The sequence below is a fragment of the Streptomyces sp. WM6378 genome (assembly GCF_001279695.1).
Lineage (GTDB): Bacteria > Actinomycetota > Actinomycetes > Streptomycetales > Streptomycetaceae > Streptomyces.
This window is the reverse complement of sequence record NZ_LGDD01000317.1, coordinates 1-57,671: the sequence shown is the minus strand read 5'-3', so window position 1 is coordinate 57,671 and position 57,671 is coordinate 1. Positions and strand designations below refer to the sequence as shown.

At 70.1% G+C, this 57,671-nt stretch carries 48 protein-coding genes and 1 tRNA gene (1 of these 49 running past the window's edge); 24 read left to right on the top strand and 25 right to left on the bottom strand.

Annotation, left to right across the window (positions count from 1 at the left end):
* The 4 genes from ADK54_RS32260 to ADK54_RS32245 all read right to left on the bottom strand — a co-directional run.
* Positions 1 to 1,149, bottom strand: the 5' portion of a protein-coding gene (locus tag ADK54_RS32260; protein WP_053729320.1) for a TerD family protein. 771 nt of this gene lie to the left of the window's left edge; only the first 1,149 of its 1,920 coding nucleotides appear in the window; its start codon is at positions 1,147 to 1,149; its stop codon lies beyond the left edge, outside the window.
* A gap of 145 nt (positions 1,150 to 1,294) precedes the next feature.
* Complete coding sequence (locus ADK54_RS32255; protein WP_053729319.1) at positions 1,295 to 1,873, bottom strand: TerD family protein; 579 nt, start codon at positions 1,871 to 1,873, stop codon at positions 1,295 to 1,297.
* 167 nt (positions 1,874 to 2,040) lie between these two features.
* Positions 2,041 to 4,164 (bottom strand): excinuclease ABC subunit UvrB, encoded by a 2,124-nt coding sequence (gene uvrB / locus ADK54_RS32250; protein ID WP_053729318.1) that lies wholly within the window; start codon positions 4,162 to 4,164, stop codon positions 2,041 to 2,043.
* A 51-nt stretch (positions 4,165 to 4,215) separates the two neighbouring features.
* Positions 4,216 to 5,091, bottom strand: a complete 876-nt coding sequence (locus ADK54_RS32245) for an MHYT domain-containing protein (RefSeq protein ID WP_053729317.1) — start codon at positions 5,089 to 5,091, stop codon at positions 4,216 to 4,218.
* Positions 5,092 to 5,355: 264 nt separating this feature from the next.
* On the opposite strand from ADK54_RS32245, the gene ADK54_RS32240 reads away from it, so the two are divergent.
* Positions 5,356 to 5,907 carry a methylated-DNA--[protein]-cysteine S-methyltransferase gene (locus ADK54_RS32240; protein WP_053729316.1) on the top strand — a complete coding sequence of 184 codons (552 nt, stop codon included), beginning with the start codon at positions 5,356 to 5,358 and terminating at the stop codon, positions 5,905 to 5,907.
* Between the two features lie 61 nt (positions 5,908 to 5,968).
* Positions 5,969 to 7,276: an MFS transporter gene (locus tag ADK54_RS32235; protein ID WP_234392286.1), complete on the top strand. Its 1,308-nt coding sequence runs from the start codon at positions 5,969 to 5,971 to the stop codon at positions 7,274 to 7,276.
* Here the strand turns inward: ADK54_RS32235 and ADK54_RS32230 are convergent.
* Positions 7,266 to 7,667: a cupin domain-containing protein gene (locus tag ADK54_RS32230; RefSeq protein WP_053729404.1), complete on the bottom strand. Its 402-nt coding sequence runs from the start codon at positions 7,665 to 7,667 to the stop codon at positions 7,266 to 7,268. The genes ADK54_RS32235 and ADK54_RS32230 overlap by 11 nt on opposite strands.
* A 246-nt stretch (positions 7,668 to 7,913) precedes the next feature.
* Between ADK54_RS32230 and ADK54_RS32225 the strand changes: the two genes are divergently transcribed.
* Together ADK54_RS32225 and ADK54_RS32220 are read left to right on the top strand one after the other, a co-directional pair.
* On the top strand, positions 7,914 to 8,828 hold the full coding sequence (locus ADK54_RS32225) for a pseudouridine-5'-phosphate glycosidase (protein ID WP_053729314.1): 915 nt from the start codon (positions 7,914 to 7,916) through the stop codon (positions 8,826 to 8,828).
* On the top strand, positions 8,825 to 9,745 hold the full coding sequence (locus ADK54_RS32220) for a carbohydrate kinase family protein (RefSeq protein ID WP_053729313.1): 921 nt from the start codon (positions 8,825 to 8,827) through the stop codon (positions 9,743 to 9,745). Before ADK54_RS32225 ends, ADK54_RS32220 begins: the two co-directional genes overlap by 4 nt.
* 168 nt (positions 9,746 to 9,913) lie before the next feature.
* Here ADK54_RS32220 and ADK54_RS32215 read toward each other — a convergent pair whose 3' ends face one another.
* Together ADK54_RS32215 and ADK54_RS32210 are read right to left on the bottom strand one after the other, a co-directional pair.
* Positions 9,914 to 10,558, bottom strand: coding sequence for a uridine kinase (locus ADK54_RS32215; protein ID WP_053729312.1), 645 nt, complete (start codon positions 10,556 to 10,558; stop codon positions 9,914 to 9,916).
* Positions 10,559 to 10,983: 425 nt separating this feature from the next.
* Positions 10,984 to 11,715, bottom strand: coding sequence for a hypothetical protein (locus ADK54_RS32210; protein ID WP_053729311.1), 732 nt, complete (start codon positions 11,713 to 11,715; stop codon positions 10,984 to 10,986).
* Between the two features lie 115 nt (positions 11,716 to 11,830).
* Here ADK54_RS32210 and ADK54_RS32205 point away from each other — a divergent pair, with 115 nt between their 5' ends.
* The 4 genes from ADK54_RS32205 to ADK54_RS32190 all read left to right on the top strand — a co-directional run bounded on the left by ADK54_RS32205 (position 11,831) and on the right by ADK54_RS32190 (position 17,033).
* Complete coding sequence (locus ADK54_RS32205) at positions 11,831 to 12,517, top strand: DUF2293 domain-containing protein (protein WP_420717437.1); 687 nt, start codon at positions 11,831 to 11,833, stop codon at positions 12,515 to 12,517.
* Between the two features lie 140 nt (positions 12,518 to 12,657).
* Positions 12,658 to 14,004 (top strand): MFS transporter, encoded by a 1,347-nt coding sequence (locus ADK54_RS32200; protein WP_053729310.1) that lies wholly within the window; start codon positions 12,658 to 12,660, stop codon positions 14,002 to 14,004.
* Between the two features lie 190 nt (positions 14,005 to 14,194).
* Positions 14,195 to 14,737, top strand: coding sequence for a hypothetical protein (locus ADK54_RS32195; protein WP_053729309.1), 543 nt, complete (start codon positions 14,195 to 14,197; stop codon positions 14,735 to 14,737).
* Between the two features lie 187 nt (positions 14,738 to 14,924).
* Positions 14,925 to 17,033 (top strand): TerD family protein, encoded by a 2,109-nt coding sequence (locus ADK54_RS32190; protein WP_199827076.1) that lies wholly within the window; start codon positions 14,925 to 14,927, stop codon positions 17,031 to 17,033.
* A gap of 33 nt (positions 17,034 to 17,066) precedes the next feature.
* On the opposite strand, the gene ADK54_RS32185 is transcribed toward ADK54_RS32190, so the two are convergent.
* The 4 genes from ADK54_RS32185 to ADK54_RS32170 form a co-directional block, all read right to left on the bottom strand.
* Positions 17,067 to 18,311, bottom strand: coding sequence for an SWIM zinc finger family protein (locus tag ADK54_RS32185; RefSeq protein WP_053729307.1), 1,245 nt, complete (start codon positions 18,309 to 18,311; stop codon positions 17,067 to 17,069).
* On the bottom strand, positions 18,308 to 21,253 hold the full coding sequence (locus ADK54_RS32180) for a DEAD/DEAH box helicase (RefSeq protein WP_078966796.1): 2,946 nt from the start codon (positions 21,251 to 21,253) through the stop codon (positions 18,308 to 18,310). The genes ADK54_RS32185 and ADK54_RS32180 overlap by 4 nt, the downstream gene beginning before the upstream one ends.
* Positions 21,254 to 21,407: 154 nt before the next feature.
* Entirely contained in the window at positions 21,408 to 22,859 is a 1,452-nt protein-coding gene (locus ADK54_RS32175) for a carboxylesterase/lipase family protein (RefSeq protein WP_053729306.1), read from the bottom strand.
* A complete protein-coding gene (locus tag ADK54_RS32170; RefSeq protein ID WP_234392284.1) occupies positions 22,859 to 23,095 on the bottom strand; it encodes a hypothetical protein in 237 nt (78 codons plus the stop codon). Before ADK54_RS32170 ends, ADK54_RS32175 begins: the two co-directional genes overlap by 1 nt.
* Positions 23,096 to 23,321: 226 nt before the next feature.
* Here ADK54_RS32170 and ADK54_RS32165 point away from each other — a divergent pair, with 226 nt between their 5' ends.
* A complete protein-coding gene (locus ADK54_RS32165; RefSeq protein WP_053729304.1) occupies positions 23,322 to 23,699 on the top strand; it encodes a hypothetical protein in 378 nt (125 codons plus the stop codon).
* A gap of 11 nt (positions 23,700 to 23,710) precedes the next feature.
* On the opposite strand, the gene ADK54_RS32160 is transcribed toward ADK54_RS32165, so the two are convergent.
* Positions 23,711 to 24,607 carry an acyltransferase domain-containing protein gene (locus ADK54_RS32160; RefSeq protein WP_053729303.1) on the bottom strand — a complete coding sequence of 299 codons (897 nt, stop codon included), beginning with the start codon at positions 24,605 to 24,607 and terminating at the stop codon, positions 23,711 to 23,713.
* A 164-nt stretch (positions 24,608 to 24,771) separates the two neighbouring features.
* Between ADK54_RS32160 and ADK54_RS32155 the strand changes: the two genes are divergently transcribed.
* A complete protein-coding gene (locus ADK54_RS32155) occupies positions 24,772 to 25,041 on the top strand; it encodes a DUF6343 family protein (protein ID WP_053729302.1) in 270 nt (89 codons plus the stop codon).
* 23 nt (positions 25,042 to 25,064) lie between these two features.
* Here the strand turns inward: ADK54_RS32155 and ADK54_RS32150 are convergent, their stop codons facing one another.
* The 5 genes from ADK54_RS32150 to rpsA all read right to left on the bottom strand — a co-directional run bounded on the left by ADK54_RS32150 (position 25,065) and on the right by rpsA (position 29,473).
* Positions 25,065 to 25,436, bottom strand: coding sequence for a tetratricopeptide repeat protein (locus ADK54_RS32150; protein ID WP_053729301.1), 372 nt, complete (start codon positions 25,434 to 25,436; stop codon positions 25,065 to 25,067).
* Between the two features lie 96 nt (positions 25,437 to 25,532).
* Positions 25,533 to 25,919, bottom strand: a complete 387-nt coding sequence (locus ADK54_RS32145; RefSeq protein WP_234392283.1) for a DUF3592 domain-containing protein — start codon at positions 25,917 to 25,919, stop codon at positions 25,533 to 25,535.
* Between the two features lie 209 nt (positions 25,920 to 26,128).
* Positions 26,129 to 26,728 (bottom strand): dephospho-CoA kinase, encoded by a 600-nt coding sequence (gene coaE, locus ADK54_RS32140; RefSeq protein WP_053729299.1) that lies wholly within the window; start codon positions 26,726 to 26,728, stop codon positions 26,129 to 26,131.
* A 24-nt stretch (positions 26,729 to 26,752) separates the two neighbouring features.
* Positions 26,753 to 27,691, bottom strand: a complete 939-nt coding sequence (locus ADK54_RS32135) for a PAC2 family protein (protein ID WP_053729298.1) — start codon at positions 27,689 to 27,691, stop codon at positions 26,753 to 26,755.
* A gap of 282 nt (positions 27,692 to 27,973) precedes the next feature.
* Positions 27,974 to 29,473 (bottom strand): 30S ribosomal protein S1, encoded by a 1,500-nt coding sequence (gene rpsA / locus ADK54_RS32130; protein WP_053729297.1) that lies wholly within the window; start codon positions 29,471 to 29,473, stop codon positions 27,974 to 27,976.
* 373 nt (positions 29,474 to 29,846) lie between these two features.
* Here rpsA and ADK54_RS32125 point away from each other — a divergent pair, with 373 nt between their 5' ends.
* Both ADK54_RS32125 and hrpB read left to right on the top strand, forming a co-directional pair.
* Positions 29,847 to 30,686 (top strand): class I SAM-dependent methyltransferase, encoded by an 840-nt coding sequence (locus tag ADK54_RS32125; protein WP_053729296.1) that lies wholly within the window; start codon positions 29,847 to 29,849, stop codon positions 30,684 to 30,686.
* Positions 30,687 to 30,854: 168 nt separating this feature from the next.
* Positions 30,855 to 33,347, top strand: a complete 2,493-nt coding sequence (gene hrpB, locus ADK54_RS32120; protein WP_053729295.1) for an ATP-dependent helicase HrpB — start codon at positions 30,855 to 30,857, stop codon at positions 33,345 to 33,347.
* A gap of 22 nt (positions 33,348 to 33,369) precedes the next feature.
* Here hrpB and ADK54_RS32115 read toward each other — a convergent pair whose 3' ends face one another.
* The 3 genes from ADK54_RS32115 to ADK54_RS32110 form a co-directional block, all read right to left on the bottom strand.
* Entirely contained in the window at positions 33,370 to 34,365 is a 996-nt protein-coding gene (locus ADK54_RS32115; RefSeq protein ID WP_053729294.1) for a DUF3068 domain-containing protein, read from the bottom strand.
* 87 nt (positions 34,366 to 34,452) lie between these two features.
* A complete protein-coding gene (locus ADK54_RS45245) occupies positions 34,453 to 34,608 on the bottom strand; it encodes an SPW_0924 family protein (RefSeq protein ID WP_107090671.1) in 156 nt (51 codons plus the stop codon).
* 138 nt (positions 34,609 to 34,746) lie between these two features.
* A complete protein-coding gene (locus tag ADK54_RS32110; protein ID WP_053729293.1) occupies positions 34,747 to 36,429 on the bottom strand; it encodes a lytic transglycosylase domain-containing protein in 1,683 nt (560 codons plus the stop codon).
* Between the two features lie 405 nt (positions 36,430 to 36,834).
* Here ADK54_RS32110 and ADK54_RS32105 point away from each other — a divergent pair, with 405 nt between their 5' ends.
* Positions 36,835 to 37,722 (top strand): DUF4184 family protein, encoded by an 888-nt coding sequence (locus ADK54_RS32105; protein WP_053729292.1) that lies wholly within the window; start codon positions 36,835 to 36,837, stop codon positions 37,720 to 37,722.
* Positions 37,723 to 37,744: 22 nt separating this feature from the next.
* On the opposite strand, the gene polA is transcribed toward ADK54_RS32105, so the two are convergent.
* Entirely contained in the window at positions 37,745 to 40,456 is a 2,712-nt protein-coding gene (gene polA / locus ADK54_RS32100) for a DNA polymerase I (RefSeq protein WP_053729291.1), read from the bottom strand.
* A 169-nt stretch (positions 40,457 to 40,625) separates the two neighbouring features.
* Here polA and ADK54_RS32095 point away from each other — a divergent pair, with 169 nt between their 5' ends.
* From ADK54_RS32095 to ADK54_RS32060, 8 genes are all read left to right on the top strand, one after another.
* A complete protein-coding gene (locus ADK54_RS32095) occupies positions 40,626 to 42,920 on the top strand; it encodes an FdhF/YdeP family oxidoreductase (RefSeq protein ID WP_053729290.1) in 2,295 nt (764 codons plus the stop codon).
* Between the two features lie 87 nt (positions 42,921 to 43,007).
* Entirely contained in the window at positions 43,008 to 43,475 is a 468-nt protein-coding gene (locus tag ADK54_RS32090) for a PaaI family thioesterase (protein ID WP_053729289.1), read from the top strand.
* 160 nt (positions 43,476 to 43,635) lie between these two features.
* Positions 43,636 to 44,097, top strand: a complete 462-nt coding sequence (locus ADK54_RS32085; RefSeq protein WP_053729288.1) for a hypothetical protein — start codon at positions 43,636 to 43,638, stop codon at positions 44,095 to 44,097.
* A gap of 411 nt (positions 44,098 to 44,508) precedes the next feature.
* Entirely contained in the window at positions 44,509 to 45,723 is a 1,215-nt protein-coding gene (locus ADK54_RS32080; RefSeq protein ID WP_053729287.1) for a branched-chain amino acid ABC transporter substrate-binding protein, read from the top strand.
* Positions 45,724 to 45,821: 98 nt separating this feature from the next.
* Positions 45,822 to 46,751, top strand: a complete 930-nt coding sequence (locus ADK54_RS32075; protein WP_053729286.1) for a branched-chain amino acid ABC transporter permease — start codon at positions 45,822 to 45,824, stop codon at positions 46,749 to 46,751.
* Between the two features lie 5 nt (positions 46,752 to 46,756).
* A complete protein-coding gene (locus tag ADK54_RS32070) occupies positions 46,757 to 48,556 on the top strand; it encodes a branched-chain amino acid ABC transporter permease (RefSeq protein WP_053729401.1) in 1,800 nt (599 codons plus the stop codon).
* 5 nt (positions 48,557 to 48,561) lie between these two features.
* Positions 48,562 to 49,422 (top strand): ABC transporter ATP-binding protein, encoded by an 861-nt coding sequence (locus ADK54_RS32065; protein WP_420717436.1) that lies wholly within the window; start codon positions 48,562 to 48,564, stop codon positions 49,420 to 49,422.
* Positions 49,419 to 50,135: an ABC transporter ATP-binding protein gene (locus ADK54_RS32060; protein WP_053729284.1), complete on the top strand. Its 717-nt coding sequence runs from the start codon at positions 49,419 to 49,421 to the stop codon at positions 50,133 to 50,135. Before ADK54_RS32065 ends, ADK54_RS32060 begins: the two co-directional genes overlap by 4 nt.
* Positions 50,136 to 50,208: 73 nt before the next feature.
* On the opposite strand, the gene ADK54_RS32055 is transcribed toward ADK54_RS32060, so the two are convergent.
* The gene (locus tag ADK54_RS32055; protein WP_053729283.1) at positions 50,209 to 50,865 is read right to left on the bottom strand and encodes an ANTAR domain-containing response regulator; all 657 of its coding nucleotides are present in this window, start codon (positions 50,863 to 50,865) and stop codon (positions 50,209 to 50,211) included.
* Positions 50,866 to 50,963: 98 nt separating this feature from the next.
* On the opposite strand from ADK54_RS32055, the gene ADK54_RS32050 reads away from it, so the two are divergent.
* Together ADK54_RS32050 and ADK54_RS32045 are read left to right on the top strand one after the other, a co-directional pair.
* Positions 50,964 to 51,036, top strand: a tRNA-Leu gene (locus ADK54_RS32050).
* A gap of 109 nt (positions 51,037 to 51,145) precedes the next feature.
* Positions 51,146 to 51,925, top strand: coding sequence for a hypothetical protein (locus ADK54_RS32045; protein ID WP_053729400.1), 780 nt, complete (start codon positions 51,146 to 51,148; stop codon positions 51,923 to 51,925).
* 48 nt (positions 51,926 to 51,973) lie between these two features.
* Here the strand turns inward: ADK54_RS32045 and pyk are convergent, their stop codons facing one another.
* Positions 51,974 to 53,410: a pyruvate kinase gene (gene pyk, locus ADK54_RS32040; protein WP_053729282.1), complete on the bottom strand. Its 1,437-nt coding sequence runs from the start codon at positions 53,408 to 53,410 to the stop codon at positions 51,974 to 51,976.
* A gap of 166 nt (positions 53,411 to 53,576) precedes the next feature.
* The gene (locus ADK54_RS32035; protein ID WP_053729281.1) at positions 53,577 to 54,269 is read right to left on the bottom strand and encodes an SIMPL domain-containing protein; all 693 of its coding nucleotides are present in this window, start codon (positions 54,267 to 54,269) and stop codon (positions 53,577 to 53,579) included.
* A gap of 160 nt (positions 54,270 to 54,429) precedes the next feature.
* On the opposite strand from ADK54_RS32035, the gene ADK54_RS32030 reads away from it, so the two are divergent.
* The gene (locus ADK54_RS32030; protein ID WP_053729280.1) at positions 54,430 to 56,253 is read left to right on the top strand and encodes a bifunctional metallophosphatase/5'-nucleotidase; all 1,824 of its coding nucleotides are present in this window, start codon (positions 54,430 to 54,432) and stop codon (positions 56,251 to 56,253) included.
* 19 nt (positions 56,254 to 56,272) lie between these two features.
* Here ADK54_RS32030 and ADK54_RS32025 read toward each other — a convergent pair.
* Positions 56,273 to 57,671: lysine N(6)-hydroxylase/L-ornithine N(5)-oxygenase family protein (locus ADK54_RS32025; protein ID WP_053729279.1), on the bottom strand; the 1,399-nt coding region annotated here is incomplete at its 5' end.

Sequence of the window (57,671 nt, the reverse complement as noted above, 5' to 3'; positions counted from 1 at the left end):
GACCCGGTAGGCGTGCCACACCGGATTGTCCCAGCGGGCGTACGCGGGCGGCAGGGCGGGCTCGACGACCTCGGACTCGGCGATCAGCTGGGCGAGGTCGCGGTCGAGGGCCGCCCTGGCCCTGTCGACCAGTTCCTCCCGCTTGGCGCGGGCCTGCTCGCGCGCCTGGTCGCCGGCGGAGCCCATGCGGCCGCGCGGGTCGGAGAGGGCGCGGTCGAGCTCCTGCTCCATGCGCGAATCCGCGAAGTCGACGGCGCTGCGGTAGGCGGCGACGGCGCGGGCCAGGTCCTCGAACATGCCCCACACCTGGTTGTAGAGCCGCTCGTCCATGGACCAGCCGCTGGCATCGCCCGCGACGGGCTGCGTGGGCTCACCGGGGGCGGCGGGCGGTGCGACCGGAGCCGGCGGCGGGGGCGTGCTGGTCTGGCGCCGGGGGTGCGCGTAGTTGATGGGGCCGCCGTCGCCGACCGCCTGCTGGGGCGGGGTGACGGGCGCCTCGGCATCGGCCGGTGCGGCCCCGCCGGACGCTCCCGGCCCGGCGGCGCGCACCCGGGCGTCGTCGCTCGTACGGGCTGGGGGCGCGGCCACCGAACGGGAGACGCCGAGCGCGATCGCGTCCTGGATGGCGGCGGCCAGCTGCCCCGCCTCGGCCAGACCCTGGTCGGCCAGCATGTCGGCGAGGCCGCCCGCGTACCCCTGGCCGATGGCGCGGATCTTCCAGGCGCCCTGGCGGCGGTAGAGCTCCAGGGCCACGACCGCGGACTCGGCGCCGAGCCCGGTGATGGTGTAGCTGGCGATCTCGGTGCCGTCGAGGCCGGTGACGGCGACGAAGGGGGCGGCGACCGCCGCGAACCGGCTGGGCCCCGGCGTCCCGAGCGGCAGCGCGAGGAGCACGTTCACCCGGTGCACGCCCTCGCCCAGCGCCTCCAGGTCCACGGCCAGGCGATGGTCGGCCGCGGCCTGCCGGGAGACTTCCAGGCCGGGCAGGCTCGGCGCGCCGGGGTGGGCGACCCGCTCCGCCCCGCGCACCCTGCCCTGCTCGTCGCCGAGCGTGGCGCCGGCCACGACCGGGGTGCCGGCCGACACCCGGATCTCCAGTCGGGTCTGGGGCAGGGGATGGTTCTGTCCCCGTACCAGCTCGGCCGTCATCGACTCTGTCCCCTCGTCGAGTTGATGGTGGTGCGTGGGCTGCGTATGCGGTTGCGGTGCAGCTCCCGGCGGCCTCGTGCCTCCGGGAGCTGCGGTGTTCGGTACTGCGTTGTTCAGTACTGCGGTGTTCTGTACCGCGGCGCGGTCAGAGCTGCGGCAGGATCGCCGGCATCAGGTCCTGGAAGGTGCGGCCGTTGGCCGCGTTGCCGATGGCGGTCATCTGCCAGCCGGCGCCCGCGCGGTGCACCTTGGCCATGATCTGCGCGGTGTACTGGCCGCCGCCGTCCAGCGTGTAGCGGGCCAGCTCCTGGCCGTTGGTCTCGTCGACCAGGCGGCAGAACGCGTTCTGCACCTCCTGGAAGGTCTGGCCGGTGAACGAGTTCACCGTGAAGACGATCTGGTCGATGTGGACCGGCACGCGCGAGAGGTCGACCAGGATCGACTCGTCGTCACCGCCCTGGCCCGCGCCGCCCACGAGGTTGTCACCGGTGTGCCGGACCGAGCCGTCGTCGCTGACGAGGTGGCGGAAGAAGACCACGTCGACGGGCTGCTTGTCGGCGAAGAGCACCGCCGACGCGTCCAGGTCGATCTCCTGCGTCCGCTTGCCGAACAGGCCCCGGCGCGGTGCCGCCTGCCAGCCGAGCCCCATCCGCACCGCGGTCAGGGTGCCGCCACCCTGCTTCTCCAGGCTGATGGCCTGACCCTTGGACAGATTGACCGTCACGCGCTGTCCCCTCTCCCCATGTGTCGTTCTTGACATGCTTTGCGTTGTTGTACGTTCTCGCGCCCGACCCTACGCAGTGGCGGGGGCCGCGCCACCACGCGGGGGCTTTTTGTGGCGGTGTTGCAACACACCGCCCACGCACGGAATCGGCCCCCGCGGCCGGCCGGTCAGGCGAGGCCCGCCTCCTTCATCTGGCGGAGCTCCTTCTTCAGCTCGCCGACCTCGTCGCGCAGCCGGGCCGCCACCTCGAACTGCAGGTCCGCAGCCGCCGCCCGCATCCGGTCGGTCATCTCCTCGATGATTCCGGCCAGTTCGGCCGCGGGCCGGTCGGTGAGCTCCTTCTTGGCGCCCTTGCCGGCCTTCGCCGCCTTGCCGCCGAGCGAGGGCACCGGCGCCTTGGCCGCCTTGCCGTCCTTGCCCTTGCGGTATCCGCTGCCGAGCAGTTCCTCGGTGTCGATCTCCTCGCGCGCGATGGTCGCGACGATGTCGTTGATCTTCTTCCGCAGCGGCTGCGGGTCGATCCCCTTCTCCTTGTTGTACGCGATCTGCTTCTCGCGGCGCCGGTTGGTCTCCTCGATGGCCTTCTCCATCGCCGGGGTGACGCGGTCGGCGTACATGTGGACCTGGCCGGAGACGTTTCGCGCCGCACGGCCGATGGTCTGGATCAGGGAGGTGCCCGACCGCAGGAAGCCCTCCTTGTCGGCGTCGAGGATCGCCACCAGGGAGACCTCGGGCAGGTCGAGGCCCTCGCGCAGCAGGTTGATGCCGACCAGCACGTCGTACTCGCCGGCCCGCAGTTCGCGCAGGAGCTCGATCCGGCGCAGCGTGTCGACGTCACTGTGCAAGTACCGCACCTGGATGCCCAGTTCGAGGAAGTAGTCGGTGAGGTCCTCGGCCATCTTCTTGGTCAGCGTGGTGACCAGGACGCGCTCGTCCTTCTCGGTGCGCTGCCGGATCTCGTGCACCAGGTCGTCGATCTGGCCCTCGGTCGGCTTGACCACGACCTCCGGGTCGACCAGGCCGGTCGGGCGGATGATCTGCTCCACGAAGCCGTCGCCGCGGGAGAGTTCGTACTTGCCGGGAGTGGCCGACAGGTAGACGGTCTGGCCGATGCGGCCGAGGAACTCCTCCCACTTCAGCGGCCGGTTGTCCAGCGCGGAGGGCAGCCGGAAGCCGTGGTCGACGAGCGTCCTCTTGCGGGAGGCGTCGCCCTCGTACATCGCGCCGATCTGCGGCACGGTCACATGAGACTCGTCGAGGACCAGCAGGAAGTCCTCGGGGAAGTAGTCGATCAGGGTGTTGGGCGCGGTGCCGGGCTCGCGGCCGTCGAAGTGCATCGAGTAGTTCTCCACGCCCGAGCAGCTGCCGATCTGGCGGAGCATCTCCAGGTCGTACGTGGTGCGCATGCGCAGCCGCTGGGCCTCTAGGAGCTTGCCCTGCTTCTCCAGCTCCGCCAGGCGCTGCTCCAGCTCCTTCTCGATGCCGTTGACGGCCTTCTCCATGCGCTCCGGGCCCGCCACGTAGTGGCTGGCGGGGAAGACGTAGAGCGACTGGTCCTCGCTGATGATCTCGCCGGTGATCGGGTGGAGGGTCGAGAGCGCCTCGATCTCGTCCCCGAACATCTCGATGCGGACGGCCAGTTCCTCGTAGACCGGGAAGATCTCGATGGTGTCGCCGCGCACCCGGAAGGTGCCCCGGGCGAACGCCACGTCGTTGCGGGTGTACTGGATGTCGACGAAGCGGCGCAGCAGCTGGTCACGGTCGATCTCGTCGCCGACCTTGAGCGGCACCATCCGGTCGACGTACTCCTGCGGCGTGCCCAGACCGTAGATGCAGGACACGGACGCGACCACGATCACGTCACGGCGGGTGAGCAGCGAGTTGGTCGCCGAGTGGCGCAGCCGCTCGACCTCCTCGTTGATCGAGGAGTCCTTCTCGATGTAGGTGTCCGACTGCGGGACGTACGCCTCGGGCTGGTAGTAGTCGTAGTACGACACGAAGTACTCGACGGCGTTGTTGGGCAGCAGCTCGCGGAACTCGTTGGCCAGCTGGGCGGCCAGGGTCTTGTTCGGCGCCATGACGAGCGTGGGGCGCTGGAGCTTCTCGATCATCCAGGCAGTCGTCGCCGACTTTCCGGTGCCGGTCGCGCCGAGGAGGACGACATCCTTCTCACCTGCACGGATGCGCTTCTCCAGCTCGGCGATGGCCGCCGGCTGGTCACCGCTGGGCTGGTAGGGACTGACGACCTCGAAGGGCGCCACCGTACGTTCGATCTTGGAAACGGGCCGCATGCAACCACCGTACGACCCGCCACTGACAACCGGGGTCCGATCGCGCTCCGGTCACCAGTCGTGCGGCGATGCGGACCCCTCGCGCGGCGGCTCGGACGCCGCCCAGCTGGTGCGTTCCGGGAAGGACGGGCGGTGCCGGGGCGCGGGGATCGCGCGCGGCGGACGCTTCTCCCAGTCCGGCTTGCCCATGACCACCAGCGGGTCGAACATCACGACCACCCCCGCCAGGATCAGGAAGGCGACGGGCCCGATCAGCATGGGCCCGAGCAGGGAGGCGGGCGACTCCCCGCCGGCCGCGGTGGTGGCGGCAGTGGCGGCGCTGCCGTGCAGCCGGACGCTGAGCGCGGCCATGCCCGTGTAGTGCATGCCGCTGACCGCGACGCCCATGACGAGGCTGGCGCCCAGGCTGCCCAGGAAGCCGTGCACGGAGACCGCGGCCCACAGCGCCGAGGTGGCGGCCACCACGGCGATCACCACGGAGACGCTGACGACGACGGTGTTGTACTCGAACTCCCCGTTCATCCTGATCCCGGCCATGCCCAGGTAGTGCATGGTGGCCACGCCGAGACCCGTGATGGTGCCCCCGGTGACCAGCGCCATGGGGGTGGCGCCCCGGTAGCCGACGATGAAGATGCCGACGCCCACCATCACGATCGCGACGGCGAGGCTGGCGAAGGTGACGCCCCGGTCGTAGCCGAGCGGCACCTCGTGGACCGCGAAGCCCATCATCGCGATGAAGTGCATGGTCCAGATGCCCGAGCCTATGGAGGTGGCACCGAGGGCCAGCCAGGCGGCCTTGAAGGAGCGCTCGGTCCGCACGGACCGGGCGGTGCAGCGCAGGCCCAGCGCTCCACCGAGGCAGGCCATGATGAACGCCGCCACCGGCGTCACCAGGCCGTAGTTGAATCCGTCGACCGTCCCGTGCATACCCCTGTGCCCTTCACCCCGTACCGACTGAAGAGGCCCTACTCCTGATTGCGGCCCTGGTTCGGGGCGACATTAGGGCTCGCTGCGCGACAGGCAAACATTTTCCGGGCAATTTATCGACTCCCGGCAAGCCGGGCGATCCCTTGTGGGTTGATTCGTACGCTTTGGTGCCGCCGTTTCACTGCCCTGGCGGGGCCGGTTTCCCCGCCCGGCGGGCCCGGCGGGCGGGCCGCGTTGTCAGTGGGCGGTCGTACGGTGGTCGCCATGGACAGCAATGCGCAGTTCGTCGAGTGGGCCGTCGTCGAGAGCGACATCGGCCCGCTGCTCCTGGCCGCGACCGGGCAGGGTCTGGTGAACGTGGTGTTCCACGCCGATGAAGCGGTCCGCGACCGGGCCGTGCGGGCGCTCGCCACCCGGTTCGCCACCGAGCCGGCCCCGGCGGTGCCCGGCCGGGCGGGCCCCCTGGAGGAGCCCATACGCCAGATCAAGGCCTATTTCGCGGGCGGGCTGCGGGAGTTCACGCTGCCGCTCGACTGGTCGCTGTCGTCCGGGTTCAACCGGCAGGTGCTGCGCGAGCTGGCGGCTGGAGTGCCGTACGGGACGGTGGTGGGCTACGGCGATCTGGCCCGCCGGGTCGGCCAGCCCGGGGCGGCCCAGGCGGTGGGCGCGGCCATGGGGTCGAACCCGCTGCCGGTGGTGGTGCCGTGCCATCGCGTGGTGGAGAGCGACGGCGGCCTCGGCGGATTCGGCGGCGGCCTGGAGACCAAGCGGCAGCTGCTCGCGCTCGAAGGGGTGCTGCCCCAGCCGCTGTTCTGAGCAGCGCCGTTGTCCTGACCCGCCCATTTCGCACGCGGACAAGGGCTGGCACACTGCGCCGGTGACTACGCTCCCCGACGCTTTTGACACCGGCCGTGCGGTGCCCGATCCGGCGGCCCTGCCCGCGCTGCGGCGCCGCATCACCGCCGTGCTGATCGCGAGCCAGATACTCGGCGGGCTCGCGAACGCCACGGGGATCGCGCTGGCCGCGGTGCTTGCCGCCGAGGTCAGCGGCAGCCAGGCCCTGTCGGGGCTCGCCTCCGCGTCGATGGTGGCCGGGCCCGCGCTCCTCGCGATGCCGCTGGCCGCGCTGATGACCCGGCGCGGCCGCCGCCCCGGCCTGGTGCTCGCCTATCTCCTCGGGGTGGTCGGCGCCGCGGTCGTGGTCACCGGCGCCGTGCTCGCCAGCTTCCCGCTGCTGCTGTTCGGCATGGCCGTCTTCGGCGCCGGCTCGCTGGGCAACCTCCAGGCCCGGTACGCCGCCGCCGACCTCGCCGAGCCGGAACGGCGGGCCCGGGCCATCTCCACCGTGGTCTGGGCGACGACGATCGGCGCCGTGCTGGGGCCGAACATAGCCGCGCCCGCCGGCCACAGCGTGACCCGCTTCGGCATACCGGCGGCCGCGGGCCCGTTCGTGTGGGCGGCCGGGGTGTTCCTGCTGTCCGCCGTGCTGGTCGGCGTACTGCTCCGGCCGGATCCGCTGCTGACCGCCCGCGCGCTGGACGGCGGCGCGGCGCAGTCCGCAGCGGCCCGCTCGCTGCGGGCCGGGGTCAGGGCGGTCAGGGAGTCCCCGCGGGCCCGCCTGGCGCTCGTCACCGTCGCCGTGTCGCACACCGCCATGGTGTCGATCATGTCGATGACGCCGGTCGCGCTCACCCGTCACGGCGCGGACATCGAGCTGATCGGCCTGGTCATCAGCATCCACATCGCGGGGATGTACGCGTTCTCACCGGTGATGGGCTGGCTCGCGGACCGGCTCGGGCGGCTCTCCGTGATCGGCTTGGCGGCCGGACTGCTGTGCTGCGCCGCCCTGCTGGCGGGCACGGCGGGCGCGAGCCACGGGCAGACCATGGCCGGGCTCTTCCTGCTCGGCCTCGGCTGGTCGGCGGGGCTCGTGTCCGGTTCGGCCCTGCTGACCGACTCGGTGCCGGGCCCCGCCCGCGCCGCCGTGCAGGGCCTGTGCGACCTGACGATGAACGTGGCGGCGGGCCTCGGCGGCCTCACGGCCGGCCTGATCGTGGCCCGCGCGGGCTACGGCTGGCTGAACGCGGCGGGCGCCTCGCTGCTGCTGCCGATGGCAGGCCTCGCCCTGTTCACGTCCCGCCGGCACAGGACGGAGAAGGCGGGCCCGGCCGCGCCTACGAGCTGATGTGGTAGGCCTTGCGCAGCGTCTCGTGGACGGTCCAGGTGGTGCGGTCGCCCTCGCGCAGCACACAGGCGTCGCCAGGACCGATCTCCAGCGTGTCGCCGCCCGCCACCTCGACGGTGGCGCGCCCGCTGACCACGACGAACAGCTCATCGGCCTCGATGTCGGTCACCACGCCCGGCGTGATCTGCCAGATGCCCCGGATCTGCTTCCCGTCCGCCGACTCCCACAGCACCTTCCCGGTCACCTCGGGGGCGCCGGACACGATCTGTTCCGGATCGAGCGGCTCCGGCTCCAGTTCGGCGTCAAGGACGCGCACGGCGAAGGAGGCGGGCGCGAGGGGGCCCGGGTCGAGCGGGGCGGGGCCGGTGGGGGTGGCGGAGGCTTGATCCATGGTGCTCATGGCCGGTCAATCTAGCCGCGCCGGGCAGCGGCTTTTGACCGACAGTCCGGCCAGGTCTGGGCGCCCTCCCGCGACAGTCTGTCCAGCGCGTCCCCTCACCTCGTACTCCGCCGGTCAAACCGGCCGCACCGAAGCGGAGTTGAGCCGTCGCGGCGCACGTCCCGGCTGCCCGCACCGCCTGGGCCGGTCCGTCCGGCAGAACGTTTACCCGGCTTCCGGGCGTGCCAGGGATGGGACATGCCCTTTGACGACGTACCTGATCAGACCAAGGTGTCGGAAGAAGTACGGACGGCTCTTGACGAGGGGCGGCCGGTCGTCGCCCTGGAGTCGACGATCATCTCCCACGGCCTCCCCCGGCCGCGCAATCTGCGGGTCGCCACCGAACTGGAGCAGCTGGTACGGGCCCGGGGCGCCGTTCCCGCGACGATCGCCGTACTCGACGGGCAGCCCCGGGTGGGCCTCGACGAGGCGCAGTTGGAGCGGGTCGCCAACGAGGAGCTGCGCAAGCTCGGGCACCGCGATCTGCCGATGGCCCTGGCGACCGGGGCGAGCGGGGCAACGACCGTGTCGGGCACCGCGTTCCTGGCCGCGCGAGCGGGCCTGCGCGTCTTCGCGACCGGCGGGCTCGGCGGCGTACACCGCGAGTGGACCGAGACACAGGACGAGTCGGCGGACCTGCGGCTCCTCGCCGGGACGCCGATCGCGGTGGTGTGCGCGGGCGTGAAGTCGATCCTCGACGTACCGGCCACGCTCCAGCGCCTGGAGACGCTGGGGATCTCGGTGGTCGGCTACGGCACGGACCACTTCCCCGGGTTCTACCTGTCCAGTTCCGGCGAGCCGGTCGACTGGACGGTACGGACACCGCAGGAGGCCGCGGACGTGCTGCGGGCCCATCGCTCGCTCGCGCTCGACTCGGCGGTGATCGTGGCGAATCCGGTGCCCGAGGCCGAGCAGCTCGACCCCAGCCTGCACGACGAGGTGCTCTCCTCGGGCCTCGCCGCCTGTCGCGCCGCGGGCATCACGGGCCAGGCGGTCACGCCCTTCCTCCTGGACTACGTGGTCCAGCACACGGGCGGCGCGTCCCTGGAGGCCAACGTGGCGGCGGTCCGCGGAAACGTCCGGCTGGCGGCGGACATCGCGGCGGCGCTGTGAGCGGTGCCGGGGGCGACCGCGCGGGCGGCGGGCTCCTCGTCGTCGGGGACGTGGTCACCGACGTGGTCGCCCGCCACCGCGGCCCGCTCGCACCCGCCACGGACACCGCGGCCGACATCCGTACGGTGCCGGGCGGGGCCGGCGCCAACGCGGCCTGCTGGGCGGCCCATTCGGGCTGCCCGGACGTGCGCCTGCTCGCCCGGGTCGGCCGGGACGCGGCCGCCTGGCACGACCTCCGGCTGCGCCGCTCCGGCGTACGTCCCCTGCTGATCCCGGATGCCGACGCGCCCACCGCGACCGTGATCGCGCTGGTCGACACGGCGACGGCGGAACGCACCTTCCTGACCGACAGCGGCGCCGTCCACCGCATGAGCCCCGCCGACTGGTCGCCCGCCCTGCTCGACGGCGTCGCCCACCTCCACCTATCGGGCTACCTGCTGTTCGCCGACCAGTGCCGCCAACTAGCCATCGCGGCAGGGGAGTCGGCCCGGCGGGCCGGTGTCACCGTGAGCCTGGACCCGGCCTCCACCGGCTTCATCGCGGACCTCGGCGTCGAACGGTTCCTGACGATGACCGAGGGGGTGGACGTGCTGCTCCCCAACGCGGACGAGGCGGCCTTCGTGACCGGCCTGCCCGAGCCGGCGGACGCGGCGGCCAAGTTGAGCCGGCAGTTCCCCTTGGTCGCGGTCACGCTGGGCGCGGCCGGGGCACTGGTGGCCGCGGACGGGAAGGTCATCGCGAGGGTGGCGGCGCCGGAGGTGGCGGCCCTGGACTCCACGGGCGCGGGCGACGCCTTCACCGGCGCCTTCCTCGCCGCCCGCCTGAGGGGCGCGTCCCCTGCGGAGGCCGCGGAGGCGGGGTGCCGGGCGGGGGCGCTGGCAGTGGGGGTGGTGGGAGGGCGACCCTCGGTGGAGTAGAGGCGGTGACGATTGACGGACAGGTGACGATTGACGGACAGATGTCAGACATCAGAGTCCGTCAGCCGATGACCGTCATCTGTCATGGCCCTTGGGCTCATGGGCCCAAGGGATCAGACTGGCTCAAGGCGGCTCAAGCGCCGGACACCATTCGCCAGTTGACATCCGTCATCCTCTGTCCGCTACTCCCCACGCCGGATGCCGAAAATCGTCGACCCGCACCACGACGTCAGCCGCCTCGCCCGGCCCCACCTCCGCCTCGTACCGCTCGAACGCGGGGAGCGTCCAGCGGGCGCTCTCTTCGGTTCGGCGGCGCAGGGCCGGCGCCGACAGACGCAGGTGCGCGGTGAGGTCGAAGGGGAACCAGCGGCCCAGGAGCAGGGGGCCGTATAGCACCAACACGCCTCCCTCCGGGAGCAGTTGGTAGGGGCTCCGGGTGGCCCGGTCGGTCGCCGGGTCCCACAGGTCGGGCAGCACGCGGCCGGTGCCGCCCGGCTCCAGCGGCCCGAACACCTCGCGCCACAACGCGCCCGTGTCGAACCAGCCGTCGTAGTACGTGTCCGGGTCCTCGCGGCCGAATTCGTAGCGCAGCGAGGCGGGCCGCAGGAAGCCCTCGGTGGAGACGGCGAGGACGGACCTGCCGCGCAGCCGGAGCGTTTCCGCGACGCGTCGGCCCAGCTCTTCGGGGCGGGCCGCGGGGGCGCCGTCGATGCCGATGCGCAGCCAGGGGCTGCCGTCGGCGGCCTTCAGGTCCATGGCCCGTTCGGCGAGGGCGTCGGTCAGCCGTTCCCAGGTGATCGCTTCGAATCGCACGCCCCCATCATGCGCGGAGCGCGAACGTCCCGGCCGGAGCGGGTCCGTGAACGGGGGCGGGCCCGGAGGCGTAGCCGGCCCCCGGGCCCTGAGTGATGCCACCGCGACTGCACACGCCGGTCCGCTTGAGAACCCAGGTCAGTCTTAAGCCGTCGCGTCCTGCCTTTGGACCACCGCGGATCGGGATGGAACTCGACTGGAGCTCCGCGGGCCGGACTCGAACCGGCAATTCGACGCACATGGGCCTGAGCCCGGTTGGTTCCGGCGATCGGTGGCGCATGCTGAGTCTGGAGCGAGAGTCTGAGATTGATGGCGGCACGCTGAGGTGCGGCCGCACCGTCACGACAAGCTTCAGCTTCAGCTTTGCGCTCCTCGCGCACCCGGCCGCGCTGAGCACGACCGGGAGTTCAATGGGTAATGCGTGCTCACCCGAAAAGGTAGCCGAATACGGCGTCGCCCACCCGCTGGTCGGTGACGTCGATGCCGTTGGCCTCTTCGCGCGCGAACTTCACGGCCTGCTGCAACTTCTCGACGCGTCCTATGAGTTCGTTGATGCGCCGGGCGGGCAGCGCGCCGGAGAACTTCACGGTCGTCCAGTAGCCGACGGGTACGTCCTCGTAGTACACCTCGACCTGCGCCGGATGCTTGTCGGTGGCCTCCGCCTTGACGTGGTTGCGCGGCACCTTCTTCGTGCGCAGCGTCCGTACCGGCTCGGTCTTCCAGGAGTCGGTGGAAGGGTCCTGCACCCACGACTCGGCGGCGTCCAGCACGGGAAGCCGGCGCACGAAGGCGTTGATGTCGGTCAGCTGCTTTTCGAGGAAGAGCAGGTACGAGACCGGTACGGCGGCCACGAGGACCCGCCCGTCCACGGTGACGTCGGCCCGCGCCTCGCAGTTCGCCCAGTCCTTGGTGGCGGTCACGTCGAACAGCCGGGTCAGCGTGGCGGCCGTCTCGCGCAGCACGTCCTCGGACCTGACCTGTACCCGGGTGGACTCGGGCGGCAGCTGCTCGCCCTCCTCGTCCTTGGGCTGATAGGTACGGGAGATTCCGGCCAGCAACGCGGGCTTCTGCAGCCCGTACTGAGCGGCCGTCAGGTCCTGGTGGGACTTCGACTTGATTCCCTTTTCGACTGCGATGATCTGATTGAGTTTCGCCACGTGTGGAAACGTAGCAAGCCCAATCCGCTTTGTTCCACCGGTTATTGAGCGGGGAATCAGAGAAGGGAAGGACACACCCCGGGACTACGGCAAGGAGGGCTGCCACATTCTCGTCATACAACCCCGGCGCCACCATAGCTGCGCCGACTGCGATCGCGCCCCGCTCAGACACATCGTGCTGGAGTCCGGCGCCCCGCTCTGCCTGGACTGCGCCGATCTGGGCCATCTGGTCTTCCTGCCGCGCGGCGACACCGCGCTCACCCGCCGGGCCCGCGCGGGCAGTTCGCTCTCCGCCGTCGTGGTCCGCTTCAACCGGCGCCGCCGACGCTACGAGCGCCAGGGCGTCTTCGTCGAGGAGGCCGCCCTCGCCGCGGCGGAGGCCGCGTGCCTGGCCGACGCGGAGGCCCGGGCTCGGAGGCGGGCCCGGGACGCCGGGCGCCGGGCCGCCGAGGACGTGCGGTTCACCGCGGCGCTGACCGCCGAGATCCTGCGCCTGTTTCCGTGCTGCCCTGCCGAGCGGGCCCGCGACATCGCCGAGCACAGCTCGGTGCGCGGCAGCGGCCGGGTGGGCCGGTCGGCGGCGGGCCGGGCGCTGGACGAGTTCGCGGTGACGGCCGCCGTGCGGGCCTCCGTCCGCCATCTGGACACCGAGTACGACGCGCTGCTCATGGCGCGGGTGCCGCACAACCGGGCGCGGGCCCGGGTCGCCGCCGCGATCGACGCCGTACTGGCCTCGTGGGCGGCGGACGGGTGCGACGAGGTAGCCTCCAGGGTCGCGGAAGACCAGCCTCCTGTTACGTAAGAATTCCATTCACTCACAGTTCTTTCGCATAGAACGATTCCCCCGCGGCGCTCCGGCAGGGCAGGATGGCTGCGCTCGACCCAAGCCGTCCATCCCCCGCCACCCCGGGCGGGCCCATGCACAAGGCGAGGTAGCAGCCGATGCCGAAGCCGGCCACCGTGGCATCCACCACATCCGAGCAGCTCGCCCCGTCGCTCGACGAGGCCCCGCTGCGCCCGTTCCACCTGCGGGTGACGGCGACGACGTTCGGGGCGAACTTCTCCGACGGCTACGCGCTCGGCATGATCGGCGCGGTCCTCGCCACCCTCACCGACGCCCGGCACCTCTCCGGCGTCTGGCAGGGCCTGCTCGGCGCGTCGGCGCTGATCGGCCTCTTCTTCGGCAGCATCGTGCTCGGCCGGGTCGGCGACATCATCGGCCGCCAGAAGCTGTACATCTACAACTTCGTCCTGATCACCATCGCCTCCGCGCTCCAGCTCTGGGCCAGGGATCCGGCGCTGCTGTTCACCCTGCGCCTGCTGATCGGTTTCGGGCTCGGCGCGGACTACGCGGTGGGCCCGACGATGCTGTCGGAGTTCGCACCCCGCAGGCTCCGAGGCGTACTCCTCGGCTCCCTCACCGTGATGTGGACCGTCGGTTACGTCATCGCGGGCATCCTCGGCACCTACCTCGGCAAGTCGGAGGGCGCCGCCTACCTGCTGCTCGCGTCCGGCGCGGTGCCCGCGCTCCTGGTCCTGCTGCTCCGCATCGGAACTCCCGAGTCGCCGAGCTGGCTGATCAGCCAGGGCCGGGTGGCCGAGGCGCGGGACATCGCCAGGAAGTACCTGAAGGCGGAGCTGGGCTCGGCCGAGGCCGCCCCGGCCGAGCGGGATACCGGCACGACCGGGGCGTACCGGGAGCTCTTCTCGCCCGGCCAGGCCAGGCGCACCTGGTTCGGCACGGTCTTCTACAGCGCGCAGGTGCTCCCGTACTTCGCGATCTACACCTTCATGCCGACGATCCTGGCCGCACTGCACGTCCCGGACCCCGACCTGCAGAACCTGCTGCTCAACCTCTTCCTGCTCGGCGGCGGCGTCATAGGTCTCTGGTTCCTCCAGAAAACCGGCCGCCGCCCCTTGACGATCGTCACATTCGGCATCATGACGGCGGCGTTGACCCTGATGGGCGCCTTCGCCCATGCGTCGACGATCGCGCTCATGGTGCCGTTCCTCGTCTACACCTTTGTGATGGCCGGCGCTTCAAACCTCACCCAGGTGTATCCCGCCGAGCTCTACCCGACGCATTTGCGCGCCACCGGCGTCGGCTTCCTCAACGGAACGAGCCGCATCGCCTCGGCCATCGGCACGTTCATCCTGCCGGTGAGCCTGGAGCACCTCGGCCTGAGCGGCTCGATGTACTGGCTGGCGGCGGTCCTCCTCGTCGGGATGCTGGTGTCGCTGGCGTGGGCCCCGGAGACGCGCGAGTCGGTGACGACTTCGGGCGGCTGAGCCCCCCGGGGAGCCAGGAGCCGGTGACGGACGGGGGCGGCCGAGCCCCCAGGGAAGCGGGAGTCGGTGACGGACGCGGGCGACCGAGGGCCCGGAGCGGGACTCGTCGGTATCGCCAGCGGACGCCTGACCTCCACAACTGCCCCGCGCAGCCAGCCACTTGGGCCACCGGTATGGGTATCCCTCCCCCATGACGACTGCGCCGGACCGCCCCCTGCTGCTCCTCGACGTGGACGGCCCCCTCAACCCGTACGGAGCCCGCCTCCCCCAGCTGCGCGGCTACCGCACCCACCGGCTCCACCCGTCGTGCTGGCTCTCGCGCCAGACCCCGGGTTCCCGACCGCACCGGCGCGGCCTGCGCGTCCACCTCAACCCGGCCCACGGCCCCCGGCTGCGTTCCCTGCCGTACGAACTGGCCTGGGCCACCACGTGGATGAACGAGGCGAACGAAATGATCGCCCCCGCCATCGGCCTCCCGCCGGACCTCCCGTACATCGCCTGGCCCGAGCTCTTCGCCACCGACCCGGACGGCCTGTACTGGAAGACCAGACCGCTGCTGAACTGGGCCGCGGGCCGCCCGTTCGCCTGGGTCGACGACATGATCACCGATCTGGACGAGACCTATGTGCGCGACAACCACGATTCGCCCGCGCTGATGGTGCGCGTGCATCCACGACGGGGGCTACGGGAGAGGGACTTCAGGAAACTGGCCCAGTGGGCAGCCACCACGTGAACCCCACACTCCTGCCAGGGCGTCCGTTTCTTCTACGCCTTTGCCTCTTCCCCTAGCGGCGAGCCCATCGACGAGTAGGCTGAATTTTCGCGTTTCCGGGGAAAGCATTAACTTTCCGTGAACAGAGGGCAGTTCGGTCATGCCCGTGCAGCCCTCCATCCCGTGGGGGGAATTTCGTATGCACGAAATGATCAAAGGCGCCAACGTGGGCCTGGCGTCTCTGAGCGAGACCACTGGCTCCGTCATCGTCAGCCTGAGCTGGAGCAGCCCGAGCGGTGAAGGTGACGCCGATGTCTCCATACTGCTGCTCGGCGCGAACGGCAAGGTGCGGAGCAACGGGGACTTCTACTTCTACAACAACCCGGCCGCGGCGGACGGAACGGTGCAGCTCCTCGGCCCGGCTCCGACGGAGAACGGCAGCGAGGACAGAATTCAGCTTGATCTGACTGCAATTCCCGGTGAAGTCGACCGGATCATCATCGCGGCCAGTCGCCATCAGCGGGCCCAATTCAGCGAGTTGGAGAACATTAGGCTCGCTCTGACGGACGGCTCGGGCGAGAGCCTTCTCGGCTTCTCCATTGCGGACGCCAATACGGAGAGCGCGTTCGTCTTCGGCGAGATCTACCGGCGCGAGGAGGCCTGGAAGTTCCGGGCCGTCGGCCAGGGGTACGACTCCGGTCTGGCCGGACTCGCCACCGACTACGGCATCGAGATCGACGAGGACGACGACAGCGACCAGGACGGCGAAGCCTGCGCCCCCGCCGAACCCGCCGAACCTGCCGAACCCGCCGCCTCCGCTGCCTCCGCCGTCGAGAACGGCGGGGGCCTCGCCGTCGAGATGGTAATGGCAACCCCCTTGCCCCAGGCCGCCGTTGTGGCACTCGCATCGCCTCTTGCCGGTGTGCCCGTTCAGCGCGGCGCCGACCCGGTAGCGGCCGAGGCACCCGCCGCCGTGCCCGCGCGACGGCTCCGTACGGCCAAGAAGAAGGTCACGCTGCCGAAGGCGCCCAAGGTCTCGCTCGCGGAGAACGAGGCGTGGCGCGCCGCCCGGCTGTTCCCCGCGTCCTCGCTGAAGAGCGACCGGGAGCGCGAGATGCGGGCGACGTCCGTGCTCCTGTCCGTGATGACGCAGGTTCCCGAGTTCGGCCGTCGGCTGACCGCCGCCTTCGGCGCGCCCGCCGGGCGGATGGAGACCTTCACCGAGGTCTCGCTCCCCAACGGCGACACCTCCAAGCGGCCCGACGGGGTCATCCGCGTGGAGCGCGCGGGGAAGTTGTGGACGGCGCTCGTCGAGACCAAGACCAACGGCAACGCCCTCAAAAGCGAGCAGATCCAGGACTACATGGACATCGCCGCCCGCCGGGGCTACGAAGCGGTCATCACCCTGTCCAACGACGTTGCCCTGGAAGGAAGTTCCCCGGTCGAGGTGAAGACCGACGGGCGGCTCAAGCACAAGGTCGCCCTGTGGCATCTGTCCTGGGCCGAGGTCACGCACCAGGCGCAGCTCCTCATCCGGCACGAGGGCGTACGCAACGAGGCGCACGCCTGGCTCCTCCAGGAGCTCCTGCACTACCTCCAGCACGAGAACTCCGGCTGCCACGGCTTCCAGAACATGGGCCCGGCGTGGGTCCCGGTCCGCCACGGGATCGACGAGGAGACCCTGTCGCCGGGCGATCCGCGCACCGTGCAGGTCGTCGAGAGCTGGGAGCGGCTGATCCGCCAGGTCTGTCTGCGGCTCGGCGGTGAGCTCGGTACGAAGGTGGTGCCCGTGCAGCGCGCCAAGCGCGGCACCGACCCGCAGTCGCGGCGGGCGCAATTGGCGGGCCGGCTCTGCGTGGACGGCCAGTTGCACGCGGAGATCCGGGTCGAGGGCGCACCCGGCAATCTCGCCATCGTCGCCGATCTGCGGATGGGGCGGCTCAGGACCTCCATCGAAGTCCCCGCGCCCGAACAGGGCTATCCGCTCACCTGGGTGAAGAAGCTGTTGAAGCAGCTCGGCGAGGCACCGGCCGACCTTCATGTGCAGGCCCTCCTCGACGGGGAAGCGGTCGGCCCGCGCGGCACCTTGGAGAGGCTGCGCCGCGAGCCCGGGGACCTGCTGCCGCGCGGGTCCGAGCGGATCACCGGGTTCCGGCTGTCGCTCTCCAGGGGCGTGGGCAGTACGCGCGGCAACGCTGAGACCGGGTTCATCCGCGGTGTCGACGCGGCCGTCGACCTGTTCCACGCCGGCGTGGTCAGGCAGTTGGAACAGCCGCGCCCGGCACAGCGCGCCAAGGCGGTCACGGCCCGCGACTGAGGCCCCGGTGGGCCTCGTCGCCCCCTCCTGGTGTCAGCCGCCGAGCCGGGCCGTGAGCGCCCCCACCGGATCCGCGTCCGGGGTGCCGCGCGGCCACCAGTCCTCCCGTCCCGGATCCGATTCGTATCCGTACCAGAGCCCGTCGCGGCCGTAGCGGAGCTGGGTGGTGGGGGTGGAGAGGCGGTTGCGGCTGGGGCGGAAGTCCGGGAATCCGGCGGCGCTCAGCGCCGGGCGGGCCCGGTCGAAGGGGCCCGCCGGCGGGTCCCAGGGCAGTTCGAGGACGGCGAGCGCCTCGATGCCGCCCTGCCGCCAGGCGGCCACCGCGCGCGCCAGATCGGTGGGGGTGCGGTCGGTGGCCCGGGTCAGGGAGGTGTAGAGGGCGCGGGTGGCCGAGGTGAGGCCGGAGCCGGGGTGCGCGGCGGCGAGGCGGACCGCGTCCTGCCAGGGCGAGAGGGGGGCGATCGGATCCTCTCCGGTGGTCAGGAGCGTGTGGGCGCGGATGGCTGCCTCGGTGGCGAGAAGGTCGAGGGACAGCGGGTCGGGCCCGCCGGGCACCTCGGGGAAGGCGGGCGGGTGGCCCGGCCGCGGCGGCGTGGGGAACGGCGGCGGCAGGGGCGGGAGCGTACGCGGCTGGACCGCCACACGGGCCTGGACGGTGGGGAGTTGAGGGAGGGGGGCCGCCCGCTCCACGGCCATGCGGGTGGCGTTGCGCCGGGTGAGCGCGGCGAGCACCTCCTGTTCGCCGCGCCCCCGCATCAGGAGCAGCACGAACGGGTCCTCGTCCAGGAGACGGGCGGTCTGGTAGCAGAGCGCCGCCGCGTGCTTGCAGGGATAGCCGTCGTCGGGGCAGGAACAGTCGGGGATCAGGTCGCCCGACGCGGGCAGCAGCGCCGCCTCGTCGGCCAGCGCGTGCGGCAGGTCCTTGTCGAGCAGCGCGGCGATGTGGGCGGGCTCCTGGGCCGCGGTGTCGAGGAAGTCCTCCCACACCTGGTCGGGCAGGGTGCGCAGCCGCAGCTCCGTACGGTAGGGGCGGGGGCGGGAACCGTGTACGTAGGCCGTGATGCGGCCCGGCGTGACGGTGATCGCGTCGACTTTTCCGGCTTCGGCGTAGGCGCGGCCGCGCGCCAACCGGGCGGAGTCCAGGGCGAGTTCCTCAAGCGCCGCCACCCAGGCGTCGCCCCACCAGGTGCCGGTCCGCTCGGAGCGGGCGCCGAGCGCGGGGTAGGTGCGACGGCGGTCGTCGTGGCGCGGGGTGCCGATGGACGGGCGGGGGGTCATGGGGCCCTCCGCAGGGAGATCAGGTCGGCCAGTTCGCGGTCGGTGAGTTCGGTCAGGGCGCTCTCGCCTGAGCCGAGGACGGCCTCGGCCAGCCGGCGTTTCTGTTCCAGCATGTCGGCGATGCGGTCCTCCACGGTGCCCTCCGCGATCAGGCGGTGGACCTGGACGGGCTGGGTCTGGCCGATGCGGTAGGCGCGGTCGGTGGCCTGTTCCTCCACCGCCGGGTTCCACCAGCGGTCGTAGTGGACGACATGGCCGGCGCGGGTCAGGTTGAGGCCGGTGCCGGCCGCCTTGAGGGAGAGGATGAACACGGGCACCTCGCCGCTCTGGAAGGCATCGACCAGCCGGTCCCGCTCGGCCACCGGCGTTCCTCCGTGGAGCAGTTGGGAAGGCACGCCGCGGGCGGTCAGGTGGCTGGAGAGCAGGCGGGCCATCGCGACGTACTGGGTGAAGACGAGGACCGATCCGTCCTCGCTGAGGATGGTGTCCACCAGCTCGTCGAGCAGCGCCAGCTTCCCCGAGCGGGACGGCAGGCGCGGGGCATCCTCCTTCAGGTACTGGGCGGGGTGGTTGCAGATCTGCTTCAGGGCGGTGAGCAGCTTCATGATCTGGGCGCGGCGGGCGATGCCCTCGGAGGCTTCGACGGCCGCCATCGCCTCGCGGACCACCGCCTCGTAGAGGGCGGCCTGTTCGCGGGTCAGCGGCACGGGATGGTCGGTCTCCGTCTTCGGAGGCAGTTCGGGCACGATGCCCGGGTCGGACTTCTTCCTCCGGAGGAGGAAGGGGCGGATCAGGCGGGAGAGGCGAGCCGCCGCGTCCTCGTCCTCGCCGTTCTCCACCAGCCGGGCGTGCCGGGCCCGGAACGCCTTGAGGGGGCCGAGCAGCCCCGGCGTCGTCCAGTCGAGCAGGGCCCACAGCTCGGAGAGGTTGTTCTCCACGGGGGTGCCAGTGAGCGCGATCCTGGCCGGGGCCGGGATGGTGCGCAGCGCCTTGGCGGTCGCCGAGAACGGGTTCTTGACGTGCTGCGCCTCGTCGGCGACCACCATGTTCCAGGAGTGGGCGGCCAGTTGGGGCGCGCTGCCGCGCATGGTGCCGTACGTGGTGAGGACGAAGCCTCCCCCGCTGCCTTCCAGGCTGCGGCTGCTGCCGTGGAAGCGGCACACGGGGACGCCCGGCGCGAACCGGGCGATCTCGCGCTGCCAGTTGCCGAGCAGCGAGGCCGGGCAGACGACCAGCGTGGGTTCGGTGCGGCTCCGGCGCAGGTGCAGGGCGATCACGGTGATGGTCTTGCCGAGGCCCATGTCGTCGGCGAGGCAGCCGCCGAGGCCCATGGAGGTCATCAGCTCCAGCCAGGCCAGGCCCCGCAGTTGGTAGTCGCGCAGGGTGGCGTCGAGGCCCGGTGGCTGTTCGGCCGTGGCGGGCCCCTCCAGGAGCCGGTCGCGGAGCACCGCGAGCGCTCCGGCCGGGACCGCCTGGACCGTCTCGCCGTCGACCTCGGCGGTGCCGGTGAGTGCGACGGACAGCGCGTCCACCGGGTCGAGCAGGCCCAGGTCACGCTTTCTGGCCTTGCGGACGAGTTCGGGGTCGGCCACCACCCACTGGTCGCGCAGCCGCACGATCGGGCGGTGGGACTCGGCGAGGACATCCATCTCGGCGTTGCTGAGCGGTTCCCCGCCGAGCGCCAACTGCCAGTTGAAGGCGAGGAGTTCCTCGGCGTCGAAGAAGGACGTGCCGTCGGTCGCCGAGCCGGGCGCCGGCCTCACGACGGCGGTGGCGCTGAGCGTACGGGCCAGTTCGCGCGGCCAGTGCACGGCGACGCCCGCCGCGGCGAGGCGCGCCGACGCCTCGCCGAGCAGCTCGTACAGCTCGGTCTCGGTGAGCGGCAGGACGTCCGGAACGCTGCGCTCCAGGAGCAGCCCGAGCGACGGCCAGACGCGGGCGGCCCGGCGCAGCGCGAGCAGCGCGTCGATCCGGGCGCGCGGCCCGAAGGCGTCAACTCCGCTTCGCGCGCTGCCCGTTGGCGCCCGGTCCCCGCCCTCGCCCTCGTCGTCCGACCAGAGGCGGGCCGCGTCGACGACGAGAGTCGGGTCGGCGAGGCTGTGCACCTGGACGATCGCCGAGCCCGCGCGCCGGGCCTCGCCCTCCTCTTCGGACGCCGTGTCGAACAGCTCGTACCCGGACAGGTCCAGGCGCAGCGAGACCCGTACACCGGCGTCCATGCCGGCGGCCGCCTCCGCGGCCCAGGCGCGGGCGGCGGGCAGGTGCTGGGCGGCGGCCGCGGCGAAGGGCGCGCCCGCCGCGTGGGCGGCGGCCGGGGTGCGCGGCAGGGTGTCCGCGACCGCGTCCAGGAAGGCGCGTACCAGGGCGTCCGGCTCCGGGAGCTGGAGGGCGCCCCGGCCGGGGACGGGGACGGCGTACGCCTCGTACGGCATGGCGGCGGCGATGGCGCGGAGCTGGGCGATGTCGTCGGCGTCCAGCGGCCCGGCCCGCCACGCGTCGTGGTGGGTGGAGGTGAGCCCGGGCAGCAGTCTGCCGCGCGCGACGAGGTGCAGGGCGTGCAGCGCGGCGGCGCCCCAGCAGGCCGCCGCCGGGTGTGCGGCGGGGTGCCGGCGGGCCTTGACCAGCGCCGGAAGGGCATCGGCGACCGGCACGAGGAGGGCGGCGACCTTGCGGCTGCGGGCTCCCCCGCCGTGGCGGCGCACCACGGTCAGCTCGGTCAACTCCGCCCCGGGCGGCCCCTGGGGCACCGGCCCCTGGTCCGGGTCCCAGAAGGCGACCTTTCCGTCGCGCGGCAGCCCGGCGGGCAGGAACACGGCGGCCGCCGACAGCGCGGGGCCCGTGGACGGCGTGGGCGCCGGTGCGCTCGCGGCCTCGTGCGGCCGCCCCGGCTCCGCCGGCGGGTAGGCGTGCTCGCGATGCTCACGCCAGGCGGACGCCGGCATCCACGAGGTCACCGGCTCCCGCTCGGGGCGTCGCATCGGTGTCGGCCGGTCCATCGCCGGTCACCTCCCTTCGTCCGCACGGTCATGACGCGTCGCGTGGTCCGCGACTGATCTACGACCTTACGGGCGAGGTCTGACAATGGGTCCCACGCCCTCAGCGCACCCCCTCCCACAAGGCACGTTCCTCGCCGCGAAGATCGGACTCGACGCTCGGCACGGTGTCGAAGACCATGGTCGTCCGGGTCTCGCGGTCGTACGGCGCCCAGCCCGGGTCGCCCGTCTTCGCGAAGGCCACCCAGGCACCGTGCATCGCGTCCGCGAGGGACTGCGGGGGCTTCTCGCCGAGGATCGGGGCGTAGGCCGGGTCGTCGAGCCGGTCGAAGACGTAGCCGAGCTCGGAGGCGTGGCTGGCGCCGAGCCGGCCGCCGAGGGCCGGAGAGCGCCGGGCGAACTCGTACACGTATGAGCCGGGCACCGCCTCGGCGACGCGCAGCGCCGGGATCCGGTAGAACCAGTCGGTGGTGACCGCGTCGAACAGCTCGCCGGGCACGGCGTCCGGGCGACGCGCCGCGTACACGGGCAGTGCTGTGTCCGGATCGAGGCCGTACGCCGCCGTCACGGTCCGCAGCTTGGCCCGCGGCAGGACGTCGAGGCGTTCGGTCGGCACCAGGAAGAGGCGGTACTCCTCGCGGTTGCTGCCGGTCAGGAGCTCCACGCCGCAGTCCGCGGCGGGCAGCGGCAGCTCGTCGAGGACGGGCTCGAACGGCATCATGTTGAGCGCTGCCTCGCCCCACAGCGCGGGGTCCGGGCGGGCCCCGATCTCGCCCCGCAGCCCGGCCTGCGCGGGCAGCAGCGCGTCCAGCGGGACGGCGGCGAACTCCTCCGCGGTCGCCTCGATGCCGAGTCTTTCGGCGAGCCTGGCCGTGATCAGGTCGGCCGAGGCGGGCCGCAGGAAGTGGTGGGCGGCGCCGCTCTGCAGGATCGCGCGGCGGAACAGGCCACGCGCGCGGGGCATCGAGAGCAGCGCGCCGATGCTCATGGCGCCCGCCGACTCGCCGAAGACCGTCACCTGGCCGGGGTCGCCGCCGAAGGCCTCGATGTTGTCGCGGACCCACTCCAGGGCGGCGATCTGATCGAGCAGCCCGCGGTTGTCCGGCCGGTCGGGCAGCCTCAGGAAGCCGTCGGCGCCGAGCCGGTAGTTGATGCTCACGTACACCACACCGTCGCGGGCGAAGGTGCTTCCGTCGTACGCCGACGTGGCTCCGGAGCCGTTGGCGAAGGCCCCGCCGTGCATCCACACCATCACCGGCAGACCGCCGGAGGCCGGGTGCGGGGTCCAGATGTTGAGGTTGAGGCAGTCCTCCCCCTGGGGGCCGTCGTCCGGGATGAGGGCGTCGAAGGGCGGCGCGTAGGGGGCTCTGGGCACGCTCGCTCCATAGGAGAGCGCTTCGCGCACGCCGTCCCAGGGGGCGGCCGGTCCCGGCGCGCGAAAGCGTGCCTCCCCGAAGGGGGGCGCGGCGAACGGGATGCCCAGGAAGGCGGCCACGTCGTCGGCGACGAGCCGGCCTCGCACCGCGCCCTGGTGGGTCGTACGAATGGGTTCCATCAGGTTCGTGCGCCTTCCGACAGGGTTTCGAGCAGTGCCGCGCCGAATTCCTCGGGACGTTCGACATGGACCGCATGCCCGGCTCCGGGCACCGCAATCTCTCGTACCCTGCCACCGGCCCGGGCGTACAGGCCCGGCGCGTGGCGGGTCTGGGCGAGCATCGGCTGGGCCGGGGTGCCGTCCCAGCCGGGCACGGCGCCGAGCAGCGCACGATCCGATCCCCCCAGCCTCGGCAAAGCAACACCGTGGACAGCCTTGCCCCTGTCCGCGTAGACGCTAGGCAGCGCGCGCCCACCGGGGTGATGGGTGCGCACCACACAGGGCGAAGGGGAAATGTGGTGCGTCGGCGTCCCTTCGCCCGGGCGGGCTATCCACGGCGCACACCGGATGCCGGAACAGCGGGCACGGGGCAGGCTGGCGGCACTGACCGCCGCTGCCCTGCCGTACAGACGAGGACCGCTCATGTCCGTGCCCGCGTCCCAGTCCCCCGCCCGCACGTCGCGCCGCCGTCGCCGTCGCCGGACGCGGCTCGCCGCCGGAGCCGTGCTGCTCACCCTCGCCACCACGGCCTGCTCCAGCCTCGGGCGGACGTCGGTCGGCACCATCACCTACTCGATCGGCCCCCAGACGTCCGTCATGCTGACCAGCCCGAAAGTGCGGGGCTGCCACAAGCTGCCACCGTCCGGGACGACCGACCTCTACAACAACACGCTGGTCGACATGGTCATGTACCGGACGCCCGACTGCACCGGCAAGGACACGACGTACATCGGCAGCAGGCTCGCCAACAACGTGGCCCCGAAGGCCGCGCCCTGGCGCAGCTACAGCTTCGTGCACTGAGCCGGCCGCTCCTACAGCTCGAACCAGCCGTGGCCCAGGTACCAGTGGCCGCCGCCCAGGAGGTGCCGGGTGACGGCGCGCTGCACGGCGGTGTGCTGCGGGAGGTCCGCCACGCGCAGTTCCGGATTGCCGAAGACGAAGCCGACGGGTTCGCGGTCGGACGGCTCGTCGTCTTTGTAGGCGGTACGGAACAAACCTTGGAAGCGCAGAATGTTGGAATTCTCGGGAAGGTAGTCGCGCAACTGCTCGTCGAGCAGCCAGGAGTGGCAGACGCCGACCCGGTAGTGCTCCTCGGGGAAGTGGCGTGCGAAGAACTTCCTGGCCCGGGCGATGGAGTCGGCGCACGCCTGCGGCGTCAACGGGCCCCGGTAGTCGGGGATATGGAGGTCCAGGCAGAGGTCGCCGGGCTCCGCGTCGATGCCCGCCTCGCGGACGGCCCGGCCCGTACGCTCCCCGAGCCGTGAGCGCTGGAACTGGAGCCGGCCCAGCTGGTAGATCTCCCCCCGGAAGTGCAGCCGCAGCCAGCCGGGCACGGAGAGACCGCCGTTTCCGCGCCGCCTGTGGTGCAGCGCGATGTGCCGCCCCAGGTCGGCGAGCGTACGGCGGGCGATGTCCTCGGGGATGCCCCGCTCCCGGTGGTACGCCCTGACGTGCGGCAGCGCGGCGACGGCGACGTACACGGGGAACCAGCGCTCGATGTCCCCCAACCCCTCGGGCAGGGCGGGCAGTTCGGGATGGACGCCGACGGCTCCGATGTCCTGCACGAGGACCCGCACCGACTCCGCCAGGAGCTCGCCGAGCTCGGGTTCGGTGGTGAACCGGGCGGCCAGTGAGGTCAGTTCGTTGATGTCCTCGTGCGGTACGGCGAGGTCGAGCAGCGTCTCGGGGAGGTCGTCGAGGAGCAGCATGCGCGTCACCTTAGCCAGCCCGTTCCTCCTGCGCCGCCGCATTTGCGGACGCGGCGCGCACCGCGTTCTCGCGGACGTACCCGTGGCGCGGCGTACGGATTCGCCGCACCGTGTGGCTTTCACCTGCGCCCCAGCGGGTACACCCCTTTATAGAGGCGATCATCATGCTGCGCACCGGTAACGAACCGATCACCGCCCGCAGCCCCCTGCGGATGCGGCTGTGGCTGAGCATCTGGGGCCTGATCTGGGCCGCCGGCGGCACGGTGGGCTTCGGCCTGGAGGGGCGGCCGGGCTGGATGGCTGCCTGCGCGGCCCTGGCCGCGGTGATCATCGTCGATCTGTTCATGATCATCCGCCATATCCGGCAGGGCCCGCACTATCAGCCGGGCCGCGACATCCCGCCGTACGAACCGCCGCGCACCCGTCGGCCGTGAGCCGCCGGCGGTGATCTCGCGCGCTACTCGGCCTCGTCCTCGAACCGCGCCGACGCCAGGTACTCCGGCTTCGGGTCCAGGGCCGCGGCCAGCCGGAAGTGGCGCTTGGCCTGGTCGGGGCGGGCCTGGCGTTCGTAGGTGCGGGCCAGGGCGAAGTGCGCGAAGGCGTTGTCCGGCTCGCGCTCCAGGACCAGCTGGAATTCCAGCTCTGCCGACCGGAGTTGGGCCGAGGCGAAGAAGGCGCGGGCCCGCAGCAGCCGGGCCGCGGTGTTCTCGGGGTGGGCGGCGACGACCGAGTCGAGAAGTTTGACGGCACCGCGCGGGTCCCGGGCGGCCAAGAGGTGCTCGGCCGCGCGGAAGTCGATCACGTGCGTCTCGGGGTTGCTTTCGGCCACGTACCTGTCCTTTCCCTCGCTGCGCGTTGTCAACGCCATGCCCAGCTCCGGTATTCCGTACGCATCCGGACCCGCCCGCGCCCGGAGCCGCATGCCTCAGAGCGAAGCCGCCGCCAGGGTCAGCCCGAGCAGCACGATCGCCGCGCCCGCCGCCATGAATGCCCGGTCCAGGGCGGTGCGTTGGCGGCCGAGCAGGACGATGGTGCGCGGGTCCTCCGGGTCGTAGGACACCCGGACGCTGGCGCCCGGCGGGAGCGGCTCGCGGCGGCTCGGAGGAACCGGCGAAGGGAGTTCGAGGACATGGCCATCGGCCGTCTCGAACTGCAGGAGGGGCCGCGCCGAGCCCTGCGGCGCGGGCTTGACCAGCGCCCACGCGAACGCGCCCGCCCGCTCCACTCGCCGGGTCTCCCGCAGCCCGTACGCCCCGGCGAGCAGCGCCACCAGGCCGCCGAGCACCGTGAATCCCGCCAGTACGAAGAGCACAGTCGGATCGTAATCCGCCCGGGCCATATGCCGCGGGCCAAGCCGTGGAAACCCAGCATGATGAGGGAATCCGTACGGTTCGGATACGCGCCGGTTCACCGGCATACCGGGTTCGCGCCCCCCGGTGAGCCCAGGGCGCGGGTCACGGTCCACGAGGCGCTCTTGACGGCCGCGCACCGCCGCCGCCTTCAGGCAGCCCCGCGCGCCCTTCAGGCAGCGGCCCGCTCCACCAGTTCCTCCCACACCTTGCGCACCTGCGGCTCCAGCGCCTCCAAGGGGCCGTCGTTGTCGATGACGAGGTCGGCGACGGCGAGGCGCTGGGCGCGGTCGGCCTGGGCGGCCATGCGCGCGCGGGCCTCATCGGGGGTCATGCCGCGCAGGCGCACCAGCCGGTCGAGCTGGGTCTCGGGCGTCGCGTCGATGACGACCACCAGGTCGTACAGCGCCGCGAGGCCGTTCTCCGCCAGGAGGGGTACGTCGTGGACGACCACCGAGTCGGGGCCCGCCGTCGACTCCAGCTCGGCGGAGCGCGCTCCGACCAGCGGGTGCACGATCTTGTTCAGGGTCGCGAGCTTCTCGGGGTCGGAGAAGACGATGCCGCCCAGCTTGGGGCGGTCGAGCGTGCCGTCCGCGGACAGGATGCCGGGGCCGAACGCCTCGACGACCGCCGCCAGGCCCGGAGTTCCGGGCTCGACGACTTCCCGCGCGATCCTGTCCGCATCGATCAGTACGGCTCCGTAGGAGACGAGCAGCCGTGACACTTCGCTCTTGCCGGCGCCGATACCGCCGGTCAGGCCCACCTTCAGCATGAGCGGAAGCTTAGGCTGCTCACCCTATGCGTCGCCCTCCCGCTCGGCGAGAAAGCGTTCGAACTCGCGGCCCAGTTCCTCCGCCGACGGGAGGTCCGCCGGTTCGGCGACCAGGTTGCCGCGGGATTCGGCGCCCGCCACCGCGTCGTACTGGTGCTCAAGGCCCTGGACCAGGCTGACCAGTTCCTCGTCGCCCTCGCCGATCTGCCGCTCGATCTCGGTCTGGGTGCGCTGCGCTTCCGTACGGAGGCCGTGCGCAACGCTCGGCAGGACCAGGCCCGTTGCTGCCGTGACGGCCTCCAGGGCGGTCAGCGCCGCGTCGGGGTAGGCCGAGCGCGCCACGTAGTGCGGGACGTGCGCGGCGACTCCCAGGACGTCGTGGCCGGACTCCATCAGGCGGTACTCGATCAGCGACTCGGCGCTGCCGGGCACCTGCGCCTCGTCGAACGGCGAACGGTGGCCGGGCATCAGGTCCGTGCGGTTGCCGTGCGGTGTGAGGCCGACGGGGCGGGTGTGCGGCACGCCCATGGGGATGCCGTGGAAGTTGACCGAGAGGCGCACGCCGAGGCGCTCGACGATCTGGCGCACGGCGAGCGCGAAGCGCTCCCATTCGACGTCCGGCTCGGGGCCCGACATCAGCAGGAAGGGCGCGCCCGTGGCGTCCTGCACCAGGCGGACCTCCAGCGCGGGCACCTCGAAGTCGGTCCAGCGGTCGCGCCGGAACGTCAGCAGCGGGCGGCGGGCGCGGTAGTCCACGAGCCGGTCGTGGTCGAAGCGGGCCACCACCTGGTGGGGCAGCGTGTCAAGGAGCTTCTCGACGATCTGCTCGCCGGTCTCACCCGCGTCGATGTAGCCGTCGAAGTGGTACAGCATGACCAGGCCGGCCGACTCCTGCGCGAGCGCCATGTCGACGACGGCCAGGCCCTTCGGCTCCCATTCGTACAAACCCTGCGGATCAAGCACGATTACCGCTCCTCCTCGTGTTCATCAGGAAGAACGACCGCCAGGACGCGGGCATTCCCGCCGCCGCCGCTTTCACGGAAAGCCTTGCCGGGCCGGGAAAACCTCGCGGGGACGGACTTCCAGTCTGCCGGGCGGAACCCGGCTCTGAACGCGACATCGGTCAACTCGGCGACGCAGGAGCCGAGTTGACGAAGCGAGGATGGCCGCCGGGAATGAAGTAAGGCCCGCTCCCCAGGGGGAGCGGGCCTTACTTTCAGCTATCTACCAGCTGGGGTCAGAGCGTCAGCTCTGGCCGCCCGCCAGCTTCTCGCGCAGGGCGGCCAGCGCCTCGTCCGACGCCAGGGCGCCGGAGTTGTCGTCCGACTCCGAGGAGTACGAACCGCCGGAGACGCCCGCCGGGGCACCGGCCGGGGCGGCAGCACCCTCGGCAGCGGCGGCCTCGTCGGCCTCGCGGGACTTGATGACCTGGGCCTGGTGCTGCTCGAAGCGCGACTGCGCCTCGGCGTACTGGCCCTCCCAAGCCTCGCGCTGGGTCTCGTAGCCCTCGAGCCAGTCGTTGGTCTCGGGGTCGAAGCCCTCGGGGTAGATGTAGTTGCCCTGGTCGTCGTAGGACGCGGCCATGCCGTACAGGGTCGGGTCGAACTCGACCGACGCCGGGTCGGCACCGAAGGACTCGTTGGCCTGCTTCAGGGACAGCGAGATCCGGCGACGCTCAAGGTCGATGTCGATGACCTTGACGAAGATCTCGTCGTTGACCTGGACGACCTGCTCCGGGATCTCCACGTGGCGCTCGGCCAGCTCGGAGATGTGGACCAGGCCCTCGATGCCCTCGTCGACGCGCACGAACGCACCGAACGGAACGAGCTTGGTGACCTTACCGGGGACGACCTGCCCGATCTGGTGCGTACGGGCGAACTGCTGCCACGGGTCTTCCTGCGTCGCCTTCAGCGACAGGGAGACGCGCTCGCGGTCCATGTCGACGTCGAGGACCTCGACGGTGACTTCCTGGCCGACCTCGACAACCTCGGACGGGTGGTCGATGTGCTTCCAGGACAGCTCGGAGACGTGGACGAGACCGTCGACGCCACCCAGGTCCACGAAGGCACCGAAGTTGACGATCGAGGAGACGACGCCGGAGCGGACCTGACCCTTCTGCAGGGTGGTGAGGAACGTCTGGCGAACCTCGGACTGGGTCTGCTCGAGCCAGGCACGGCGGGACAGGACCACGTTGTTGCGGTTCTTGTCCAGCTCGATGATCTTCGCCTCGAGCTCCTTGCCCACGTAGGGCTGGAGGTCGCGGACACGACGCATCTCGACGAGAGAGGCCGGCAGGAAGCCACGGAGGCCGATGTCGAGGATGAGACCACCCTTGACGACCTCGATGACGGTACCGGTGACGATGCCGTCTTCTTCCTTGATCTTCTCGATCGTGCCCCAGGCACGCTCGTACTGAGCGCGCTTCTTGGACAGGATCAGACGGCCTTCCTTGTCCTCCTTCTGGAGAACCAGGGCCTCGATCTCGTCGCCGACCTTGACGACCTCGTTCGGGTCGACGTCGTGCTTGATCGAGAGCTCACGGCTCGGGATCACGCCTTCGGTCTTGTAACCGATGTCGAGCAGGACCTCGTCCCGGTCGACCTTCACGATGACGCCGTCGACGATGTCGCCGTCGTTGAAGTACTTGATCGTCTCGTCGATCGCGGCGAGGAAGGCTTCCTCGTTACCGATGTCGTTGACCGCTACCTGCGGAGTGGTAGAGGTGGTCTCGGTGCTGCTCGTCATGTGGGAAAGGGCTCCGGTTACGGACAGAAAGTCGTAGGTACTGCCACGCCGAGAGCCCGTATCGCCTCTGCAGAAGCCGGACAGCCTGGGAAGCGCCAATCCGGGTCGGTCCGGATGGCGCCTCGAGAACCGAGGGGACATACAACAGATGGAAGCGCGCCTGCTACGTCTGAGGTGCGCAGGCTCGCAGCGCAACTTGTAGCATACGGGGGCAGCCGGACACGGTCAATGCGCGAAGGCGCACACCCGGGGCGGATCCCCGCATTCCCGGCACAACTAAGGTTCCCCGAGGCCACGGTGGGGCCCGCGGACCTCTTTCGAGAACCTTCGGAACACGAGGTCGCGTTCCGCGCAAACTACAACGACGGACACGATGAGCCAAGAGATCCAAGCGTACGAGTCCGAGAACGGGTCCGATTCCGAGCCCGAGGCGACCAGGCGTACCGCCGACGACACGGAGAGCAGCCGGGCCAGCCGCGGCTGGTGGGACCGGAACGCCGACGAGTACCAGACCGATCACGGAGCGTTCCTCGGGGACGACCGGTTCGTGTGGGGCCCCGAGGGCCTGGACGAGGCGGACGCCCGGCTCCTCGGCCCGACGGAGTCCCTGAAGGGGCTCGACATCCTGGAGATCGGCGCCGGCGCGGCCCAGTGCTCGCGCTGGCTGGCCGCCCAGGGCGCCCGCCCGGTGGCCCTGGACCTCTCGCACCGCCAGCTCCAGCACGCGCTGCGCATCGACGGCGGCGCCTTCCCACTCGTCGAGGCGGACGCCTGCGCCCTGCCCTTCGCGGACGGCTCCTTCGACCTGGCGTGCTCGGCCTACGGCGCGGTCCCCTTCGTGGCGGACCCGGTGAAGGTCTTCCGCGAGGTGCGCCGGGTGCTGCGCCCCGGCGGCCGCTGGGTCTTCTCGGTCACCCACCCCATCCGCTGGGCGTTCCCCGACGAGCCGGGCCCCGAGGGCCTGTCCGTCGCGGCCTCCTACTTCGACCGCACGCCGTACGTCGAGCAGGACGAGAGCGGCCGCGCGGTCTACGTGGAGCACCACCGCACGCTGGGCGACCGGGTGCGGGACGTGGTCGCGGGCGGCTTCCGCCTGGCGGACCTGGTCGAGCCGGAATGGCCGTCCTGGAACACCCAGGAGTGGGGCGGCTGGTCCCCGCTGCGGGGCAATCTGATCCCGGGGACCGCGATTTTCGTGTGCGTACGGGACTGAGGCCGGTGCGGGACCGAGGTGCGGCGCCGGGCTGACGCTCGTACGAGGCCGAGCGCGCCTCGGGCCTGACCTGGCCCGGGCAGGCACTCCCCGGGATTAGTCATACAAGACCACCGCCCCTGTGGACAGAGCGTCACGCGGTCCGGCGGGACGTACGACACTGAGCGCATGATCCGAACCGACGCACTCGACGCCCTCCCGGTCCGTGAGGCCGTGCCCGAGCTGCTGGCCGCGCTCGACGAGCACGGGACGGCGGTGCTGTGCGCCCCGCCCGGCACCGGCAAGACCACCCTCGTACCGCTGGTCCTCGCGGGCCTGGTCGGGGACGGCCCGGCGCGGCGGGTCATAGTCGCCGAGCCGCGCCGGATCGCGGCCCGGGCGGCCGCCCGCCGGATGGCCTGGCTGCTCGGCGAGCGAACCGGCGCGAAGGTCGGCTTCACCGTGCGGGGCGAGCGGTCCGTCGGCCCGGACACCGTCGTCGAGGTCGTCACCACCGGTGTGCTCCTCCAACGCCTGCAGCGCGACCAGGAGTTGACCGGGATCGACGTCGTCGTCCTCGACGAATGCCACGAGCGCCATCTCGACGCGGACACCGTCGCCGCCTTCCTCCTCGACGTACGGGCCGCACTGCGGCCCGAGCTCCGCCTGGTGGCGGCCTCCGCGACGACGGACGCCGAGGGCTGGGCCCAGCTGCTCGGGAACGCACCGGTCGTCGAGGCGGCCGGGGTCGCACACCCGGTCGAGGTGGTGTGGGCGCCGCCCGCGCAGCCGGTCCGGCCGCCGCACGGCATGCGCGTGGACCCGGCCCTGCTCTCGCACGTGGCCGCCACGGTGCGCCGGGCGCTGGCCGAGCGGGACGGCGATGTGCTCTGTTTCCTGCCCGGCGTGGGTGAAATCGCCCGCGTGGCACGGCAGTTGGGCGATCTGCCCGGGGTCGAGGTGCTCCAGGTGCACGGCCGGGCCCCGGCCTCCGTGCAGGACGCGGTGCTCGCCGGATCCGACGGCCGGCGGGCGGTCCTCGCCACCGCGGTCGCCGAGTCCTCGCTGACCGTGCCCGGGGTGCGGGTGATCGTGGACTGCGGCCTGGCCCGCGAGCCGAGGGTGGACCACGCCAGGGGGCTCGGGGCGCTGACGACGGTACGGGCCTCACAGGCGGCGGCCCGCCAGCGCGCGGGCCGCGCCGGGCGCGAGGCCCCCGGCGCGGTCTACCGCTGCTGGACCGAGGCGGAGAACGTCCGCCTGCCCCGCTTCCCGGCCCCCGAGATCAAGGTCGCCGACCTGGCCGCCTTCGCCCTGCAGGCCGCCTGCTGGGGCGACCCGTCGGCCGAGGGCCTCGCCCTGCTCGACGCGCCGCCGGCGGGCGCGATGGCCGCGGCCCGTGCCGTGCTGACCGCGATCGGCGCCGTCGACGACCAGGGCCGCGCCACCGGCCGCGGCGCCCGCATGGCCCGGCTCGGACTGCATCCCCGGCTCGCCCGGGCGCTCCTCGACGGCGCCTCGGAGGTGGGCGGCCGGCGGGCCGCCGAAGTGGTGGCCCTGCTGAGCGAGGAGCCTCCGCGGGAGTACGGGGACGACCTGGCGGCGGCCTGGCGCACGGCGCGCCGGGGCGGGGACGGGTACGCGGGCCGCTGGCTCCAGGAGGTGCGGCGCCTGGCCTCGTTCGCCGGGAGCCATCCCGAGAAGGGCTCCGCCGAGGCCGCCGCCGGGCTCGTCGCGGCGCTGGCGTTCCCGGAGCGGGTGGCGCGGGCCCGTGGTGGCGGCTCGTTCCTCATGGCGTCGGGCACCGGCGCCGAGGTGGCCCAGGGCTCCGGCCTTGCCACGGCGGGCTGGCTGGCGGTGGCCGTCGCCGACCGGCCCGTGCAAGCGGCCTCCGCCCGGGTCCGCCTGGCCGCCGTCATCGACGAGGCGACCGCCCGGCTCGCCGCGGGACATCTGCTGGCGGAAGGCGAGGAGGTGCACTGGGAGGACGGTGACGTGGTGGCCCGCCGGGTGGCCCGGCTGGGCTCGGTCGAGCTGTCCGTACGCCCGCTCAAGAACCCGGAGCCGGCCCTGGTGCGCGACGCGCTGCTCGACGGCCTGGCGCGCGACGGGCTGAGCCTGCTGCGCTGGACCCGTGACGCGCAGGGCCTGCGCGAGCGGCTCGCGTTCTTGCACCGGGTGCTCGCGGAGCCCTGGCCGGACGTGTCCGACACGGCGCTGCTCGCCCGGGCCGACGCGTGGCTGGAGCCCGAGCTCTCGCGGGCCCGGCGCCGGGCCGACCTCGGGCGGATCGAGGCGGGCGCGGCACTGAGCCGGCTGCTGCCGTGGGCGACCGGGGAGGCGGCCCGCCTCGACGAGCTGGCCCCCGAACGCATCCAGGTCCCGAGCGGCTCACGGATACGGGTGGAGTACGGGGGTGAACAGCCCGTCCTCGCCGTCAAGTTGCAGGAGATGTTCGGCCTGGACGGCACGCCGGAGGTGGCCGGGGTGCCTGTGCTGGTCCATCTGCTCTCCCCCGCGGGACGGCCCGCCGCCGTCACCGCGGACCTCTCGAACTTCTGGCGCGACGGGTACCGGGCGGTGCGCGCCGAGTTGCGCGGCCGCTACCCCAAGCACCCGTGGCCCGAGGATCCGACCGTGGCGGAGGCGACCCGGTTCACGAAGGCGCGGCTCAAACAGTAGGGAGCGGCTCACAGGGAGCGGCTCAGGCGATGACGGGGGCGAGCTGCTCGGTGACGGCGGGAGGCGGATCTCCGGGGCGGCGGCTGCGCGCCTCCAGCCAGAGGGAGAGCGCGAGCAGCGCGAGCCCGAGGCCGAGGAATCCCCAGGGGAGATAGGAGGTGAGCAGCAGGACCAGGACGCGGTTCTTCTTGACGAGGTCGACGGTGTAGTTGACGTAGTCGTCGCGCATCTTGACGTCTCCGGCGAACACGGTGACCTTGTCGCGGCCCCCGAGGAGGGTGCCGCCGCGCATCTCCTCCTGGTTGAGCTCCTCGCCGTTGACCGGGGCGCCGGTGACGGGGTCGATCCAGAACTTGCGGGTGGTGGTGTACCAGAGGGAGGTGCCGGTGGTCTTCTCCAGGGTGCTGGAGTCGATGCCGGGCAGCGGCATCTTCTTCGGGTAGGGCACCTTGGTCCACGGGATGGTCTGCTCGAAGTAGTACACGTCGAGGCCGTGGAACTTCTGGGTGCCCTTGTAGTGGATGGGCGCGGAGGTGCGGGCCTGGAAGTCGAAGTACTCGTAGTCCCGCTTCTCGGTCAGGAACGGCCACTTGAACTCGATGCCCTTGCGCTGCACGGGGTCGCCGTCGACCATCTCACCGGTGGCGTGGACGGGCGCCTGGCTGTGCGCGTCGAAGATGTAGCGCTCGGGTATCTGGGAAACCATCTTGCCGTCGGGTCCCTGGACATAGGAGAGGGTGTCCCACACCACGACGTCCCTGCCGGCGCTCTTCTCGATCTCCTTGGCCGCCTCGACGTTGCCCTTCAGCGTCTGGACGACCGTCACCTTGGGGACCGTCTTGGACTGCATGGTGCCGTAGTCGATGAGGGTGGCGTTCTTCGCTTCGAGGACCGCCTCCTGGTACTGGCTGGGCGGGATCTTCGCCAGCCGGGGGAAGGCGTACCAGCGCAACAGGGGCGACAGGGCGCCGAAGAACACGGCAAGGGCGAGCAGGACGAGACTGGCTTTGCGTCGCATGGACCTGCTCTCCCTCTACTTGGGGTGCTGCTTGGGCGCTGCTTGGGGGCCGCTTGGTCTTGCTCGGCCCGGCTCTCCTGGCTGGCTCTACTTGGTCTGGGTGATCTTTCCCGGGGCGCTGGGGACGGTGGTGAGCAGCGGCTTCGGTGAGGTCTTGCCCTCGGGTGCGCCGATGGCGGAGACGGTCAGGACGAGGGCGAGGGCGGCGGCAAGACCGATCGCGGCGGCTATGAGGGCGCGCATGCTCGGCCTCCGTAGAGCTGATGGGTCGTCAGGAGTGGGCACCGTAGCAACGCGCGGCCGAGATGAGAACACGTGGAACAGCCCCTCTGCCGTCGGGCGGCAGAGGGGCTGCTGGGGACAACGGGACCGGGGCGCTCCTCAGGAGGCGGCGGCCACCTTGAGTTCGAGGGTGAGCGTGGCGCCGCCCTCGGTGGTGAGGCGGAGCAGGAACGTGCCGGTCTGGGTGTCCGCGTACATCTTCGGCAGGACCAGGACACCGTTCGCGTCGGTCTTCAGGTCCGTGAGCTCGCGGATCGGGTTGCCCTTGGCGTCCTTGAAGTACGGGCCCTTGTCGTTGACCTTGGGCGCGGCCTTCGGGTCGGCGCCGGCGGCCGGGGTCACGATCATGGTCGCGGATGCCGCCACACCGGAGGCGACGGCGCCCTTGTAGGTCGCCTTGACCGACACCGGGTTCGCGAACTCGCCGCTGGGCGCGGCCGTCAGCTCCTTGGTGTCGCTGCGGACCAGGTCGTCGGCCTGCCGGGCGACGACGGTCGCCTTCCACTCGACGGCGGACAGACCGGCCTCGGTGACGGTGGCCCGCACGGTGAACGTGCCGGTCTTCTCGCCCGCCTTCAGCGCGGGGGCGGCGGCCGTGCCGTCGGCCGCGGTGGCCACGGTCACGGTGGTGGCGCCGCCGGTGAAGCGGGTGTCGGTGTCGCCGACGATCTCGAACTTCACCGACACCTTGGCCATCGCCTTGCCGGACGCGTCCTTCACCCGCGCCGTCGGCTGCCCGCCGAACGCGCCGCCGGCGAACGCCGTCAGCTCCTTGGCGCCCACGCCCTCGAACGTCGTCGCCCGCGGCACGGTCGGCGTCGGAGTGCCGCCGCCGTCGGGCTTGGTGGGCGGCACCGTCGGCTTCACCGGCGGAGCGGGCGGGGTCGGCGTCGGCTTCGGCGACGGCTTCTGGCTCGGCGGCGCCTTCGGTGTGACCGGCGGCTGCTTGGGGGAGGTCTGGTCGCTGCGGCGGCTGGGCAGCGAGCCCGTGCCGTCGGGGACCTCGTGGGTGCCGCGCCGGTAGAAGTCGAACCACGTGATGACCGTGGTCAGGTACTCCTGCGACTGGTTGTAGCTCAGGATCGCCTTGTCGAGGTCGGCCTTCACCGCGACGTCGCGGCCGTTGCCGCAGAGGTAGAACCCGGCGGCGAGCGCCGCGTCGTAGACGTTGTTCGGGTCCTTGACCCCGTCACCGTTACCGTCGCGGCCCGAGGTCGCCCAGGTCGACGGGATGAACTGCATCGGCCCGACCGCCCGGTCGTGCACCTTGTCACCGTCGTACGCGCCGCCGTCGGTGTCGGTGATGTTGGCGAACCCGGCGCCGTTGAGCACGGGGCCGAGGATCGGGGTGAGGGTGGTGCCGTTGGCGTCGACCCGGCCGCCGTTCGCATGGCCCGACTCGACCTTGCCGATGCCGCCGAGCAGCTGCCAGGGGAGGTGGCAGTTGGGCCGGTCCGTGGCGAGCGCCGCCTCCGCCTTCTTGTACGCGTCGAGGACGGTGGCCGGTATGCCCTGCTGGTCACCGATCGGAAGCGTGCCGGTCGACGCGTTCGGCGGCGTCGGCGACGCGAGCGGCGGAAGGTCCGTGTAGTACGGGGAGTTGCCGGAGGCCGGGGCGTCGGGGGTGGGGGGCGGCGTCACATCGGAAGCCGCCTGATCCGTCGGGGTGCTCGCGTGCACGACTCCCGGCGCCTGCGAGGCGGAAAGCGCCGCCACCGCCAGCGCGGCCACCGCCGTGGTGCCCGCTCCCTTACGCAGTCGTCGGCCCATGTGCGGTGCCATACGTCAAGTCCCTCCCCGTACTCGGCTGTCCGCACTCCCCAGCGCGAGACTCACGTGACACTACGGCAACCACCGGCGCCAGGACACCGCGGGTTGACCGGTTTTCACTGATTCGCCACTTGCGCGTTGCCGGTTGATGGTGGGGGAACCGGTGCCGAATACCGAACGTTGATGATCACTGACGGGTAAATGGTGTTTGTCAGCTGAAGGTTGAAATCTGTCATTGGCGATTGGTCGTCTGTCGTCTGCTGTCGGCCCGCGGTCATGGGCCATCAGATTTCCAGGTGCCGACCGACATCTAACCGTCAACGGCTAACGGACGGCTAACGGGTATCGGCCGACAACCGGCAGCTGACGAACCATAACAACTACGGACAGACAGCCCAATCAATCGAGGGGACGTGCATGCCGTTCACGCTGAGCCACGCCGCGGCCGTACTGCCGGGCATCCGGAGGGACGGCACCGGGCGCGGCCGGCTGGTCGCATCCGCTCTCGTCGCGGGATCGTTCGCGCCGGATGTGACGTACTACGTGGCGACGGTCGCGCCGGCCGCGATGCCGTTCGGCCGGGTCACGCACTCCGCGCTCGGGGTCGTCACCGTGGACGTCGCGACGACATGCGTGCTGGTCGCGTTGTGGGTGCTGCTGCGCGAACCGCTGCTCGCGCTGCTGCCGAGGGCGTCCTGGCGTTCGCGGGTATACGCGGTCGTGCGCGGCGAGGTGTGGCGGCGGCCCGGGTCCTGGGCGCCGGCCGGCTGGTTCGCGCTGTCGGCGGCGATCGGTTCCGCCACGCATGTGGTGTGGGATGCGTTCACCCACTTCGACCGCTGGGGGATGCGGGTGCTGCCCGTGCTCGGCGAGAAGCTCGCCGGGTTCCCTTTGTACTGGTATGCCCAGTACGGCGGGTCGGCGCTGGCGCTGACCGGAATCGGCTGGTTCACGGTGACGGCACTGCGCCGGGCCAACCCCGCCCCCACGAACGCGGCAGCGGTCCCGCCCGGCCTCACCCCGCGTCAACTCCCCGTCGTTCTGGGCCTGTTGGCACTGTGCACGGCAGCCGTCGCGGTGTACCGGTGTCTGCGCTGGTACGCCTTCTACGGCGACGCGTCCGTCCTGGGCCTCATCCCGAGCGCCTGCTTCGGCGGCGGTACGGGGCTGACCCTCGGCCTGCTGGCCTATGCGGCGGTGTGGAGGTCAGGCCGCCTCGGCCGAACCGCGAACCCCGCGGCTCCCGACCCCGTTGGGCCCGGGCGAAAAGTCACCCGGGCCCAACGGGGCGGAGGCACGCGTTAGGGCCTGACCGCCGGACAGACCCCTAGTGCGCCGCCGACTCCCAGTCGTCGCCCGCGCCCACCGAGACGTCCAGCGGGGCACGGAGCTCCACCGCTCCGGCCATCTCGTGGCGGACCAGCGCCTCGACCTTCTTTCGCTCCCCCGGGGCGATTTCCAGGACGATTTCGTCGTGGACCTGGAGCAGCAGGCGGGAGGTGAGGCCCGCTTCGGTCAGGGCGCGGTCCACGTTCAGCATCGCGACCTTCACGATGTCCGCCGCGGTGCCCTGGATGGGGGCGTTGAGCGCCATCCGCTCGGCCATTTCGCGGCGCTGGCGGTTGTCGCTGTTGAGGTCGGGCAGGTAGCGGCGCCGGCCGAGCATGGTCTCCGTGTAGCCCGTGGCGCGGGCTTCCTCGACGACGCGCTGGAGGTAGTCCCGTACGCCGCCGAAGCGCTCGAAGAACGTGTCCATCAGGCCGCGTGCCTCGCCCGCCTCGATGTTCAGCTGCTGGGAGAGGCCGAAGGCGGACAGGCCGTATGCCAGGCCGTACGACATGGCCTTGATCTTGCGCCGCATCTCCGGGTCGACCTTGGACTTGGCGACGCCGAAGACCTGGGAGGCGACGGTGGTGTGGAGGTCCTCGCCGGAGGTGAACGCCTCGATGAGGCCCTCGTCCTCGGACAGGTGGGCCATCACGCGCAGTTCGATCTGGCTGTAGTCCGCGGTGAGCAGCGACTCGTAGCCCTCGCCGACGACGAAGCCCCGGCGGATGGCGCGGCCTTCGTCGGTGCGGACCGGGATGTTCTGCAGGTTGGGGTCGGTCGAGGAGAGGCGGCCGGTCGCGGCGACGGTCTGGTTGAACGTGGTGTGGATGCGGCCGTCGGCCGCGATCGTCTTGATCAGGCCTTCGACGGTGACCCGCAGCTTCGCCTGCTCGCGGTGGCGCAGCATGATGACGGGCAGCTCGTGCTCGGTCTGGGCGGCGAGCCAGGCCAGTGCGTCGGCGTCCGTGGTGTAGCCGGTCTTGGTCTTCTTCGTCTTGGGCAGGGCCAGTTCGCCGAAGAGGACTTCCTGGAGCTGCTTGGGCGAGCCGAGGTTGAACTCGTGGCCCACCGAGGCGTGTGCTTCCTTGACGGCCTGCTGGACGGCGCCCGCGAACTGCTGCTCCATGGCTTCCAGGTGGGCGCGGTCGGCGGCGATGCCGTGGCGCTCCATGCGGGCGAGGAGCAGGGAGGTGGGGAGTTCGACGTCGTGCAGGAGGTCTGCGGCGCCGACTTCCTTGAGGCGTTCGGTGAAGGCGCCGCCGAGGTCGAGGACGGCGCGGGCCTGGGTCATCAGGGCGTCGGCCTCGGCCTCGTCGTCGGCGCCGAAGGCGAGCTGGCCGTCGGCGGCTCCTGCGGGGGCGAGTTCGCGGCCGAGGTATTCGATGGACAGGGCGTCCAGGGCGAAGGAGCGGCGGCCCGGCTTGACGAGGTAGGCGGCGAGCGCGGTGTCCATGGTGACGCCGGCGATGGACCAGCCGTGTTCGGGGAAGACCCGCATGGCGGCTTTGGCGTTGTGCATGACCTTGGGCTGGTCGGCGTCCGCGATCCAGGCGGCGAAGGCCTGCTCGTCGGCCTCGTCGACCTGCGCGGGGTCGAACCAGCCGGCGGCGCCGTCGGCCGCGGCCAGCGCGATCTCGGTGACGCTGCCGGTGCCGAGCGCCCAGGTGTCGACGGTGGCCACGCCCAGCGGCTGCCCGCCGTGCTCAGCCAGCCAGGGGGCGAGCTCGCCGGCGCCGAGGACCGTGCCGTCGAGCTCCAGGCCGGCGGCGGGCGCCGGGGCCTCCTGCTCGCCGGCGCCCGGGTCGACGGCGAGCAGGCGCTCGCGCAGCGACGGGTTGCGGATCTCCAGGACGTCCAGGACGCCGGTCACCGCGGTGCGGTCGTAGGGGGCGCGCGCCAGCTCGGCGGGGCCCTTGGGGAGCTCGACGTCCTTGACCATCTCGGTCAGGCGGCGGTTCAGCTTCACGGCGTCCAGGTGGTCGCGGAAGTTCTGTCCGGCCTTGCCCTTGACCTCTTCGGCGCGCTCGACGAGCTCCGCGAACGAACCGAACTGGTTAATCCACTTGGCGGCGGTCTTCTCGCCGACGCCCGGGATGCCCGGCAGGTTGTCCGACGGGTCGCCGCGCAGCGCCGCGAAGTCCGGGTACTGCTGCGGGGTCAGGCCGTACTTCTCCTCGACCTTTTCCGGCGTGAACCGGGTCAGCTCGGAGACGCCCTTGGTGGGGTAGAGGACGGTGACGTGGTCGGAGACCAGCTGGAAGGAGTCGCGGTCGCCGGTGACGATCAGGACTTCGAAGCCGGCCGCCTCGGCCTGGGTGGCGAGGGTGGCGATGATGTCGTCGGCCTCGAAGCCGTCGGTGGCGAACCGGTCCACGTTCATGGCGTCGAGGAGCTCGCCGATCAGCTCGACCTGGCCCTTGAATTCGTCCGGGGTCTTCGAGCGGTTCGCCTTGTAGTCGGGGAACTCGGTGGAGCGCCACGTCTTGCGGGACACGTCGAACGCCACCGCGAAGTGTGTGGGCGCCTCGTCACGCAGTGTGTTCGCGAGCATGGACATGAAGCCGTAGACCGCGTTGGTCGGCTGGCCCGTCGCGGTGGTGAAGTTCTCCGCGGGCAGCGCGAAGAACGCCCGGTACGCCAGGGAGTGCCCGTCCATGAGGAGCAGGCGCGGTCGGTTGTCCGGGGTCTTCTTCGATGCTGTCTCAGCCATGCCCCCGATCCTGCCACGCCCCACTGACAATCCTGGCCAGTCCCGGCCCCGGCCGCCCGGCCCGGACGGGTCCGACCTGCCCGGCGCGGCTGTCGGTGCCGCGTGGCAGGATCGAGTACGTACACACCTCGTACCCGCACGACGTGTTCGCTCGAAGGGGAGCAGCGCCATGGCCAGCAAGCCGCCCACAGGTGATCCGGTCCAGGACGCGCCGCAGGTCGAAGCGCCCAAGCACGCCGCCGCCGGGCTCCCCGCGATCGGTCACACGCTGCTCATGGCCCAGCAGCAGATGGGCCTGCGGCGCACGGCGCAGACGTTGTTGAAGGTCAACCAGAAGGACGGTTTCGACTGTCCTGGCTGCGCGTGGCCGGAGGGCGACAAGCGGCACACGGCGGAGTTCTGCGAGAACGGGGCGAAGGCCGTGGCCGAGGAGGCGACGCTGCGCCGGGTCACGCCCGACTTCTTCGCCGCGCACCCGGTGGCCGATCTGGCGACGCGCAGTGGGTACTGGCTGGGTCAGCAGGGCCGGATCACGCAGCCGATGTATCTGCCCGAGGGCGGCGAGCGGTACGAGGCGGTCACCTGGGAGCGGGCTTTCGAGGTCATCGCCGAGGAGCTGACGGCGCTCGGCTCTCCCGACGAGGCCCTCTTCTACACGTCGGGGCGCACCAGCAACGAGGCCGCGTTCCTGCTTCAGCTCTTCGCCCGCGAGTTCGGCACGAACAATCTGCCGGACTGCTCCAACATGTGTCATGAGTCGTCCGGTTCGGCGCTGACGGAGACCATCGGCGTCGGCAAGGGCAGCGTCTCTTTGGAGGATCTCCACCAGGCCGATCTGATCGTGGTCGCGGGGCAGAATCCGGGCACCAATCACCCTCGGATGCTGTCTGCCCTGGAGAAGGCGAAGTCCGCCGGAGCGAAGATCATTTCGGTGAATCCGCTGCCGGAGGCGGGACTTGAGAAGTTCAAGAACCCGCAGACACCGCAGGGCATGATCAAGGGCGCGGCGCTGACCGACCTGTTCCTGCAGATCCGCATCGGCGGCGACCAGGCCCTGTTCCGCCTCCTGAACAAGCTGATCGTGGAGACCGAGGGCGCCGTCGACGAGCTGTTCGTGCGCGAACTCACCCATGGATACGAGGAGTTCAAGGCCGCGGCCCGGGAGGCGGACTGGGACCGGACGCTCGCCGCGACCGGCCTGACCCGCACCGAGATCGAGCAGGCCCTCGCCATGGTGCTCGCATCCAGGCGCACCATCGTGTGCTGGGCGATGGGCCTGACCCAGCACAAGCATGCCGTACCGACGATCCGCGAGGTCGTCAACTTCCTTCTGCTGCGCGGCAACATCGGCCGCCCGGGCGCCGGGGTCTGCCCGGTGCGCGGCCACTCCAACGTGCAGGGCGACCGCACCATGGGCATCTTCGAACGCCCCGCGCCCGCCTTCCTGGACGCCCTGGAGAAGGAGTTCGGCTTCGCCCCGCCGCGCCACCACGGCTACGACGTCGTACGGTCCATCGAGGCGCTGCGCGACGGCAGGGCCAAGGTGTTCTTCGCGATGGGCGGCAACTTCGTGGGCGCCACTCCCGACACGGAGGTCACCGAGGCCGCCATGCGCCGGGCCTCGCTGACGGTGCACGTGTCGACCAAGCTGAACCGTTCGCATGCGGTGACCGGCCGGCGGGCCCTGATCCTGCCGACCCTGGGCCGCACCGACAAGGACGTGCAGAAGAGCGGGCGGCAGTTCGTGACCGTCGAGGACTCCATGGGCATGGTGCACGCCTCCCGCGGCAACCTCACGCCCGCGAGCCCCCACCTTTTGTCGGAGCCGGCGATCGTCGTGCGCATGGCGCAGGCGACGCTGGGCGCCAAGTCCGTGGTCAACTGGGCCGAGTTCGAGAAGGACTATGCCACCGTCCGCGACCGCATCGCGCGCGTCGTGCCCGGCTTCGAGGACTTCAACGCCAAGGTCGCCCACCCCGGCGGCTTCCAGTTGGCGCACGCGCCGCGCGACGAGCGCCGCTTCCCCACGGCGACCGGGAAGGCCAATTTCACGGCCGCCCCCGTCGAGGCCCCGGAGCTTCCCGAGGGCCGGCTGCTGCTCCAGACCCTGCGTTCGCACGACCAGTACAACACCACCATCTACGGCCTGGACGACCGCTATCGCGGCATCAAGGGCGGCCGCCGCGTCGTCCTGGTCAACCCGGAGGACGCCCGCGAACTGGGCCTGGCCGACGGCTCGTACACGGATCTGGTCGGCGAGTGGAAGGACGGCGTGGAGCGGCGTGCGCCCGGCTTCCGCGTCGTCCACTACCCGACGGCCCGGGGCTGCGCCGCCGCGTACTACCCCGAGACCAACGTCCTGGTGCCGCTGGGTGCGACGGCCGACGTCAGCAACACCCCGGCCAGCAAGTCGGTGATCGTGCGTTTCGAGAGCGCCGGGCGGGAAGGCGGGGTCGGGGAATGAGAGCTGGGTCCTAAGCGTTTGCTCAGGCATCTGGTATGACGGTGCGGACACCAGCACAGTGACCGCAGATGAACGGAGCCGGAGCCCATGGGCGAGCAGAGCAGCGTGAAGTTCCCGCAGGAAGTCGTCGACGAGTACGCGGCCCTCGGCGTCGATCTGCCCGCCATGTTCTCCGCCGGACACCTGGGCACCCGCATGGGTGTGCAGATCATCGAGGCCTCGGCGGAGCGCGTCGTGGGCACCATGCCCGTCGAGGGCAACACCCAGCCGTACGGGCTGCTGCACGGCGGCGCCTCCGCGGTGCTCGCCGAGACGCTCGGCTCGGTGGGCTCGATGCTGCACGGCGGCATCACCAAGATCGCGGTGGGTGTCGACCTGAACTGCACCCACCACCGCGGGGTGCGCAGCGGCCTGGTCACCGGCGTCGCCACCCCGGTGCACCGCGGGCGCTCGACGGCGACGTACGAGATCGTCATCACCGACGAGCAGGACAAGCGGGTCTGCACCGCCCGCCTGACGTGCCTGCTGCGCGACGCGGAGGGCCTCAAGGGCTGAGCCCCGGCAGCACGACCAGCGCGTGCGAGGCGGCTCACTGCGGCACAGCTGCGGACGCTTCAAGTCCGGTTCGCCGCAGGCGAGTTGAGTCCCCGGTGGCCGGTGAGTCGATGACTCACCGGCCATTGTCATGTCGCGGACCGGGCCCTAACGTCGTGTCATGAGGACCCGAGCGCGGCCCCGAGTACGGATACGGCTCGCGGCGGCGGGCGCGCTCGCCCTGTCGGCCGCGCTCGCGGGCTGCTCGGCCGGGCACGGCTCCCCGCCCGGCAGCACCCCGAGCCAGTCCCCCTCAACCCTCAACTCCCCCTCCCCGCACACCACTTCACCCGCCGAGCTCTGCACGCACCTGATCACGTACTGGGCGAAGCAGGAGCTGGACGCAGGTCAGGGCTCCGGGCTCGACTACCAGGAGAAGGGCCTGTCCGACGGGCAGAACGAGATCCTCCTGGCCACCCTGGCCGCGGCCCGCAAGGAGCGCGCGGCGCACGGCGCGGCCGCCGGCGACCGGCTCATCGACCAGCAGGCACAGCAGGGTTGTGCCGAGCGCTACCGCAACGGCACCCCGACGACGGACCCTTGGGCCCAGACGAAGCAGCCGACCCCCTCCGGATCGCCGTAACGCTCCGTAACAATCGCACGGAGCATGGAGGGCGACTTCGAGCTACCGGACGGCAGCTTCCCGGCCATCGACCGACATCCGGACGCACCACGGCCTGTCAGCACCATGATCCCCTCAAGCCCCTTAGCGGAACTGGGCGTTCTCATCATGCGAGAAATCCCAGTGCCCCGGAATGTACAAATTGTCAGCCCTGCACCATCAAGGTTTGGCCTTGGCATAACAAGAAAGTCACATCCTGTCCCGGCCGCTCCCCACCCCCGTCGGCTGCGCTTAGAGTCACGGCCAGTCACCGCGCCGCCGGGTGCGACTGCTGCACGGCCCTTACCACCCAGTACGGCCCGGCGACCGACACGGCACCTCGCACACGAGGAGGCCGCGCCAGGGAAAGGACCCATCGTGCGACACCGTTCCTTGCTCATCCTCACCACAGTGCTCACCACAGGCGCACTCACACTGACCGCCTGCGGTTCGCGCGACAAAGGCGGCGACAACAGCAGCGGCAAGAAGCAGACCGTCGTCATAGGCGTCGACGCACCCCTCACGGGTGACCTGTCCGCCCTCGGCCTCGGCATCAAGAACTCCGCCGACCTCGCCGCGCAGACGGCGAACAAGCAGAACCTCGTCCCCGGCGTCGAGTTCAAGACCCAGCCGCTCGACGACCAGGCCCAGCCGTCCGTCGGCCAGCAGAACGCCACCAAGTTCATCGGCGACAAGACCGTCGTCGGCGTCGTCGGCCCCCTCAACTCCAGCGTCTCGCAGTCCATGCAGAAGCCGCTCAACGACGCGGGCCTCACCCAGATCTCCCCCGCCAACACGGGCACCGAGCTGACCCAGGGCGACGGCTGGAAGACCGGAAACAAGGTCCGCCCCTACAAGACCTTCTTCCGCACCGCCACCACCGACCAGGTCCAGGGCGCCTTCGCCGCCAAGTACCTGTTCAACAACGCCAAGATCGACTCGGTCTACCTCATCGACGACCAGAAGACCTACGGCGCCGGCCTCGCCGCGTCCTTCAAGGACACCTTCACCAAGCTCGGCGGCAAGATCGTCGGCTCCGACCACATCAACCCCGACGACCGCGACTTCAACGCCATCGTCGCCAAGGTCAAGAACACCGGAGCCAAGGCCCTCTACTACGGCGGCGAATACCCCGCCGCCGGCCCCCTGAGCCAGCAGCTCAAGGACAGCGGCACCAACATCCCGCTCATGGGCGGCGACGGCATCTACAGCGCCGACTTCATCAAGCTCAACAAGAAGGCCAACGGCGACCTCGCCACCTCCGTCGGCAAGCCCGTCGAACAGCTCGACTCCGCCAAGAGCTTCATCGCCAACTACAAGGCAGCCGGCTACAAGGACGCCTACGAGGCCTACGGGGGCGGCACCTACGACGCCACCTGGGCCATCATCCAGGCCGTCAAGGACGTCGTCACCGCCAACAGCGGCAAGCTCCCCAGCGGCGACCTGCGCGCCAAGGTCCTCGACGCCGTCGGCAAGGTCAAGTTCGACGGAGTCACCGGCCCCGTCTCCTTCGACCAGTACGGCGACACCACCAACACCATGATGACCGCCTACAAGGTCACCGACGGCGCCTGGAAGCCCGAGCTCAGCGAGGCCTACAAGCCGTAACCCGGCGACATCCCGCCCCAGCACTCAAAGGACCGCGCGGGAGCGCCACCAGCGCTCCCGCGCGGTGCCATATCCGATCACTTCACGGAGGCCCCGCGGTGCACGAACTGCCGCAACAGCTGGCCAATGGACTCATCCTCGGCGCGATGTACGGACTGATCGCGATCGGCTACACGATGGTCTACGGCATTGTCCAGCTCATCAACTTCGCCCACGGCGAGATATTCATGGTCGGGGGCTTCGGGGCTCTCACCGTCTTCCTCGCACTCCCGGCAGGCTTCTCCCTCCTCGCCGCCATCCCCCTCATGATCATCGGCGGAGTCATCGTCTCCGTCCTCGTCGCCACCGCAGCCGAACGCTTCGCCTACCGGCCCCTGCGCAACGCACCACGCCTCGCCCCCCTCATCACCGCCATCGGCCTCTCCCTCGCCCTCCAGCAGGCCGTATGGAAGTGGTACCCCGACGCCAAGAAGGACCGCTCCTTCCCCCAGTTCGACGGCAGCCCCTTCCACGTCCTCGGCGCCAACATCCAGCGCGGCGACCTCTTCATCCTCATCGCCGCCCCCGTCTGCATGATCGCCCTCGGGTTCTACGTCACCAAAACCCGCACCGGCCGCGGCATGCAAGCAACCGCCCAGGACCCCGACACCGCCAAGCTCATGGGCATCAACACCGACCGCATCATCGTCATGGCCTTCGCCATCGGCGCCGCGTTCGCCGCCATCGCAGCCGTCGGCTACGGCCTCCACAACGGCCAAGTCGGCTTCCGCATGGGCTTCATCATGGGCCTCAAAGCCTTCACCGCAGCAGTCCTCGGCGGCATCGGCAACATCTACGGAGCCATGCTCGGCGGCATCGTCCTCGGCCTCGCCGAATCCCTCGCCGTCGGCTACATCGGCAACATCCCCAGCATGGAACTCTTCGGCGGCGGCGCCTGGAAGGACGTATGGGCCTTCGTCCTCCTCATCGTCGTCCTCCTCGTACGACCCCAAGGCCTGCTCGGCGAACGCGTCGCGGACAGGGCGTGAACACCATGACCGAAACCACCACGCGCACCAACGACAGCGGCACCCCGCTCATCCCGCTGCTGCCCACCACCCTCGCCCGGCACGCCGTCACCGCAGGCGCCGCCATCGCCCTCATCGGCACCTTCCTCGCCTGGACCTGGACCAGCGACTTCCCCGGCGACCTCACCGTCGACGGCTACCCCGGCGGCCTCCAGCTCCTCACCCTCACCGGCGCGCTGCTCACCCTCCTGTTCGCCCTCTCCGCCTACGGCGTCAAGGGACTGCGCTGGCTCACCCCCGCCGGCACCAACGCACCACTGCGCCTGCTCGCCCTCGCCACCTTCGCCACCACCGGCTACACCCTCGGCGCGATATCCAGCGACCTCGGCGGCATCGTCAACCTCGAACCCGGCGCCTACGTCTCCGGCATCGGCTCCCTCATCGCCCTCGTCGCCGCCTTCGCCCTGCCCGGCGACACCCCCGGCAACGACACCACCGGCGACAACGCCTGGCAGCGCATCCGCCACACCCTCGCCGCCCCCAGCCCCCGCACCGCCAAGACCATCCCCGACTGGGCCGGCATCCTCATCATCGTCGCCGCCTTCGCCATCGGCCTCTACGTCTTCGCGTACGGCATCGACACCGAATACACCGAACTGTTCATCGGCTTCCTCATCACCGCCGTGTTCACGTTCGCCGCAATCACCCAGGCAGGCCTCCTCGCCCGCCTCTCCGCACTCACCGCACAACACCGCACCGTCACCCTCAGCGCCGCCTTCGTCGCCGCCATCTGCTTCCCCTTCACACAGTCCAGCGACGAATACGCCCTCATCGGCGCCAACATCCTCATCTTCGCCACCGTCGCCCTCGGCCTCAACGTCGTCGTCGGCCTCGCCGGACTCCTCGACCTCGGCTACGTCGCCTTCCTCGGCGTCGGCGCCTACGCCGCAGCCCTCGTCTCCGGCGCCAGCCAATCCAGCCTCGGCGTCCACTTCCCGTTCTGGGCAGCCATCCTCGTCGGCGCCGGCGCATCCCTCATCTTCGGCGTCCTCATCGGCGCCCCCACCCTGCGGCTACGCGGCGACTACCTCGCCATCGTCACCCTCGGCTTCGGTGAGATCTTCCGCATCACCATGAACAACCTCAACGGGAACAGCGGACCCAACGTCACCAACGGCTCCCGAGGCATCCCCGCCATCCCCGACATCACCATCTTCGGATACGACCTCGGCGTCCCCCACGACGTCGCCGGCTTCACCCTCGGCAAACCCGGCAACTACTACCTCCTGATGCTCGTCATCACCCTCGTAGTCGTCACCGTCTTCCGCCGCAGCGCCGACAGCCGCATCGGCCGCGCCTGGGTCGCCATCCGCGAAGACGAAACCGCCGCCACCGCCATGGGCATCAACGGCTTCCGCGTCAAACTCATCGCCTTCGCACTCGGCGCCACCCTCGCCGGACTCGCCGGCACCGTACAAGGCCACCTCACCAGCACCGTCACCCCCGAGCAGTACCAATTCGCCGGCTCCGTACCCCCCAACTCCGCCTTCCTCCTCGCCGCCGTCATCCTCGGCGGCATGGGAACCATGAGCGGACCCCTCATCGGCGCCTCACTGCTCTACCTCATCCCGGCCAAACTCCAATTCATGCAGGACTACCAGCTCCTCCTCTTCGGAGTCGCCCTCATCGTCCTCATGCGCCTGCGCCCCGAAGGCATCGTCGCCGACCGCAGGAAAAAGCTCGAATTCCACGAAACCGGCCAACTCGACGTACCCGACGAGGGCCTCACCGACACACCCGTCGGCGTCACCAAGGCGGGGGCGTGACCAGCATGACCACCACGACCAACACCGTCCTCCACGCCAGCGGCGTCACCATGCGCTTCGGCGGACTCACCGCCGTACGAAACGTCGACCTCACCGTCAACAGCGGCGAAATCATCGGCCTCATCGGACCCAACGGCGCAGGCAAAACCACCTTCTTCAACTGCCTCACCGGCCTGTACGTCCCCACCGAAGGAAAGGTGACGTACAAGAACACAGTCCTCCCCCCAAAGCCCCACCTCGTCACCAAAGCCGGCGTCGCCCGCACCTTCCAGAACATCCGCCTGTTCCCCAACATGACCGTCCTGGAAAACGTCCTCGTCGGCCGCCACACCCGCACCAAAGAAGGCCTCTGGTCCGCACTCCTCAGGCTCCCCGGATTCAAAAAAGCGGAGAACGCCTCACGCGAACGAGCCATGGAACTCCTGGAGTTCACCGGCCTCGCCGCAAAAGCCGACCACCTCTCCCGCAACCTCCCCTACGGCGAACAACGCAAGCTCGAAATCGCCCGCGCCCTCGCCAGCGAACCCGGACTCCTCCTCCTCGACGAGCCCACCGCCGGCATGAACCCCCAAGAAACCCGCGCCGCCGAAGAACTCATCTTCGCCATCCGCGACCAAGGCATCGCCGTCCTCGTCATCGAGCACGACATGCGCTTCATCATGAACCTCTGCGACCGCGTCTCCGTCCTCGTCCAAGGCGAAAAACTCGTCGAAGGCACCCCCGACATCGTCCAGGCCGACGAACGCGTCATCGCCGCCTACCTCGGCACCCCCTTCGAAGGCGCACCCGGAGACGAAGAACTCGCCGAAGTAGAGGCAGCCGAATCGGCGCAGAGCACCACCAGCACCGAAGGAGACACCCCGTGACCGCACTCCTCGAAGTCGAGGACCTCCGGGTCGCCTACGGCAAAATCGAAGCCGTAAAAGGCATCTCCTTCAGCGTCGAAGCAGGCCAGGTCGTCACCCTCATCGGCACCAACGGCGCCGGAAAGACCACCACCCTGCGCACCCTCTCCGGCCTCCTCGAACCCCTCGCCGGCCACATCAAATTCGACGGCAAACCACTCAAGAACGTCCCCGCACACAAAATCGTCGCCCTCGGAATGGCCCACTCCCCCGAAGGCCGCCACATCTTCCCCCGCATGACCATCGAGGACAACCTCCGCCTCGGCGCCTACCTCCGCGACGACAAAGCAGGCATCGAAAAAGACATCCAGCGCGCCTACGACCTCTTCCCCATCCTCGGAGAACGCCGCAAACAAGCCGCAGGCACCCTCTCCGGCGGCGAGCAGCAGATGCTCGCCATGGGCCGCGCCTTGATGTCCCAACCGAAGCTATTGATGCTCGACGAACCGTCGATGGGCCTCTCGCCGATCATGATGCAGAAAATCATGGCCACCATCAGCGAACTCAAAGCCCAAGGCACCACCATCCTGCTCGTCGAACAGAACGCCCAAGCCGCGCTCTCCCTCGCCGACCAGGGACACGTCATGGAAATCGGCAAAATCGTCCTCTCCGGAACCGGACAGGACCTCCTCCACGACGAATCCGTCCGCAAGGCCTACCTCGGCGAAGACTGAGTTCTGGGTACATACGAGAGTGGCCCGCGTCCGGGGGTGCCGGACGCGGGCCACTCTCATTCATGTACGGGGGTTACTGCCCCTTCGCCGCCTTCTTCTCCTCGGCGTCCTCAATAACCGCCTCGGCCACCTGCTGCATCGACATCCGCCGGTCCATCGACGTCTTCTGGATCCACCGGAACGCCGCCGGCTCCGACAACCCGTACTGCGTCTGCAGCACCGACTTCGCCCGGTCCACCAACTTCCGCGTCTCCAAACGCTGCGAGAGGTCCGCGACCTCCTGCTCCAGCGCCTTCAACTCCGTGAACCGCGACACCGCCATCTCGATCGCCGGCACGACATCACTCTTCGAGAACGGCTTCACCAGGTACGCCATCGCACCGGCATCCCTGGCGCGCTCGACCAGGTCCCGCTGACTGAACGCGGTCAGCATCAGCACGGGGGCGATCGACTCCTTCGCGATCAGCTCGGCGGCGGAGATCCCGTCCAGGACGGGCATCTTCACATCCAGGATCACCAGGTCCGGCTGGTGCTCCCGGGCGAGCTCGACGGCCCGCTGCCCGTCACCGGCCTCGCCCACGACCGAGTAGCCCTCTTCTTCGAGCATCTCTTTGAGGTCGAGCCGGATGAGGGCCTCGTCCTCGGCGATGACGACGCGGGTCGTCAGCGGGGGGACGTGCGTCGCATCGTCGTCGTCTGCGATGGGCTGGGGCGACTCGGGGGCGGTCACGGGGGCTCCTTATTTAAGGCAGGTGCTGCTGCATGAGCCTACCTAGCTCCTGTATGTTTGAGGCACGAGGGGTCTCCGGTATCCTTCGTTTCGAAGGGGCCCCGGTAGCCCAGCGGTAGAGGCCATGGATTCAAAACCCATACAGCGTCGGTTCGAATCCGACTCGGGGCACTTCTCCTTCGATTTCAAGGTTTACCAGTGTTTGGAGATCTTCACTCGACCTGGTGAACACGTGGTCGAATTGCTGCCGCAGGTCACGCATGCGGCAAATCTGGCAGCCATGGAGCAGCACACCTCTTCGATACGTAACGAAGCCGTCACCCTGCTGCGTCAGGGCATGACCAACCGGGCCGTAGCCGAACGTCTAAATGTGCCCCGCGGCACCGTCGGCTGGTGGCGCCACGAGGACCGCCGACGCCGGGGCGAAACGTACGAGCCCCCCACTGACTGCCCGATATGCACCGGCCGCGATTTCGACCACGTGGCGTACGCCTACTTGCTGGGCCTCTACCTGGGCGACGGGCACATCATCTCGAAGCCCAAGCAGCACCACCTGTCCATCTTCTGCAACGCCGCCCAGACCGGCCTGATCGATGCTGCCGAACAGGCGATGCGGTCGGTCATGCCGCTCCCCAGCACCACAAGGAGACAGCGGAAGGGATGCGTAGAGGTCAAGTCCTTTACAAAGCACTGGACTTGCATGTTCCCCCAGCATGGCCCCGGCAAGAAGCACGAGCGACGCATCGTGCTCGAACCCTGGCAGCAGGACATCGTCGACGCCCACCCCTGGGAGTTCATCCGGGGGCTCATCCACTCCGATGGCTGTCGCGCCACCAACTGGGCCACACGCATAGTCGGCGGCGAGAAGAAGCGTTACGAGTACCCGCGCTACTGGTTCACCAATGTGTCGGACGACATACGGCAGCTCTACACCGACACACTCGACCGACTGGGCATCGAGTGGCGGCACTGCACCCGCCAGGGGCAGCCGTACAACATATCCGTCGCCAAGCGGGGCTCCGTCTCATTGATGGACCAGCACATAGGCCCCAAGTACTGAACACAGGGGCCCCCTGCAAAGGGTGGGGCAAGGGGCCGTGGCCCAGGGTTACTTGGGGCTGTCGTCCTCGCCGATGTGGTGGACGCGGACCAGGTTCGTCGAGCCCGGAACCCCCGGCGGGGAGCCCGCCGTGATGACGACCACGTCGCCCTTCTTGCAGCGGCCCACCTTCAGGAGCATCTCGTCGACCTGGGCCACCATCTCGTCGGTGGATTCGACGTGCGGGCCGAGGAACGTCTCCACGCCCCACGTGAGGTTGAGCTGGGAGCGGGTGGCCGGCACCGGGGTGAAGGCGAGCAGCGGGATCGGGGAGCGGTAGCGGGAGAGGCGCTTGACGGTGTCGCCGGACTGGGTGAAGGCGACCAGGAATTTCGCGCCGAGGAAGTCGCCCATTTCCGCGGCCGCCCGGGCCACCGCGCCGCCTTGCGTACGGGGCTTGTTGCGTTCGGTGAGCGGGGGCAGGCCCTTGGCCAGGACGTCTTCTTCCGCCGCTTCTACGATGCGGCCCATCGTGCGCACCGTTTCGACGGGGTACTTGCCGACGCTGGTCTCGCCGGAGAGCATCACCGCGTCGGTGCCGTCGATGACGGCGTTGGCGACGTCGCTGGCTTCGGCCCTGGTGGGGCGGGAGTTGTCGATCATTGAGTCGAGCATTTGGGTGGCGACGATGACGGGCTTGGCGTTGCGTTTCGCCAGCTTGATGGCTCGCTTTTGGACGATCGGGACGAGTTCGAGGGGCATTTCGACGCCGAGGTCGCCGCGGGCGACCATGATGCCGTCGAAGGCGGCGACGATGTCGTCGATGTTGTCGACGGCCTGGGGTTTTTCGATTTTGGCGATGACGGGGAGGCGGCGGCCTTCTTCGTCCATGATGCGGTGGACGTCTTCGATGTCGCGGCCGCTGCGGACGAAGGAGAGGGCGATGATGTCGGCTCCGGTGCGCAGGGCCCAGCGGAGGTCGTCCTGGTCCTTTTCGGAGAGGGCGGGTACGGAGACGGCGACTCCGGGGAGGTTGAGGCCTTTGTGGTCGGAGACCATGCCGCCTTCGGTGACGAGGGTGTGGACGCGGGGTCCGTCGACGGCGGTGACTTGGAGGGCGACTTTGCCGTCGTCGACGAGGATGCGTTCGCCGGTGGTGACGTCGGTGGCGAGGCCGGGGTAGGTGGTGCCGCAGAGGTGGCGGTCGCCTTGGGTGTCGGGTTCGGTGGTGATGGTGAACTGGTCGCCGCGTTCAAGGAGTACGGGGCCTTCGGTGAAGCGTCCGAGGCGGATCTTCGGGCCTTGAAGGTCGGCGAGGATGCCGACGTTGTGGCCGGTTTCGTCGGAGGCTTTGCGGACGTGTTGGTAGCGCTCTTCGTGGTCGGCGTAGGTGCCGTGGCTGAGGTTGAAGCGGGCTACGTCCATTCCGGCTTCGACCAGGGCTTTGATCTGGTCGTACGTGTTGGTGGCGGGCCCTAGGGTGCAGACGATTTTGGCTCGGCGCATGGTTCGAGCCTAGGGCTTACCGGTGGGTAGGGATTTGGGCTGGGGTTACTGCTCAACAACCTTTGCGTGAAGGGTGGTTGACAAGTGTTGAATTGTGCGCGGGGGCGCTCCGATGAGCATTTCGGGGCGCCGGGCGTGTGTCCGCGCTACGGGGTGTGCTCGGGTGTCAGAGTTTTGGCGGGGTCATGATGAAGCGGGCGTTGACGCGGGCGTGGATGGATTGGCGTTGGGGTTCGAGGTCGAGGGCGGGGGCGGGTTCGGCGGCGCCGGGGGCTGCGGCGCGGAAGGCCATGCCGCCGGTGGGGCGGCCGTAGCCGGCGGTGGGGGTTTCGGCGCCGGGGTCGGAGAGTTCGACGAGGGCGGCGAGGGTGGCGCCGAGGGCGTCGGCGTATTCGCGGGCGCGTACGACGGCTTGCTGGACGGCTTGGCGGCGTACTTTGCCGTATTCGGGTGAGTCGTGGCGCAGTGACCACCAGGGGCCGTCGACGCGGGTGAGTTCGAGGTCGGCGAGGCGGGTGGTGAGTTCGCCGAGTGCGGTGAAGTCGGTGAGTTCGGCGGTGATGTGGACGGTGCCGTGGTGGGTGCGGACGCGTTCGCCGCGGCCGTGGCGGGTGAGTTCGGGGGTGAGGGAGAAGGCTCCGGTTTCGAGTTTTTCGATGGCGTCGCCGTAGCTTTTGATGAGGTTGATGACGTGGGTGTTGCGGCGGGTGAGGTCGTCGAGGGTGGCGCGGCGGTCGGGGCCGCGGGTGGTGATGGAGATGCTGATGCGGGCGATTTCGGGGTCGACTTCGAGGTGGGCTTCGCCGTGGACGGCGAGGCGTGGCTGGTCGGGTGTGCCGTAGGGCTGGGGGTTGGTCATGGCTTCACTGTGGCATCCCGTTCTGTCAGGTGCCGGTCATCGAATCGAAACCTGCGGGGGGTGTTGCGGGTGGTTGCTGTTGCGTCAGAATCCGTGGGTTCTACGCGCGTCGCGGTCTGCTCAACTTCTACGCGCGTCACACGACTTCAGGGAGAAGACCATGCCGCTGAACCGCAGGACGTTCCTGGGCACTACGGCCGCCGCAGGGGCCGGGGTGGCCGTTGTGGGGGGTACGGCGTTGCCCGCCGAGGCCGAGGCTCGTGGCCAGGATGTGGCGGCCCATGGGCACGGACGTCCGCCGAAGCGGTACGCGTTCTCTGTGATGGGCACGACGGATCTGCACGGCCATGTCTTCAACTGGGACTACTTCACGGACAAGGAGTACGACGACGCGGGGCACAACGACGTGGGTCTGGCGAAGATCTCGACGTTGGTGGATCAGGTCCGTAAGGAGAAGGGCCGTCACAACACGCTGTTGATCGATGCGGGTGACATCATCCAGGGCACGCAGCTGTCGTACTACTACGCGCGGGTGGAGCCGATCACGGGTTCGGGCGGCAAGCGGGGCCCTGAGCATCCGATGGCGCTGGCGATGAACCACATGCGCTACGACGCCGCCGCGCTCGGCAATCACGAGTTCAATTACGGCATTCCGACGCTGCGGGCGTTCCAGGAGCAGCTCGACTTCCCTCTCCTTGGGGCGAATGCACTGGATGCGAAGACGTTGAAGCCGGCCTTTCCTCCGTACACGGTGTGCCGTCTGAAGGTGCCGCACGGGCCGGATGTGAAGGTGGGGATCCTGGGTCTGACGAATCCGGGGATCGCGATCTGGGACAAGGCCAATGTGCAGGGGAAGATGACGTTCCCGGGTCTTGTGGAGCAGGCGAAGATCTATGTGCCGAAGTTGCGGGCGCTGGGTTGTGATGTGGTGATCTGTACGGATCATTCGGGTCTTGACGGCAGCACGTCGTACGGGGACGCGTTGCCGTATCCGGAGAACGCGTCGTCGTTGGTGGCGGAGCAGGTGCCGGGCATTGACGCGATTCTGGTGGGTCACACGCACAAGGAGGTGGCGTCGCGGACGGTGGTGAACAAGGAGACCGGTAAGTCGGTGGTGCTTTCCGAGCCGTACATGTGGGGTATGCGGCTGAGCGTCTTCGATTTCGCGCTTGAGTTTTCGCGGGGGCGTTGGCATGTGACGTCGGTGACGGCGGACGTGCGGAATGCCAATGCGGTGGCCGAGGACCCGGTGGTGTCGAGGCTGGTGAAGGCGGAGCACGACAAGGTCGTGGCGTACGTCAATCAGGTGGTGGGCACCAATGGTGCGGAGATGCGATCGACGGAGGCTCCGTACAAGGATGTGCCGATCATCGATCTGATCAATCACATTCAGGCGGAGACGGTGAAGGCGGCGCTGGCGTCGACCGAGTACAAGTCGCTGCCCGTGCTGTCGCAGGCGGCGTGTTTCTCGCGGTCGGCGGTGATTCCGGCCGGCAAGGTGACGATCAGGGATGTGGCGGGTCTGTATGTGTACGAGAACACGTTGGAGGCACGCCTTCTGACGGGTGCTCAGGTGCGGGCGTATCTGGAGTTCTCGGCGAACTACTACGTGCAGACGACGGGCACGGTGGATCCTGCGAAGATCACTAACGCGAACAGTACGCCGGACTACAACTACGACGTGGTGAGTGGCGTTTCGTACGAGGTGGACATCGCGAAGCCGGCCGGTTCGCGGGTTTCGAAGGTGATGTTCGACGGCAAGCCGTTGGACGACAAGGCGCAGTTCGTGCTGGCAGTGAACAATTACCGGGCCAATGGTGGCGGCAATTTCCCGGGGGTGGCCACCGCCAAGCAGTTGTGGGCGAACTCCGACGAGATCCGTAACACGATGATCGCGTGGGTGAAGGCGAAGGGTGTCATCGATCAGGCGGAGTTCGCTTCGGTGGACTGGAAGCTGACGCAGAACGGTGTTGCCGTGTTCTGAGCCGTCGGCTCGTTGTGTGTCACCGCTGTTCGACGAGCGGTACCAGGCCCCCTGGCTGTTGTGCCGGGCGGGCCTGGTTCTTTTTTGCGAGGCCGAAGGTGGTGAATGAGGTGCGGGTGGGCAGGGGGTAGGGCTCTTTGCCGGTGAGGGAGTTGAGGATGGTGGCGCTGCGCCAGGCGGCGAGGCCGAGGTCGGGGGCGCCGACGCCGTGGGTGTGTTTTTCGGCGTTCTGGATGTAGACGTTTCCGGTGACGGAGTTGTCGAGGAGGAGCTTGAACTCCTCGTCGATGCGGGGGCGTTCGGCGCTGTCGTAGCGCATGTAGGGGTCGAGTCCGGCGAGCAGGTGGCCGAGGGGGCGTTCGCGGTAGCCGGTGGCGAGGACGACGGCGTCGGTGGTGAGGCGGTCGCGTACGCCTTGCTGGGTGTGTTCGAGGTGGAGTTCGACCTTGGTGGTGGCGACGCGTCCTGCGGTACGTACGCAGACGCCGGGGGTCATGGTGACGTCGGGCCAGGCGCCGTGCTGGGTGCGGCGGTAGAGCTCGTCGTGGATGGCGGCCATGGTGTCGGCGTCGATGCCTTTGTGGAGCTGCCATTGGCGGGGCAGGAGCTGGTCGCGTACGGCTTCGGGCAGGGCGTGGAAGTAGCGGGTGTAGTCGGGGGTGAAGTGTTCGAGGCCGAGCTTGGAGTACTCCATGGGTGCGAAGGCTTCGGTGCGGGCGAGCCAGGTGATTTTTTCGGCGCCGGCGGGGCGGGCCCGGAGCAGGTCGAGGAAGACTTCGGCGCCCGACTGGCCGGAGCCGATGACGGTGATGTGGTCGGCGGTGAGGAGTCGTTCGCGGTGGTCGAGGTAGTCGGCGGAGTGGATGACGGGGACGGCGGGGGCGTCGGCGAGGGGTTTGAGGGGTTCGGGGACGTGGGGTTCGGTGCCGACGCCGACGACCAGGTTGCGGGCGTAGGAGCGGCCGAGTGCTTCGGCTTCGCCGTGGGCGTCGAGTTGGGTGAAGTCGATTTCGAAGAGGGCGCGTTCGGGGTTCCAGCGGACGGCGTCGACCTGGTGGGAGAAGTGGAGGCAGGTGAGGTTTTCGCTGACCCAGCGGCAGTAGGCGTCGTATTCGGTGCGATGGATGTGGAATTTTTCGGCGAAGTAGAACGGGAAGAGCCGTTCGCGGTGCTTGAGGTAGTTGAGGAAGGACCAGGGGTTGGCGGGGTCGATAAGGGTCACGAGGTCGGCGAGGAAGGGGACTTGGAGGGTGGCGCCTTCGATGAGGAGGCCGGGGTGCCAGTGGAAGGCGCGGTGTTGTTCGTAGAAGGCGGTGTCGAGTCCGCCGGGTACGCCGTGGGCGAGGGCGGCGAGGGAGAGGTTGGAGGGGCCGATGCCGATGCCGACGACGTCGTGGGGGTGTTCTTCGGGGGTGGGG

Coding starts and splice junctions, on each gene's coding strand:
- uvrB (WP_053729318.1), bottom strand. CDS start 4,164: ATGCGGCCCGTTTCCAAGATCGAACGTACGGTGGCGCCCTTCGAGGTC.
- ADK54_RS32245 (WP_053729317.1), bottom strand. CDS start 5,091: ATGCACGGGACGGTCGACGGATTCAACTACGGCCTGGTGACGCCGGTG.
- ADK54_RS32240 (WP_053729316.1), top strand. CDS start 5,356: ATGGACAGCAATGCGCAGTTCGTCGAGTGGGCCGTCGTCGAGAGCGAC.
- ADK54_RS32230 (WP_053729404.1), bottom strand. CDS start 7,667: ATGGATCAAGCCTCCGCCACCCCCACCGGCCCCGCCCCGCTCGACCCG.
- ADK54_RS32225 (WP_053729314.1), top strand. CDS start 7,914: ATGCCCTTTGACGACGTACCTGATCAGACCAAGGTGTCGGAAGAAGTA.
- ADK54_RS32200 (WP_053729310.1), top strand. CDS start 12,658: ATGCCGAAGCCGGCCACCGTGGCATCCACCACATCCGAGCAGCTCGCC.
- ADK54_RS32195 (WP_053729309.1), top strand. CDS start 14,195: ATGACGACTGCGCCGGACCGCCCCCTGCTGCTCCTCGACGTGGACGGC.
- ADK54_RS32190 (WP_199827076.1), top strand. CDS start 14,925: ATGATCAAAGGCGCCAACGTGGGCCTGGCGTCTCTGAGCGAGACCACT.
- ADK54_RS32185 (WP_053729307.1), bottom strand. CDS start 18,311: ATGACCCCCCGCCCGTCCATCGGCACCCCGCGCCACGACGACCGCCGT.
- ADK54_RS32180 (WP_078966796.1), bottom strand. CDS start 21,253: ATGCCGGCGTCCGCCTGGCGTGAGCATCGCGAGCACGCCTACCCGCCG.
- ADK54_RS32175 (WP_053729306.1), bottom strand. CDS start 22,859: ATGGAACCCATTCGTACGACCCACCAGGGCGCGGTGCGAGGCCGGCTC.
- ADK54_RS32165 (WP_053729304.1), top strand. CDS start 23,322: ATGTCCGTGCCCGCGTCCCAGTCCCCCGCCCGCACGTCGCGCCGCCGT.
- ADK54_RS32160 (WP_053729303.1), bottom strand. CDS start 24,607: ATGCTGCTCCTCGACGACCTCCCCGAGACGCTGCTCGACCTCGCCGTA.
- ADK54_RS32155 (WP_053729302.1), top strand. CDS start 24,772: ATGCTGCGCACCGGTAACGAACCGATCACCGCCCGCAGCCCCCTGCGG.
- coaE (WP_053729299.1), bottom strand. CDS start 26,728: ATGCTGAAGGTGGGCCTGACCGGCGGTATCGGCGCCGGCAAGAGCGAA.
- rpsA (WP_053729297.1), bottom strand. CDS start 29,473: ATGACGAGCAGCACCGAGACCACCTCTACCACTCCGCAGGTAGCGGTC.
- ADK54_RS32125 (WP_053729296.1), top strand. CDS start 29,847: ATGAGCCAAGAGATCCAAGCGTACGAGTCCGAGAACGGGTCCGATTCC.
- hrpB (WP_053729295.1), top strand. CDS start 30,855: ATGATCCGAACCGACGCACTCGACGCCCTCCCGGTCCGTGAGGCCGTG.
- ADK54_RS32115 (WP_053729294.1), bottom strand. CDS start 34,365: ATGCGACGCAAAGCCAGTCTCGTCCTGCTCGCCCTTGCCGTGTTCTTC.
- ADK54_RS45245 (WP_107090671.1), bottom strand. CDS start 34,608: ATGCGCGCCCTCATAGCCGCCGCGATCGGTCTTGCCGCCGCCCTCGCC.
- ADK54_RS32110 (WP_053729293.1), bottom strand. CDS start 36,429: ATGGCACCGCACATGGGCCGACGACTGCGTAAGGGAGCGGGCACCACG.
- ADK54_RS32105 (WP_053729292.1), top strand. CDS start 36,835: ATGCCGTTCACGCTGAGCCACGCCGCGGCCGTACTGCCGGGCATCCGG.
- polA (WP_053729291.1), bottom strand. CDS start 40,456: ATGGCTGAGACAGCATCGAAGAAGACCCCGGACAACCGACCGCGCCTG.
- ADK54_RS32095 (WP_053729290.1), top strand. CDS start 40,626: ATGGCCAGCAAGCCGCCCACAGGTGATCCGGTCCAGGACGCGCCGCAG.
- ADK54_RS32090 (WP_053729289.1), top strand. CDS start 43,008: ATGGGCGAGCAGAGCAGCGTGAAGTTCCCGCAGGAAGTCGTCGACGAG.
- ADK54_RS32085 (WP_053729288.1), top strand. CDS start 43,636: ATGAGGACCCGAGCGCGGCCCCGAGTACGGATACGGCTCGCGGCGGCG.
- ADK54_RS32070 (WP_053729401.1), top strand. CDS start 46,757: ATGACCGAAACCACCACGCGCACCAACGACAGCGGCACCCCGCTCATC.
- ADK54_RS32065 (WP_420717436.1), top strand. CDS start 48,562: ATGACCACCACGACCAACACCGTCCTCCACGCCAGCGGCGTCACCATG.
- ADK54_RS32045 (WP_053729400.1), top strand. CDS start 51,146: ATGGAGCAGCACACCTCTTCGATACGTAACGAAGCCGTCACCCTGCTG.
- pyk (WP_053729282.1), bottom strand. CDS start 53,410: ATGCGCCGAGCCAAAATCGTCTGCACCCTAGGGCCCGCCACCAACACG.
- ADK54_RS32035 (WP_053729281.1), bottom strand. CDS start 54,269: ATGACCAACCCCCAGCCCTACGGCACACCCGACCAGCCACGCCTCGCC.
- ADK54_RS32030 (WP_053729280.1), top strand. CDS start 54,430: ATGCCGCTGAACCGCAGGACGTTCCTGGGCACTACGGCCGCCGCAGGG.